The organism is Pantoea sp. S61, assembly GCF_016625145.1.
Lineage (GTDB): Bacteria > Pseudomonadota > Gammaproteobacteria > Enterobacterales > Enterobacteriaceae > Pantoea > Pantoea rwandensis_B.
The window spans coordinates 115,344-173,014 of sequence record NZ_JACVUO010000003.1 but is presented as its reverse complement, the minus strand read 5'-3'; the positions used below and the strand labels follow the sequence as shown (position 1 = coordinate 173,014).

General features: G+C 53.6%; 53 protein-coding genes (1 of these 53 only partly in view). 23 read left to right on the top strand and 30 right to left on the bottom strand.

Translation table 11 applies throughout. The annotated features are described in order from the left end of the window. The 4 genes from IAE30_RS08825 to IAE30_RS08810 all read left to right on the top strand — a co-directional run. A protein-coding gene (locus IAE30_RS08825) for a DeoR/GlpR family DNA-binding transcription regulator (protein ID WP_200679269.1) crosses the window boundary here: on the top strand, nt 1-276 show its 3' end. The gene continues 591 nt to the left of window position 1, outside the view; only the last 276 of its 867 coding nucleotides appear in the window; the start codon falls outside the window, past its left edge; the stop codon is at nt 274-276. A 227-nt stretch (nt 277-503) separates the two neighbouring features. Beyond that, nucleotides 504-1,547 carry a catalase family peroxidase gene (locus IAE30_RS08820; RefSeq protein WP_200679267.1) on the top strand — a complete coding sequence of 348 codons (1,044 nt, stop codon included), beginning with the start codon at nt 504-506 and terminating at the stop codon, nt 1,545-1,547. Continuing rightward, nucleotides 1,547-2,098, top strand: a complete 552-nt coding sequence (locus IAE30_RS08815; protein ID WP_045833400.1) for a cytochrome b — start codon at nt 1,547-1,549, stop codon at nt 2,096-2,098. The genes IAE30_RS08820 and IAE30_RS08815 overlap by 1 nt, the downstream gene beginning before the upstream one ends. Nucleotides 2,099-2,176: 78 nt before the next feature. Continuing rightward, the gene (locus IAE30_RS08810) at nt 2,177-2,767 is read left to right on the top strand and encodes a TetR/AcrR family transcriptional regulator (protein WP_200679265.1); all 591 of its coding nucleotides are present in this window, start codon (nt 2,177-2,179) and stop codon (nt 2,765-2,767) included. 15 nt (nt 2,768-2,782) lie between these two features. Here the strand turns inward: IAE30_RS08810 and IAE30_RS08805 are convergent, their stop codons facing one another. Beyond that, nucleotides 2,783-2,983, bottom strand: coding sequence for a hypothetical protein (locus tag IAE30_RS08805; protein WP_200679264.1), 201 nt, complete (start codon nt 2,981-2,983; stop codon nt 2,783-2,785). 114 nt (nt 2,984-3,097) lie between these two features. Then, nucleotides 3,098-3,373 (bottom strand): hypothetical protein, encoded by a 276-nt coding sequence (locus IAE30_RS08800; RefSeq protein WP_167540440.1) that lies wholly within the window; start codon nt 3,371-3,373, stop codon nt 3,098-3,100. On the opposite strand from IAE30_RS08800, the gene IAE30_RS08795 reads away from it, so the two are divergent. Continuing rightward, nucleotides 3,303-3,512, top strand: coding sequence for a glycine zipper 2TM domain-containing protein (locus tag IAE30_RS08795; protein WP_038646981.1), 210 nt, complete (start codon nt 3,303-3,305; stop codon nt 3,510-3,512). The genes IAE30_RS08800 and IAE30_RS08795 overlap by 71 nt on opposite strands. 80 nt (nt 3,513-3,592) lie before the next feature. On the opposite strand, the gene IAE30_RS08790 is transcribed toward IAE30_RS08795, so the two are convergent. The 4 genes from IAE30_RS08790 to IAE30_RS08775 form a co-directional block, all read right to left on the bottom strand. Further along, nucleotides 3,593-4,963: an amidohydrolase gene (locus IAE30_RS08790; protein ID WP_200538675.1), complete on the bottom strand. Its 1,371-nt coding sequence runs from the start codon at nt 4,961-4,963 to the stop codon at nt 3,593-3,595. A gap of 136 nt (nt 4,964-5,099) precedes the next feature. Further along, the gene (locus tag IAE30_RS08785) at nt 5,100-6,080 is read right to left on the bottom strand and encodes a VOC family protein (protein ID WP_200538676.1); all 981 of its coding nucleotides are present in this window, start codon (nt 6,078-6,080) and stop codon (nt 5,100-5,102) included. Nucleotides 6,081-6,090: 10 nt separating this feature from the next. Then, nucleotides 6,091-7,467, bottom strand: coding sequence for an aromatic acid/H+ symport family MFS transporter (locus IAE30_RS08780; protein ID WP_200538677.1), 1,377 nt, complete (start codon nt 7,465-7,467; stop codon nt 6,091-6,093). Nucleotides 7,468-7,704: 237 nt separating this feature from the next. Continuing rightward, nucleotides 7,705-8,934 (bottom strand): LysR substrate-binding domain-containing protein, encoded by a 1,230-nt coding sequence (locus tag IAE30_RS08775; RefSeq protein ID WP_045814267.1) that lies wholly within the window; start codon nt 8,932-8,934, stop codon nt 7,705-7,707. Between the two features lie 129 nt (nt 8,935-9,063). Here IAE30_RS08775 and IAE30_RS08770 point away from each other — a divergent pair, with 129 nt between their 5' ends. From IAE30_RS08770 to IAE30_RS08735, 8 genes are all read left to right on the top strand, one after another. Then, on the top strand, nt 9,064-9,801 hold the full coding sequence (locus IAE30_RS08770) for a PIG-L deacetylase family protein (RefSeq protein ID WP_200538678.1): 738 nt from the start codon (nt 9,064-9,066) through the stop codon (nt 9,799-9,801). Then, a complete protein-coding gene (locus IAE30_RS08765; RefSeq protein WP_038646992.1) occupies nt 9,798-10,520 on the top strand; it encodes a 4-carboxy-4-hydroxy-2-oxoadipate aldolase/oxaloacetate decarboxylase in 723 nt (240 codons plus the stop codon). The genes IAE30_RS08770 and IAE30_RS08765 overlap by 4 nt, the downstream gene beginning before the upstream one ends. Then, nucleotides 10,517-11,587 (top strand): 4-oxalomesaconate tautomerase, encoded by a 1,071-nt coding sequence (locus tag IAE30_RS08760; protein WP_200679262.1) that lies wholly within the window; start codon nt 10,517-10,519, stop codon nt 11,585-11,587. The genes IAE30_RS08765 and IAE30_RS08760 overlap by 4 nt, the downstream gene beginning before the upstream one ends. Before the next feature lie 971 nt (nt 11,588-12,558). Further along, the gene (locus IAE30_RS08755) at nt 12,559-14,001 is read left to right on the top strand and encodes a cytochrome ubiquinol oxidase subunit I (RefSeq protein ID WP_038646996.1); all 1,443 of its coding nucleotides are present in this window, start codon (nt 12,559-12,561) and stop codon (nt 13,999-14,001) included. A 15-nt stretch (nt 14,002-14,016) separates the two neighbouring features. Further along, nucleotides 14,017-15,066: a cytochrome d ubiquinol oxidase subunit II gene (locus tag IAE30_RS08750; RefSeq protein ID WP_034823522.1), complete on the top strand. Its 1,050-nt coding sequence runs from the start codon at nt 14,017-14,019 to the stop codon at nt 15,064-15,066. Between the two features lie 6 nt (nt 15,067-15,072). Continuing rightward, nucleotides 15,073-16,833, top strand: coding sequence for a thiol reductant ABC exporter subunit CydD (gene cydD, locus IAE30_RS08745; protein WP_234472708.1), 1,761 nt, complete (start codon nt 15,073-15,075; stop codon nt 16,831-16,833). Beyond that, nucleotides 16,830-18,476: a thiol reductant ABC exporter subunit CydC gene (gene cydC, locus IAE30_RS08740; RefSeq protein ID WP_200679260.1), complete on the top strand. Its 1,647-nt coding sequence runs from the start codon at nt 16,830-16,832 to the stop codon at nt 18,474-18,476. Before cydD ends, cydC begins: the two co-directional genes overlap by 4 nt. A gap of 110 nt (nt 18,477-18,586) precedes the next feature. Continuing rightward, entirely contained in the window at nt 18,587-18,757 is a 171-nt protein-coding gene (locus IAE30_RS08735) for a YlcI/YnfO family protein (protein WP_071845615.1), read from the top strand. Between the two features lie 430 nt (nt 18,758-19,187). On the opposite strand, the gene IAE30_RS08730 is transcribed toward IAE30_RS08735, so the two are convergent. Continuing rightward, a complete protein-coding gene (locus tag IAE30_RS08730) occupies nt 19,188-19,637 on the bottom strand; it encodes a nucleotidyl transferase AbiEii/AbiGii toxin family protein (protein WP_081946731.1) in 450 nt (149 codons plus the stop codon). 316 nt (nt 19,638-19,953) lie between these two features. On the opposite strand from IAE30_RS08730, the gene IAE30_RS08725 reads away from it, so the two are divergent. Continuing rightward, nucleotides 19,954-20,613: a DUF1345 domain-containing protein gene (locus tag IAE30_RS08725; RefSeq protein WP_200679251.1), complete on the top strand. Its 660-nt coding sequence runs from the start codon at nt 19,954-19,956 to the stop codon at nt 20,611-20,613. 3 nt (nt 20,614-20,616) lie between these two features. On the opposite strand, the gene IAE30_RS08720 is transcribed toward IAE30_RS08725, so the two are convergent. After that, complete coding sequence (locus IAE30_RS08720; RefSeq protein WP_038647003.1) at nt 20,617-20,925, bottom strand: hypothetical protein; 309 nt, start codon at nt 20,923-20,925, stop codon at nt 20,617-20,619. Nucleotides 20,926-21,034: 109 nt separating this feature from the next. On the opposite strand from IAE30_RS08720, the gene IAE30_RS08715 reads away from it, so the two are divergent. Both IAE30_RS08715 and IAE30_RS08710 read left to right on the top strand, forming a co-directional pair. After that, nucleotides 21,035-21,313, top strand: a complete 279-nt coding sequence (locus IAE30_RS08715; protein WP_038647005.1) for a VF530 family DNA-binding protein — start codon at nt 21,035-21,037, stop codon at nt 21,311-21,313. A gap of 204 nt (nt 21,314-21,517) precedes the next feature. After that, nucleotides 21,518-22,939: a cytosine permease gene (locus tag IAE30_RS08710; protein WP_200679250.1), complete on the top strand. Its 1,422-nt coding sequence runs from the start codon at nt 21,518-21,520 to the stop codon at nt 22,937-22,939. A 36-nt stretch (nt 22,940-22,975) separates the two neighbouring features. Here the strand turns inward: IAE30_RS08710 and IAE30_RS08705 are convergent, their stop codons facing one another. Then, nucleotides 22,976-23,527 carry a YbhB/YbcL family Raf kinase inhibitor-like protein gene (locus tag IAE30_RS08705; protein WP_200538524.1) on the bottom strand — a complete coding sequence of 184 codons (552 nt, stop codon included), beginning with the start codon at nt 23,525-23,527 and terminating at the stop codon, nt 22,976-22,978. Between the two features lie 112 nt (nt 23,528-23,639). Between IAE30_RS08705 and IAE30_RS08700 the strand changes: the two genes are divergently transcribed. Beyond that, a complete protein-coding gene (locus IAE30_RS08700; protein ID WP_200679248.1) occupies nt 23,640-28,229 on the top strand; it encodes an ATP-dependent helicase in 4,590 nt (1,529 codons plus the stop codon). Here the strand turns inward: IAE30_RS08700 and IAE30_RS08695 are convergent. The 4 genes from IAE30_RS08695 to IAE30_RS08680 form a co-directional block, all read right to left on the bottom strand. Further along, nucleotides 28,226-30,325 (bottom strand): FUSC family protein, encoded by a 2,100-nt coding sequence (locus IAE30_RS08695; RefSeq protein ID WP_200679246.1) that lies wholly within the window; start codon nt 30,323-30,325, stop codon nt 28,226-28,228. The two genes, IAE30_RS08700 and IAE30_RS08695, sit on opposite strands and share 4 nt — an antisense overlap. A gap of 349 nt (nt 30,326-30,674) precedes the next feature. After that, nucleotides 30,675-31,790, bottom strand: coding sequence for a beta-propeller fold lactonase family protein (locus tag IAE30_RS08690; protein WP_038647012.1), 1,116 nt, complete (start codon nt 31,788-31,790; stop codon nt 30,675-30,677). A 9-nt stretch (nt 31,791-31,799) separates the two neighbouring features. Next, nucleotides 31,800-33,143, bottom strand: a complete 1,344-nt coding sequence (locus tag IAE30_RS08685) for an enolase C-terminal domain-like protein (RefSeq protein ID WP_038647014.1) — start codon at nt 33,141-33,143, stop codon at nt 31,800-31,802. After that, nucleotides 33,121-34,476 (bottom strand): MFS transporter, encoded by a 1,356-nt coding sequence (locus IAE30_RS08680; protein WP_045833417.1) that lies wholly within the window; start codon nt 34,474-34,476, stop codon nt 33,121-33,123. The genes IAE30_RS08685 and IAE30_RS08680 overlap by 23 nt, the downstream gene beginning before the upstream one ends. A 224-nt stretch (nt 34,477-34,700) precedes the next feature. Here IAE30_RS08680 and IAE30_RS08675 point away from each other — a divergent pair, with 224 nt between their 5' ends. Beyond that, the gene (locus IAE30_RS08675) at nt 34,701-35,738 is read left to right on the top strand and encodes an NADP-dependent oxidoreductase (RefSeq protein ID WP_200538529.1); all 1,038 of its coding nucleotides are present in this window, start codon (nt 34,701-34,703) and stop codon (nt 35,736-35,738) included. A gap of 47 nt (nt 35,739-35,785) precedes the next feature. On the opposite strand, the gene IAE30_RS08670 is transcribed toward IAE30_RS08675, so the two are convergent. Together IAE30_RS08670 and rluF are read right to left on the bottom strand one after the other, a co-directional pair. Beyond that, nucleotides 35,786-35,935 carry a hypothetical protein gene (locus IAE30_RS08670; protein ID WP_156102798.1) on the bottom strand — a complete coding sequence of 50 codons (150 nt, stop codon included), beginning with the start codon at nt 35,933-35,935 and terminating at the stop codon, nt 35,786-35,788. Between the two features lie 108 nt (nt 35,936-36,043). Then, nucleotides 36,044-36,925 carry a 23S rRNA pseudouridine(2604) synthase RluF gene (rluF, locus tag IAE30_RS08665; protein ID WP_038647020.1) on the bottom strand — a complete coding sequence of 294 codons (882 nt, stop codon included), beginning with the start codon at nt 36,923-36,925 and terminating at the stop codon, nt 36,044-36,046. A gap of 190 nt (nt 36,926-37,115) precedes the next feature. Here rluF and IAE30_RS08660 point away from each other — a divergent pair, with 190 nt between their 5' ends. Continuing rightward, the gene (locus IAE30_RS08660) at nt 37,116-37,862 is read left to right on the top strand and encodes an HPP family protein (protein ID WP_200538532.1); all 747 of its coding nucleotides are present in this window, start codon (nt 37,116-37,118) and stop codon (nt 37,860-37,862) included. 35 nt (nt 37,863-37,897) lie between these two features. Here the strand turns inward: IAE30_RS08660 and IAE30_RS08655 are convergent, their stop codons facing one another. From IAE30_RS08655 to IAE30_RS08605, 11 genes are all read right to left on the bottom strand, one after another. Further along, nucleotides 37,898-38,809 carry a metallophosphoesterase gene (locus tag IAE30_RS08655; protein ID WP_200679244.1) on the bottom strand — a complete coding sequence of 304 codons (912 nt, stop codon included), beginning with the start codon at nt 38,807-38,809 and terminating at the stop codon, nt 37,898-37,900. Nucleotides 38,810-38,821: 12 nt separating this feature from the next. Beyond that, nucleotides 38,822-39,640, bottom strand: a complete 819-nt coding sequence (locus IAE30_RS08650; protein WP_200679242.1) for a carbohydrate ABC transporter permease — start codon at nt 39,638-39,640, stop codon at nt 38,822-38,824. Then, nucleotides 39,637-40,548, bottom strand: coding sequence for a carbohydrate ABC transporter permease (locus IAE30_RS08645; RefSeq protein ID WP_200679239.1), 912 nt, complete (start codon nt 40,546-40,548; stop codon nt 39,637-39,639). The genes IAE30_RS08650 and IAE30_RS08645 overlap by 4 nt, the downstream gene beginning before the upstream one ends. Nucleotides 40,549-40,558: 10 nt before the next feature. Next, on the bottom strand, nt 40,559-41,836 hold the full coding sequence (locus IAE30_RS08640) for an ABC transporter substrate-binding protein (protein WP_034823562.1): 1,278 nt from the start codon (nt 41,834-41,836) through the stop codon (nt 40,559-40,561). Between the two features lie 27 nt (nt 41,837-41,863). Then, nucleotides 41,864-42,967, bottom strand: coding sequence for an ABC transporter ATP-binding protein (locus tag IAE30_RS08635; protein WP_200679238.1), 1,104 nt, complete (start codon nt 42,965-42,967; stop codon nt 41,864-41,866). A gap of 214 nt (nt 42,968-43,181) precedes the next feature. Next, the gene (locus IAE30_RS08630) at nt 43,182-44,147 is read right to left on the bottom strand and encodes a sugar-binding transcriptional regulator (protein WP_200679236.1); all 966 of its coding nucleotides are present in this window, start codon (nt 44,145-44,147) and stop codon (nt 43,182-43,184) included. Between the two features lie 107 nt (nt 44,148-44,254). Next, nucleotides 44,255-45,112: a phosphogluconate dehydrogenase C-terminal domain-containing protein gene (locus IAE30_RS08625; protein WP_200538535.1), complete on the bottom strand. Its 858-nt coding sequence runs from the start codon at nt 45,110-45,112 to the stop codon at nt 44,255-44,257. Continuing rightward, nucleotides 45,109-45,927, bottom strand: a complete 819-nt coding sequence (locus IAE30_RS08620) for a sugar phosphate isomerase/epimerase (protein WP_200679234.1) — start codon at nt 45,925-45,927, stop codon at nt 45,109-45,111. The genes IAE30_RS08625 and IAE30_RS08620 overlap by 4 nt, the downstream gene beginning before the upstream one ends. Continuing rightward, the gene (locus IAE30_RS08615; RefSeq protein WP_200679476.1) at nt 45,927-46,700 is read right to left on the bottom strand and encodes a triose-phosphate isomerase family protein; all 774 of its coding nucleotides are present in this window, start codon (nt 46,698-46,700) and stop codon (nt 45,927-45,929) included. Before IAE30_RS08615 ends, IAE30_RS08620 begins: the two co-directional genes overlap by 1 nt. A gap of 2 nt (nt 46,701-46,702) precedes the next feature. Continuing rightward, nucleotides 46,703-48,448 carry a dihydroxyacetone kinase family protein gene (locus IAE30_RS08610; protein WP_200679233.1) on the bottom strand — a complete coding sequence of 582 codons (1,746 nt, stop codon included), beginning with the start codon at nt 48,446-48,448 and terminating at the stop codon, nt 46,703-46,705. A gap of 1 nt (nt 48,449) precedes the next feature. Then, nucleotides 48,450-49,784 carry an MFS transporter gene (locus tag IAE30_RS08605; RefSeq protein ID WP_038647041.1) on the bottom strand — a complete coding sequence of 445 codons (1,335 nt, stop codon included), beginning with the start codon at nt 49,782-49,784 and terminating at the stop codon, nt 48,450-48,452. 443 nt (nt 49,785-50,227) lie between these two features. On the opposite strand from IAE30_RS08605, the gene IAE30_RS08600 reads away from it, so the two are divergent. The 3 genes from IAE30_RS08600 (at nt 50,228) to IAE30_RS08590 (ending at nt 53,971) form a co-directional block, all read left to right on the top strand. Continuing rightward, nucleotides 50,228-50,686 carry an RpiB/LacA/LacB family sugar-phosphate isomerase gene (locus IAE30_RS08600; RefSeq protein ID WP_038647043.1) on the top strand — a complete coding sequence of 153 codons (459 nt, stop codon included), beginning with the start codon at nt 50,228-50,230 and terminating at the stop codon, nt 50,684-50,686. A gap of 29 nt (nt 50,687-50,715) precedes the next feature. After that, nucleotides 50,716-52,707, top strand: coding sequence for a transketolase (gene tkt, locus IAE30_RS08595; RefSeq protein WP_200679231.1), 1,992 nt, complete (start codon nt 50,716-50,718; stop codon nt 52,705-52,707). Nucleotides 52,708-52,954: 247 nt separating this feature from the next. Continuing rightward, on the top strand, nt 52,955-53,971 hold the full coding sequence (locus IAE30_RS08590) for a lipoate--protein ligase A (protein WP_200679229.1): 1,017 nt from the start codon (nt 52,955-52,957) through the stop codon (nt 53,969-53,971). Here IAE30_RS08590 and IAE30_RS08585 read toward each other — a convergent pair. The 3 genes from IAE30_RS08585 to IAE30_RS08575 all read right to left on the bottom strand — a co-directional run bounded on the left by IAE30_RS08585 (nt 53,964) and on the right by IAE30_RS08575 (nt 56,274). Continuing rightward, on the bottom strand, nt 53,964-54,542 hold the full coding sequence (locus tag IAE30_RS08585) for a TetR/AcrR family transcriptional regulator (RefSeq protein WP_038647046.1): 579 nt from the start codon (nt 54,540-54,542) through the stop codon (nt 53,964-53,966). The genes IAE30_RS08590 and IAE30_RS08585 overlap by 8 nt on opposite strands. Then, nucleotides 54,539-55,135 (bottom strand): NAD(P)H-dependent oxidoreductase, encoded by a 597-nt coding sequence (locus tag IAE30_RS08580; protein WP_200538541.1) that lies wholly within the window; start codon nt 55,133-55,135, stop codon nt 54,539-54,541. Before IAE30_RS08580 ends, IAE30_RS08585 begins: the two co-directional genes overlap by 4 nt. A gap of 458 nt (nt 55,136-55,593) precedes the next feature. Further along, nucleotides 55,594-56,274, bottom strand: coding sequence for a pirin family protein (locus IAE30_RS08575; RefSeq protein ID WP_200679227.1), 681 nt, complete (start codon nt 56,272-56,274; stop codon nt 55,594-55,596). Between the two features lie 222 nt (nt 56,275-56,496). Between IAE30_RS08575 and IAE30_RS08570 the strand changes: the two genes are divergently transcribed. Beyond that, entirely contained in the window at nt 56,497-57,060 is a 564-nt protein-coding gene (locus IAE30_RS08570; protein WP_200679225.1) for a TetR/AcrR family transcriptional regulator, read from the top strand. Nucleotides 57,061-57,062: 2 nt separating this feature from the next. Here IAE30_RS08570 and IAE30_RS08565 read toward each other — a convergent pair whose 3' ends face one another. Further along, entirely contained in the window at nt 57,063-57,644 is a 582-nt protein-coding gene (locus IAE30_RS08565) for a TetR/AcrR family transcriptional regulator (RefSeq protein WP_045814303.1), read from the bottom strand. Between the last annotated feature and the right edge of the window lie 27 nt (nt 57,645-57,671).

The following is a 57,671-nucleotide window of genomic DNA, read 5'->3' as shown; positions in this document are numbered from 1 at the left end:
TCTGCGATCATTGATGACACGGTCTTTCATCAGTCAGCTGAAACCGTCGAAACCAAACGAGCGATGTTTGATGCTGCACAGAAACGTATTTTGATGATGGATAACACCAAATTTGAACGCCGGGCGCTGCATCGTTTTGCCCATCTCAGCGAGTTCGATGTGGTGATTGTCAACCAGGGTACGCCGGTGCCCGTGCTGCGACGGATGCAGGATCTGGGCGTGAACGTCGTGGTTGCGCCCATGAAGATCCACACGACCCCACGCGAAGAAGTCTGATTACCCCTGCGAACTTATTCCCTCAGATAACCGGAGGTGCTCACTGTCGGCCGCGACAGTGGGGCTTCTGCCTGTGCAAATGCGTTTGACAATATAATCTACCTACTAGTAGATTGAATGCTCTGCACCTGCCACCGTCAACCAGGACGGCGCCGTTGATTACCACGCGCTATTGATTCGGCTCGGGTAAGTGCCTTGTCTTAATTTATGCAATGTTGAGCGAACCTATGAACAAGCCTTCTCTTTCGACCGGCCAGACACTCATCCGTCTGGCCGCTATTGCAGTGGTACCATTGATAGTCATCGCATTATTTCTCTGGGCTGGCGGCTGGTTAACACCGGATAAGTTGACCTCCGATAAGCTCATTACCGTGCTACAAAAATCAGGCGGGGAGCATTCCGGCTACCGACGCAATCATGCCAAAGGCGTCTGTATAAACGGCAGCTTTGCCGCTAACGGCAATGCCAGCGTGCTGTCGCGTGCCGGGCTGTTTGCACCGGGCGAAACTCCGGTGATCGGGCGCTTTGCTATTGCCGGTGGCAATCCAAACGCCCCGGATTATGCCGTGCCGGTGCGCAGCATGGCGTTAGCGTTTTACCAAAAAGATGGTCAGCAGTGGCGTACTGGAATGAATGCCATGCCGATGTTTCCGGTGAAGAGCGTGGAAGGTTTTTACGATCTGCAAATCGCCACGCTGCCCGATGCGAAAACAGGTAAGCCCGATCCCGCGAAAATTCAGGCCTTCGTTCAAAAACATCCCGAAATCAAACCATTCTTCGGCTGGGCGCAACAGTATGTGCCTTCGTCGAGTTGGGCGAGCGATCGCTTTAACAGCCTCAATGCCTTTAACTTTGTTGATTCGGCCGGTGAGAGCCACGTGGTTCGCTGGAGCATGGTACCGCACAGCGAGTATCAGCCAATCAATGCTGCGGATAAGAATGACAGCAACTTCCTGCAGAGCGATCTGCAACAACGTCTTGCTAAAGGGGCGCTGCAATGGGATCTGATTATCACCGTCGCTGATGCGCAGGATAGCAGTAGCGATGCTTCGATTGCCTGGCCAGCGGACCGGCAGACCATCAATGCGGGAACCCTGACCATCAACCAAACCACGCCACAGCAGCAGGGCGCCTGTAACGACATCAATTACGATCCGCTGATTCTGCCAGAGGGTATCACCGCTTCAGACGATCCGATCCTCAATGCACGTTCATCGGCTTATGCCAAATCCTACAACGCCCGTACCCGTGAACAGGCAGGAGCACACTGATGAAACACACAGAGACTTTCCATCCGGCGTTGCGCGCGATTCACTGGCTGATGGCTGCCGCTATTATGACCATGCTGTTTATCGGTGTGGCCATGGTCGCCACCGTATCGTCACTGCACAGCTTGCTCGTGGCGATCCACAAGCCGTTGGGCTTAATGATATTGCTGTTGGTGGTGGTGCGATTGTGGCTGCGTTTTACCACCGCTAAACCGGCCTTGCCGGAGACGTTATCAAACGGGCAAAAAGCGCTGGCACACCTTTCGCATTGGGCATTGTACGCAATGATGCTGGCGCAGCCTCTTATCGGCTGGGCGATGCTGTCGGCGGCAGGCTATCCGATCAGTCTGGGAGGCAGTCTGGTGCTGCCACCCATCACGCCGATCAGTAATGATCTCTATGCCTGGTTGCGTCCGCTGCATAGCTGGGTGGCCTTAGCCTTGTTCATAACGGTCATGCTGCATCTTGCTGCCGCGTTGTTCCATGCGCTGATTCTGCGTGATGGCGTATTCAGGAGTATGACCGGCCGCCGTAAGCGTTCTGAAGCGCCTTGACATCCCGGCTGCAGGTCAGTAGGTTCAGTGCCAATTTACTGATTTGCAGCCATTTCATCTTTGCTGCCGGAGCCCTGCATGACCGTTGAACGTTCGCCTAAAGCCACTGAAATCATTAACCACACCCGAGAGTTGCTCACTACGGGTGGTTATAAAAGTTTCAGCTATGCCGATTTGGCAGAACGCGTGCAAATCCGTAAAGCCAGTATTCATCATCATTTTCCTGGCAAAGCTGATCTGGTGCTGGCCGTGGTCAATGATTATCGTGAGGAGGCGCGAGCCGGAATGGCCGCGACCAGTGAGCATTTCAGTGATGATCCGCTGGCTGAGCTGAACGGTTATGTGAACTTTTGGGCTACCTGCATTAAGGAAAACAGCTCCCCGTTCTGTATTTGCGTGATGCTGGCAGTGGAACTGCCGACCTTACCGGAAGAAGTGGCGGCCGAAGTGACCGGACATTTCGCCGATCTGTCCGCGTGGCTGGCCGGTGTGTTGCAGAAGGGGGAAAAGCGCGGGGTGTTTATTCTGCGTGAAGGAGCGGAAATGGAAGCCAAATCGCTGATGGCCACGGTGCACGGTGCCATGATAGCCGCGCGCGCGTTTAATAACCCCGAACTGTTTTTACCCATGATTAAACCGGTGTTGAACAATCTGGTTATTAGCGCCTAATTGCCTCGCGGAGATTTAGCCTCGCGACTCTTTCATCAGCAACAAAATCACTTTATCCACCAGATAAGGCGCCTGTTTATTTAATTCATGGTCATCGCGTAACTGCGCGGCAATATTCAACGCAAAGTCGCGAAGGGTTTGTTTATCCGATTCCGTTGATTCAGCAGCCGAAGAACGGCAAACGGGATGTTGGTTGGGAAAATGAATCATACTCACGTTGCCCCCTGAAATATGTCGCTAAAGTCAGCTGAATAAACATTAATCTACTAGTTGGTAGGCTGGCAGTCAAGGGATAGATTCTCAGTAAAGCACCGCAGGTTTAAACGCCTCTCAATGCCCTGAAAGTGCTGCATCGGCTGGTTTCTCACCGCTTCGCCAGTACCGCCCGAAAATAGGAATTTTTACCTTTCGCCGTTTCACAAATCCTCTTAAATTAGCGCCGACGAGCAGTGCAAGTCGCCAACGATTTGGTGTCTTAACAACAATCAAATTAAAAACAATTGCATTCCATTTTTTAATGGTAATGGGGATTTCGATGCTTTTAAAACGCAGCTGCAGTTTTGCCATTGTCGCTTTAGTCTGTTTATCTGTTACCGCTTGTGGCATGTCGCATCGTGGTCGTAATACGGCGATTGGTGCGGGTGTCGGTGCAGTGGGTGGTGCGGTATTAACCGGCGGCAGTACCTTTGGTACGCTGGGTGGTGCGGCCATCGGTGGTTTGATTGGTCATGAAGTGAGCCGTTGATTCATTCTGCTGATCTATTTCGTCGCGCACTGAATGCGCGACGAAATAAAATCTTTTTTAACGTCGTCTTTATTCTTCCATTAGATTTTCTTTAACTGGCCAAACACCTGTTTGCCGTTATGGAATGTCGCCATCACCGGTGCAATATGCGCCACGGCTTCTGCAGAACAACTCGCCGCGACCAACATCATCGTTGCGCTGTCTTGTGCCTTCGGCCACTGCTGTTCTCCCTGGCTATTCAGCGGCAGCACCTCATTGGTGGCAATACCCAAAGCACGACTCAATGAGAATTCATCCGGGCCACGATACAACTGCGCATAGACATTGGCTTTTTCCAGCATGCTGCCGCTGCCAAAGGGTTGCCAGTGGTCGGCAATGGTATCCGTGCCGGACCATACCGGCACGCCCGCTGCACGCAGTTGCGGCAATGGCATGATCACGCGACCAATCGGCACGGTTGTCGCGATGCTAAACTGCTGCGCTTTGAGTTCCTCGATCATCGCATCCAGTTCACTGCCCGATAACGTGCCCAGCGCAAACGCATGGCTGAGGGTGACTTTTCCTTTTAACTGCGGATTCTCGCGCACCGTTTTCAGCATATAGCGTATCGCGGCTACGCCGTGCGGCTCGGTTTCATGCAGGTGGATATCCACCGGCGCAGCAAAATCCAGTGCGATGCTGAACATCGTATCCAGTGACTTCTCCATCGCACCATCGACATTGGTCGGATCCAGGCCACCGACAAAATTGGCCCCCATTTTCATCGCTTCACGCATCATGCCTTCAACGTTTGAACGCAACAGCCCATGCTGCGGGAAGGCGACAATCTTCGCGGTAAAGTCCTGAGGGTGCTTTTCAATCGCCTGTTGTAAGTGCGCCAACCCATCCAGCTTGCTGATCGGGTCGATATTACAATGGCTGCGCGCTTCGGTGCTGCCTTTGGACTGCAGTAAGCCAATTAGCTTTTCGGCACGCATTTCGGAGGTTGGCACAATCTCAGGAAGAATCTGCTCCTCCTGATGAATCATATCGATAACGCTTTTGCGCGGTAGCGGGGCGCGCCATCCATCGCCATAAAAGGTTTTATCGAGGTGAATATGCATATCGCGCGTTGCGGGCAGCAGGACGTGTCCCGCCGCATCCCAGGCGGGGAGGGTGCTGCTGAATCCCGCGGCGTGGATGCCCGTGATTTGCGCGCCGTTGATTTCGATATCGTACAAACCGGTGCGCGTGGCGGTGATGACGCCCTTATGGCGCACAAAGCCTTCTTCCAGGCGTACATTGCGCAACAGATAGTGGCTAACATCGATGTGCGTCAGGTTTTCAGGCGCACAGGCTGCCGCTACAGCTGTGCGGCCACTTAATCCGGCGCCGAGCAGCGTGCCTGCCGCCGTCAGTTTGATGCCAGCGGAAAGAAAGTCACGGCGGTTGCCGGAAGTCATGAGGCTCATACGTTATTTTCTCCTTGTAGGGGAGATTTACCCTAGAGGAGCGATAAGCGCTGTGCTGTGATTTTTTCCACTGATAACTATGGAGAAAAGTAATGACACATCGGACAGCATCGCTATCCGATGTTCTGTTGAAGGGTTAATGATTTTGCGGTTTGGGCATCGGCGGTGTGCCATGAGTATGGAAGGTCTCAATGGTTTTCAGGCCCCACGCCTGGCCTTTCTTACGCTCGCTCTCCGTCCAGACCACGGTCTGCCAGTCTGGGGCCAGAATCAGACGTGCGCCGGAATTGGCCAGCTCAACCCGATTTCCTGCCGGTTCCCAGACATAGAGGAAAAATGTGCCCTGAATGGCATGTTTGTGTGGGCCGGTTTCAATGTGCACGTCGTTTTCCAGGAAGATGTCGGCCGCGCGCAGAATGTCTTCCCGCGTGTCGGTGGCGTAGGTCACATGATGCAGTCGCCCGTTGCCGCCACCGTGCTCTTCGGTACAGGCCAAATCATAGGTTTTATTATTGATGGTGAACCAGCAGCCACCAATGCGGCCATTATCGAGCTGAATCATCTCTGTTACGCGGGAGCCTAAACAAATTTCCATAAAGCGTTTGAATTCACTGACATCGGCTGCCAACAGATTGAGGTGATCGAGACGGCGCGGACAGGCGCCACGTGCGTGGTAACGCTGGGACAGGTTTTTCAGCGACGGACGTTGATCGTCAGGTGCCTGATATCGGACCGTGTCGTAATAGATCTCAAAAATGTGGCCAAACGGATCGGTAAAGCGAAATGCCTGGCCGTGGCCCTGATCGTCGTTGACCCAACCGAGCACTTCATAGGGGCTCGCTTCAATCGCCGCAACACGCCGTTCCAGCGCAGCCTGCGAAGCGGCGCGATAAGCAATGTGCCCCACACCGGTAGTGTGATGACGCGTGAGTTTCAGGCTGTGAAACTCATAATCATCCCAGGCGCGCAGCCAGGCGTGATCGTCGTCCTGCGCGGTGATCGTTAAGCCATAGACATTCACAAAGAAGCTGAGGCTCTCTTCAAACTTGTCGGTGTAAAGCTCCACGTGAGCAAGATGCGCAATATCGAAGCAGGGTTCAGAAGGTTGAGATGTCATGATGCCATTCCTATTTATTGAGGGTTTGTGACAGCGCCGGAAGGTCATCCAGCGCTGCGCCCTTTATTTTCAGAGACAGAGAAACGTTACGATGAAGCACAATACTGATCGCGGCCAGTAAAGCGGGTAGAGCGAGAATATAGAAAATCGCCGACTGCGCCGGGAACGCGCCCATCAGCAATCCGCCAATCGAAGAGCTGAGGATGGCACCGGTGCGGCCAATGCCGTGCATCCAGCTCACGCCAGTGGCGCGTATTTCAGTAGGGTAATAAGCAGGAGAATAAACCTGCAGACCATTCTGTGCGCCATTAATACACATGCCGATAACGAAAATGAATACGCCCAGAGCCACCCCGGAAAACGCGAAAATGCCCTGTGCTAACAAGCAGAGACAACCCAGCAGATAGACCACGCCAATCACCACTCTGGCGTTGCACTTATCCATCAATGCACCGACCAGAATACCGCCAAGTGGACCGCCTAACTGGAACAATCCCGCCAGAATGGCCGCCTGTTCGAGTGAAATGCCGCCCGAGCGCATAATGGTCGGCAACCAGCCGTTGAGCAGATAAATCACAAACAACCCCATGAAGTACGTCACCCACAAAATGATCGTGCCGCGGGCAAAACCGTGGTGGAAGAGCTGTGAAATGGTGCTGTTACGATGGATCCGGGGAGAGTTGAGCACGAACGCCGCATCCTGCTGAAACTGGCCACCCATGCGATTAAGCAGCGCGGCAATCTTAGCGCGTGGCGCCCGGCGCACCACCAAATTCAACGCAGATTCAGGCAGCAGATAACTTAACAAGGGAAGCAGGAGCAGCGGCAGTGCACCGCCGAAAATGAGCACAGCATTCCAGTGATAGCGCGCCAGCAACGCGGCCGCAATAAAGCCACCCAGCCCGGAGCCGATATTAAAGCCGCTAAACATCAGGGTAATCATCAAGCCCTTACGGCGCTCAGGCATATATTCTGCCAGCAGCGTGACACAGTTGGGCATGACTGCGCCCAGCCCGAGCCCGGCAATGAATCGCATCATCGCCATTTGCAGCGGCGTGGTGGCGAAGGCGCAGATCAGACTGAAGGCGGAGAACATCAGTACCGCAAGCAGGATGATTTTTTTACGGCCAAAGCGATCGGACAAAGGACCGGCGATCAATGCGCCAATCGCCACGCCAAACATCGCTGCCCCCAGAATCGGCCCCATTGCGGCGCGTGAGATATGCCACTGCTCTATCAGCGCCGGCGCAATAAATCCCATCACGGCGGCATCGTAACCGTCGAACATAATGATGATCAGGCAGAGAAATAACACGCGCCATTGAAAGGCGGAAATGGGTCGTGAATCAATCCAGGCTTTGATGTCGACCAGCTTATTTGTATTCATACGTTCGCTCTCTCTACGGGCACGCAAAGTCTATTGAATGACGAGTCATGATTAACTCATCCAACTCAACGGTAAGCACCGTGCCGCAGACTGTCTGTCAAAAAAGGCTTTTAGCGGTATGAGTTACGTTTATATTGTGAGCGAGTTGTCATAATCCACGGTCTAAATTCGGGTTTGTGCTGACCGCTGGAAAGGGGGATATGAGTGAACGGCGTACCAACATTGTATGAATTTCGTTTAGGTCGCTGTTGTATGAGCTTCGGCGTTGATGCACTTAATTAGTGCCAGCGTGGCCGGGGAATGCAGCGCACCCGCGCGCAATGTAATACCAATATCACGACGCGTATCGGGCAGAGTAAAGGATAAAGGTTTGAGCGTGCCCGACTTCAATTCGTACTCCAGTTGGTGCCATGACACGGCTGCCACCATATCGGAGTCCATTAATAAACCGCGCACGATCGCCAGGTCACCGCTCTCCACCACCGGTTTGGGTGCCGGAATGTCCAATGTGGCAAAGGCGTGTTCTAACAGATGGCGGGCCGGGCTGTTTTCACGCGGCAAAATCCACTGTGTGTCGGCGAGATCGGCAGCGCTTAATGCTCGACCCACTAATGGATGTTGTGGCCTGGCGAGCAGCACCAGCTCTTCGCTAAACAGCCGGCGATTATCGATATCATTAACGTTGCTGTCATGACGTAAGGCACCGACAATCAGATCAACGTCACCTGCACGGAGTTCGGTAATCAGCGTGCTAAAGGCACTTTCATTGGTCACGACTTTGATTGCCGGATGTGCCGTCACTAAGCGGGTGATCGCGCGGGGCAATAACACACTGCGACATAATGGCAGGGCACCAATATGAACGGTGCCCTGCAAAACCCCTTGCTGAGCGGCAAGATCTTCCGGGATATGGCGAATTTCATTCAGGGCGCGGCTGATATGTGGCGCCATTTCACGTGCGGCGGACGTCGGCTGCATGCCTCGCGGGGATCGCTGGAACAGCACGATATTGGCCCCTTTCTCCAACACCTTTAACGCGGCACTGACGGCGGGCTGGCTGATAGCCAGCGAGCTGGCCACGCTTTGCGTGTGCTGCAGATGAAACAGCCGTAAAAATATCTGCAGGCGTCTGACGTTGAACAACCAAATCGGTTCGGCTTCATCACGCATAGATTCGCGCTGTTTAAATCGGGCGAGAAGTGCGGGTATCTGTTTGAGTTCCTGAAGGGCGCGCTGGGCGCGGGGTAGCACGCATTTTCCCTTCTCGGTGAGCAGCATCCCGCTGGCATGACGTTCAAACAAAGGCGTCGCCAGAGTGTGTTCCAGATCACGTATCGATCGCGTCACTGCCGATTGCGTGCGAAATAAATCTCCTGCAGCCTCCGAGACAGTTCCCCGTTCGGCAATCATACAAAGTGATCTTAGCTGCATGATTTTAATGTGGTTAGCGTCTTCACTTGCCAGCATGCCTTCTGCTCCTGAGCCTCTGATAATGATCACAACATAAATAAAAATCATAGCTCGCACAACGAAAGGCATTATTCGGTCTGGATGCTGCGTGTCAGGATGAAAAAAACGCAACAGAAAGGGAACACAATGGAAAACACAGTGAAAAAGAGTGCCCTGGTGGTCAGTGCCCATTCCGCTGACTTTGTCTGGCGCGCAGGCGGTGCTATCGCTTTGCACAGTGCGAGCGGCTATGACGTGCACGTTGTCTGCCTCTCTTACGGGGAGCGCGGTGAGTCGGCAAAACTGTGGCGCAAAGGCAATATGACCGAGCAGACCGTTAAGCAGCACCGGCAGGCCGAGGCCGAACGGGCCGCGGATGTGTTAGGAGCGAGCATTGAGTTCTTCGATCTTGGCGATTATCCCCTACGCGCAGATAAGGAAACGCTGTTCCGCCTGGCCGATGTGTTTCGCCGCGTGCAGCCACACTTTGTATTGACGCACTCGATTGCCGATCCTTATAACTACGATCATCCGCTGGCGGCGAATCTTACGCAGGAAGCACGCATCATTGCGCAGGCAGAAGGGTATCGTCCGGGAGAACCGATTATCGGCGCGCCGCCGGTTTACTGTTTTGAACCGCATCAACCTGAACAATGCCTGTGGAAACCGGATGTGCTGCTGGATATCACCTCAGTTTGGGAAAAGAAATACCAGGCGATTCAGTGCATGGCCGGGCAGGAACATTTGTGGGAATACTACACGCGCGTGGCGCTACAGCGGGGCGTGCAGGCCAAACGTAATACGGGGATTGCTTCGACGCGCGTCATCACTCACGGCGAAGGCTATCAGAGCCTGTTCCCACGGGTAACGGAGGATCTCTCATGATCGCGGTGAACCAGAAAGGCATTGTTGTTACGAAGATTGAGCGGGCCGATTCCGCTCTGATCGCGCAGTTCGCCCGTGCCGGAGTGGCAACCGTCCACGAAGCGCAACAGCGACAAGGTCTGCTTGATGTGCGGATACGACCGATCCAGCAGGGCGTATCGATAGCCGGCAGTGCGGTCACGGTGCTGGTTTCTCCCGGGGATAACTGGATGTTTCATGTTGCAGTCGAACAGTGTCAGCCTGGCGATGTACTGCTGGTGGCACCGACCTCGGATTGCCATGATGGCTTCTTTGGTGATCTGCTGGCCACTTCATTAAAGGCACGTGGCGTGGTGGCACTGGTGGGCGACATCGGTATCCGTGACAGCCAGACCCTGCGTGAGATGGGCTTTCCGGTTTGGTCGCGTGCGGTGTTTGCTCAGGGAACGGTTAAAGCCACGCTGGGTTCGGTAAATGTGCCGATTATCTGTGCCGGTCAGCTGGTTTATCCTGGCGATATGGTGGTCGCCGATGACGACGGCGTAGTGATTGTGCCGCGAGCGGATGCGAAAACTGTTGCCGGGACAACCCAACAGCGGGTCGCCAATGAGGAGAGTAAGCGAGTACGCCTGGCAGCCGGGGAACTCGGGCTAGATATTTATCAGATGCGTGGCACGTTAGCGGAGAAGGGATTGCGCTACGTGGAGTCTCTGGATGCTATGCAAAAGAGTTCACTATGAAACAGACGCTGATACCCTGTGTTTTAATGCGAGGCGGCACCTCCAAAGCCGCCTGTTTCCTTGCCAGCGATCTGCCAGAGGCAGGAACGGAGCGAGACCGCGTGTTGCTGGCCGTCATGGGTTCACCGGATCCACGTCAAATTGATGGCATCGGTGGGGCCGATCCGCTGACCAGTAAGGTGGCAATTATTTCTCCGTCCACGCGTCGTGATGCCGATGTCGATTACCTGTTTGCACAGGTTAACGTGGATCAAGCGGTGGTCGATTATGGACAGAACTGCGGCAACATCCTTGCCGCCGTGGCGCCGTTTGCCATCGAGAAAGGCCTGGTAAACGCGCAGGATGACATCACGCGCGTGCGCATCTTTATGGTTAACACCGGGCAAATCGCGGTGGCGCAACTTGCCACGCCCGATGGCACGGTGGAATATCAGGGCGATACGCAGATAGACGGCGTACCAGGTTTTGGTGCAGAGCAAATTCTGCAATTCGAGGATATTGCAGGGTCCAGCTGCGGATCGCTGTTACCGACCGGTGAGGCGCGTAATCGGTTTGACGGGATTGAGGTGACCTGCATTGATAACGGTATGCCGGTGGTGATCCTGCGTGCTGAGGATGTGGGATGCACTGGCCAGGAGACCCGCGAGCAGCTTGAAAGCAACGTTGAGTTAAAAGCCCGTCTGGAATCCATCCGCTTACAAGCGGGTCCGCTGATGAGCCTCGGAGACGTGACCAAACGAACTGTGCCGAAAATGACCCTTATTGCTCCGCCCGTTAATGGCGGTGCGCTATCGACACGGACATTTATTCCCCATCGCTGTCATGCTTCTATTGGTGTATTGGGTGCGGTGAGTGTGGCCACGGCCTGCCTGATCCCCGGTTCCGTGACGCAGGGAATCGCGCAGATTACCGATGACAGGCAGCAGCGTCTGGCGGTGGAACATCCAAGCGGCGAGTTTAGCGTGATGCTGACCTGTGATGAGACAGGGAAGGTGACGCAAAGCGGCTTGATACGTACGGCACGACTGTTATTTGACGGACGGGTCGCCATTCCAGCCTCACGCTAAAACACGAAATACCCTGCACGCTGACGTTCTCCTATGCTGACAACCTTATGGGTTGCCGGCATTTTCCATTCGCTCGCAAAACTCTTCGTTTCTACGCGTGACTTCATGCTTCCACTCACACTGCCTCGCCAGCCCTTTATTTGCCTTAAATAAATGTCGCTGATTCATTATTAATGTGACAAGTGTGCGCACGGTGTGTCTTTAATGTTACGATTCGGTATATTCAATAGAGAGGTTTTTAAAGATTTAATGGCGCAGGAATTAAGTATTCTGAACGTGACAATTGTTTTTGATTTGTTAAATTAAATCATTATGGCTGTTATTAAAATACAATATCTCAATGCTTGTTAAAATTCCGTATTATTGATGTTGACCGTATGTCTACGGTAATTGTAACCCTGCTAAATAATAAGATAATCGCATCATTACGGGATGAGCGCTGATGATTCCTCACTTGAATGCAACATAATTAACGCTCAAAACCACGCTAACACCCTGAATTAAGTTGATAAAAATCAAAGATTATTCATAAATTAACTGCCTGATTACATTTAATTCACATGAATATCATTCATTTATACAGCGAATTTTTTCTTTTTGTTACAAGTTACCCCTTTAATTAGGATGCCTTTGTGTAAACGAAAATATAGAATAATTTACAGAAAAATTCTTATTACGAGCGGTGTCGATACCTACGCCTGCAAGTGTTATCGACAGACATTTCGTTAACAATCATGATTTATTTTCCCCGTTCTTTCTCCGGAACGAACGCCGAAGTGAATAACCTATTTTCCAGTCGTCTCCTGTCTGGAAAATAAACTGTGGTTGTTGCTCGTGGTTAAGAGAAAGACGACAGTGCGGTACCGATTTCAACTTGTTATGCACGAGCTTGCTTCATCTCACTCCATAACATGTGAAACGGCGCTGGATTGCCGTTAACTAACTCGGTCACTCAAAAAAAGAAGATAGTCATGTTAAGTAACGATCTTACATCGCTGATCACGCGTATTGACTTCGCGCTAATTTCATCTATTCACATCATTTTTCCCCCGCTAACCATTGGACTGGCTGCACTGTTGTTCATCTCTGAACTGATGTGGGTCAGGAAGCAAGATGAGAAGTGGTATCGCCTGTGTCGCTTCTTTGAAAAGCTGTTTATCGTTAACTTCGGTGCTGGTGTGGCAACCGGCGTCACCATGGAAATGGCCTTTGGTATTCTTTATGGCCGCTTCTCGCAGGCTGCCGGCCCGTTCTTTGGTCAGGTGCTCGGCTATGAGACCATCACTGCCTTTATGTATGAAGCCGGCTTTATCGGACTGATGATCTTTGGCTGGGGCAAGATCAGTAAAGGGATGCATCTGTTTGCGACCTTTAACGTGGCGCTCTCTTCTACACTTTCTGCGATGTGGATCCTGGTGGCTAACTCCTGGATGCAGACACCGACTGGCGTTGAGTTGCATAACGGCATCTTTATTGTGACCGACTGGCTGGCCGCACTGTTTAACCCGAATGCGCGCAGTGCCTTCCCGCACATGCTGTTGGCAAGCTTCGAGCTCTCGCTCTGCTTCGTGGTGGCAACCTGTGCCTGGTATGTCCTGAAACAGCGTCATGTTGATCTGTTCCTGAAGCCGCTGAAATATTCGCTAATGGCTCTGGCCGTGGTCGCTGCCGTTCAGATCTATATGGGTGACGTGCTGGGTGAAGCCACGCTGGAACATAAACCGGCGGCGCTGGCGGCAATGGAAGGGCACTACGATACTTATGATTCAGCGGGTAACGTCAACAGTGCCTGGCATATTCTGGGTTGGCCAAACAAAGAAGGCACTGGCCTCGCATGGTCTATCGATATCCCGCACGGTTTAAGCCTGATTGAAACCAAAACCTGGAACGGTACGGTAACGGGCCTGAACAGCTTCCCGAAAGATCAGCAACCGCCTGTGGTGTTGCCGTTCTACGCTTTCCGCGCCATGTCAGGCGCTGCGGGTGCCATGTTGCTGGTGAGCCTCTGGGGCGTCTGGCTGATTGCACGTCGTCGCATGACCGCTGAGCTGGCTCCGCGCAATAAGCTGTTCCTGGCGCTGGCCGTTATTATGGTGGTCCTACCTTATATCGCAGTGATTGCGGGCTGGTGGACGCGCGAAATTGGCCGTCAGCCGTGGATCGTTTATGGCCTGATGCGCACCGAAGACGGCATGAGTCCAATGACTATGGGTCTGGCGATCTTCTGGCTGGTGGGCTTTGCCATCTTTGAAACTGCGGTGGTCGCGGGCACCATTTGGTTCCTGGCGAAAGTGGTGCGTATTGGTCCTGATTTGACCAGCAAAATACCGGGCGAGGGGCATGAGCATTTGGGTCACCTAGATATGCCTGCCAGTGGTCATGCTGACCATCCTGAATATATCCGTCCGGTTTGATGGGAGAATAAATCCATGGACATGCTTAATTCGACTCAGCACTTCCTGATCATCGCCTGGTGGTTAGCCTTTGGTATCAGTGTTCTTTTATATATCGCGCTGGATGGCGCCGACCTGGGGGCAGGGATCTTCTCGCTCTTCGTCCGCGACCATGATGAACGTGGCGCGATCATGTCGGCAATGGCCGGCACCTGGGATGCCAACGAAACCTGGCTGATCGTCGCCGGCGGGATTATGTTCGGCACCTTCCCGTTTGTGTACGGTTCGGCGTTTAGCTATCTGATGGTGCCGATGGCGCTGGTACTGTGGGGCATTATGTCTCGTGCGGTTGCCCTGGAATTCCGTCACCTGGCCTCGCCATTCTGGCAGAAGTTTTCTGACGGCATCTTCGGTGTCGCCAGCCTCGCGGTCACCTTCTTTGGTGGGATGAGCGTTGGCGCGTTGCTGCAAGGTTTCCAGATGGATTCACCAGCTCAGGGGGTTCCCACCTATGTGGGCGGTGCATTTAACTTTATTTCAGCGTTTTCCATCTGGACCGGTGTGGCTTCCTGCGTGGCAATGACGCTGGCAGGCGTACTGTTCGTGCGTGCTCGCTTCGAGAAAAATGAACCGATTCGTCAGGATGCAGCACGTTGGACCGCGGTGATCTTCTGGTTAGCGATTGCTGCCGTGGTGATTACCTGGGTGTGGAGTGCGGTGATCTTCGACTGGGCACGTGCGAAATGGTTTGGTCCGCATTTCTGGATCTGGGGCCTGTTTGGCTTAATCGCACTGGTCTGTATTGATCAGGTGCGTCGTGACACTCTGAAGGACAAAGATTTTGCAGCGGTGATGTGGTTCAATGGCGCGGCATTCATTCTGGGCTTCGGTATGCTGCTGACCATGTTCCCATGGATTGTACCAGGCACCTGGACCATCTGGGCGGGCGCCAGCCCACAGGTTTCGCTGATTACCTTCACCATGACCATGGGCGGTTTTGTGCCGGTGATGCTGATGTATAACTGGTATCAGATCTGGGTATTCCGCGGCCGTATCTCCAAGCTGGTTGGTCACGGGGGACACTAAGACATCATGTCTGCGAGTTCCCCTCCAAGTGGAATGGCAGCCCGCCTGGCGGAACGTTGGCTTTCGAGCCTGCGTCGTCAGGCGGGCGGTTTATTTTCACTGTCCATCAGTATGGCGGCGCTCAATGCCATACTGATGATTGCACAGTGCTGGCTGTTAGCCTGGCTGATCAGCAACGCTGTGCTCGGCGGTAAAAACTTTACTGCACTCCTGCCTTATCTCTTGTGGCTCCCGGTGGTGATGTTGTTGCGCGCAGGGATCGATATCCTGCGTCAGGGCTTTGCATTTGAAGCTTCTGCACGTATCCGCCAGGGACTGCGCGGCATGTTGTTAGATCGCATCGCTGCGTTGGGTCCAGCCTGGAGCCAGCATCAACGTACGGGCAGTATCGCCAGCTCTCTTGGCGAAGGCGTCGAAGCTATCGAAGCCTATTTTTCCGGTTTTCTTCCGCAAAAAATCATCATCGGCATTGTGCCGCTAGCCATTCTGGTGGCGCTTTTTCCTTTTGACTGGGTCTCCGGCTTGATCATGCTGATCACCGCGCCGCTGGTGCCGTTGTTCATGATCGTCGTAGGAAAGGGCGCAGAGAAAATGAGCCTGAAGCAGTGGCACAAACTCAGTCTGATGAGTGCCCACTTCTTTGATGTGATTGCTGGCCTGACAACGCTTCGTCAGACCAATGCGGCGCGTCGGCAAGCGAACATTATCGCCGCGATCTCAGACAGCTATCGTCAGACCACCATGAAGGTGTTGCGACTGGCATTCCTTTCATCATTAGTGCTGGAATTTTTTGCCACCATCAGCACCGCGATGGTGGCGGTGTATGTTGGATTCCGTCTGTTCTATGGCGAGATGGGCTTCCTGCCTGGGCTGTTTGCCTTGTTGCTGGCACCGGAATTTTTCCGTCCCCTGCGCGATTTGGGCACGCACTATCATGCCCGAATGGATGCCATTGGTGCGACGGAAGGTCTACTGGCGATCCTGAATGCTGAAGTGCCTGCATCGTCGCAAGGCCACGCCGAACTCCCGGCAAAACCGCGTGAAATCACCGTGGAAGGCGTGAGCTATCAGTATGACGGGGGCGGCGGAGTCGCGGATGTCTCGTTGACTTTGCGAAGCGGGGAAACACTGGCGATTGTCGGCACCAGCGGCGCCGGTAAAACGACGTTATCGCGCCTGTTATTGGGCTTTATTACCCCAAACTCTGGACGCATCGTCATTGATGGCAGCGATCTTTCATCATTAGATCTTCCCGCATGGCAGCAACAGATTGGCTGGCTCCCGCAGCGGCCGACCCTCTTTGCCGGTTCGATTGCTGAAAATATCCTGTTGTCGCGTTCGGGTATCAGCCAGTCGGCGATTGAAGCAGCAGCACAGCTGGCTCAGGCTGACACGTTTATCCAGTTACTGCCGGCGCAGTATGAATACCGGCTGGGCGACGGTGGGAAAGGGCTGTCCGGTGGGCAGATCCAGCGTATTGCCATGGCGCGCGCCGTATTGAGTGCGCCAGCGGTGGTGATCCTTGATGAACCCACGGTGGCGCTGGATCGTCAGACAGCACAGCAAATGATTGCCGCGTTGAGTGACACATTACCGGATAGCGCACGCTTGATCATCACCCACGATACGGAGATCGCTGCCACGGCTGACCGGGTTATCGTGCTGGCGAAAGGGCGTGTGGTCGAGTCGGGAACGCCGCAGGCACTGCGCGATCAGGCTGGCGTATTCGCTGAACTCGAGCGTCTGCAAACAGGAGACCTCGCATGAAGGATCTTTGCCATCTCTTGCGCCTGGCGCGCCCATGGCGTTTCCGCATGGCGGTGGGGATATTGCTCTCTGTGATTGTGATTCTCTCCAACGTTGCACTGCTTGCCTTGTCAGGCTGGTTTATCACCTCCATGGCGCTGGCTGGCGTAGGCTCTATGGCACTGGAGTTTTTCACTCCGGCTGCCGCTATACGTGGCCTCGCGGTATTGCGTACTTTCGCGCGTTATCTGGAAAGATTAGTGACGCACGATGCAACTTTGCGCTTGTTGTCGGTTTTACGTGTCTGGTTCTATCAACAATTAGCGCATCTTGCGCCTGCGCGACTGCAGGATTTTCGCGATGGGGATGTGCTGGCACGTTTTCGCGCTGATATTGATAGCCTCGACAATTTCTATCTGCGTATTCTGACGCCGGCGATTGCAGGGCTGATTTCGTCGCTCATCATTTTGGCAGGAATTTGCTGGTTCTCACCTTCAGTGGCATTGATTGATGCCGTGGTGCTGATGCTTGCGGGCGTGATCGTGCCCTGGATTGTGGCATCGCTGACGCAAGCCAGTGGCAACCAGATTACTACCGTGCGCTCATCCGTTCAGGCAGCATCCACCGATTTGGTACGAGGATTAGCAGAGTTACAGCTGGTTGGCGCTGTTAGCCATCAAACCGATCATCTGCGCCAGCTTTCTCAGCAACTGATTAGCGCACAGCGTCGGCAGGCCTGGATTAGCGCCAGCGGCGGGGCGCTCTGCGCCTTAATGGGGCAGCTCGGGTTATTTTTTGCCTTTATCCTGTTGTTTAACACTGGCCATGCAACCGGCATTTCTGCCAGTGAAATCGTGATGTTGCTGTTCACCATACTGGCGAGTACTGAAGCGGTGGCTGGGTTGCCCGCTGCCTTTGCCGCCCTTGGTACTACGCGCGCAGCGGCACGCCGATTGTTCTCGATGACCGAACTGACACCGGCGATCGTCTTGCCTGAAACCAGCTCAGCACCGGAAAGCAGTCAGCTGTCATTTAATTCAGTCACGATGCGTTATTCACCTGATGCTCCCAACATACTGGATAAACTGAGTTTTACCGTGCCCGTCGGCCATTGCCTGGCAATTTTGGGACCCAGCGGAGCGGGTAAAACCACCGTATTGAATCTGGTACAGGGATTCTGGGAAACGACAGCGGGAGATGTCACTATTGGCGGTTGTCCGGTCAGGACGCTTTCTGAAGATACACTGCGTCAGATGATCTCGGTGGTTGGCCAGAAAACCTATCTCTTCAACGCATCGATTCGAGACAACCTGCGCCTGGTTGCACCGGATGCGGATGACGAGGCTTTATGGGATGCACTGGCGCGCGCCGCTTTAGACGACGAAGTCCGCGCATTTCCGCTGGGGCTCGACACCCTGGTGGGAGAGATAGGAGGGCGTCTGTCTGGTGGTCAGGCCCGCAGGATTGGGATTGCCCGCGCGTATCTTTCCCATGCGCCGATCGTGTTGCTGGACGAGCCCACCGAAGGGCTAGACGCAGTAAATACCGAATTAGTGCTTAACTGCTTGAAAGAACTCATTAAGGGTAAAACCACGTTGCTGGTGACCCATCAAATCCAGCCACTTTCCCTCGCGGACAGTCGGTTAGTGCTCGATAAACAATAACAAGAGCAGGGATCTGTTTTTTGGTTTATTTACATCTGCTTAGGGCCAACCTGAGCAGATGCTTAATCAATACAAAAATAAACTTGTGAGACAACTGACCAGGGATCACCATGGATAAAATGACAAACTCCAAAACCCGAAGAAAACATATTCGTTTCCCACATCTGCTGATTGATCAAATCGAAGAGAGTATGAAGAGCGAAAACATTCAAAACTTCTCAGCCTGGGTTGTCGAAGCCTGTCGTCTGAAAGCGCGGGAAGCTGGCAACGCAAAGAAGTAATTCATCATTTCCCGTCGGTGGCATGTTGTCATCGCTGACGTGTAGCGGACGGGAAACCTCATCTGACTGACTCTTCACATTTTCATTTCACGTCTTTGTCCGATGCCAGAAACCGTCGCATCAGTGGAACACCATAGAGCATATTCAACTCAACAAAACACTCGCATTTCCCAGGGGGGCATCTTAACTTAGCCAGATAACCAAAGGGCGCATAATGTATATTATGTTAAATTACGTATCAGAATGCGCACCAGAAGCTGTACACCATGCTCACCCGCTCTCCACTGTCTTGTCCTGTCAGACTGTCTCGACTGCTAATCGACATCCTGCTGATCGTTTATGGCAATACAGGAAATGGTTATTTCCCCGCACTGACCTAACCGGCTTCAATTGCGTATAAGCCATCAAACCTCCCATGCTGTTCGATGGCTCACAGAGTAAATGACTCATCATGGGCTTTACCTCTCAACTCGTTTTGTAGAGACACGAGTAGCGACGATAACCGACCGCTGGCATAAGTGATGAATTCTGGGCGCCCCAATGTACGGTCAAAAACCTGCTGTGGCAGGAATCTTTTCATCTCATTGTAAAAGCGGCCATCACCTACAATTGCACCAATGCTTTGAATACGTTGTGCCAGCAATTCATCATAATGCGGGATTTTATAGTCATTGATTTTTTTCTTAACTAAATCAATTTCATAAACAGCATTCTGTTGCATTAGCCAGGGCAAATCCCACAGATCGCGGTAACGAATATACCTTGTGGTTGCGGCGAGAGAGATAAGTTTGTCACTCATAATTTCGTTGAGAGATTCACACATAACCAGCGTATCGCTGTAACCATCAGGCAAAACGCTGTAATTGCGTGTCAGTGACATGGGTTTTCTGGTGTGTAGCCTTCACGTAGACTTAGTTTTTTCTCGCTGATACTGTCCAGCCTAAGCGAGATATCAATCCGCCTTCAAAAATCGTATAAATCACCATCAGATTAAGGCGTCGCTACGCCAATCTTTAGCAATAATCCCTCACATGAAATCTCAGAATTCACGTAGCGACGTCTGAGAATGCAGCGTTCGGCCAGCGTCTTAAACCGACAATCATTCAAATCCCGATAGGATTCGTAACAGCTATCTCAGGCGTTTTTCCTGCCATCAACTACAGTTAACTGATTCAAACCCCAGCAAAAAAGACATCATGCCCTTTTCTCTCACCACACATCTGTTCGCGCGACTACGTCTGTTAATCTCGATTGTTGCCGGTGTTGTCTGCTATTTCTTACTGCCTGCAAAACTGGGCGAGTTGCAACGCGTGTTGATTGGATGGAATGGGCTGGCGTGGCTTTATCTGTGGTTTATCTGGTTTCGCATGCTGCGTACCGATGCTGGCGAGATCAAGCGTATCGCCCAGATGCAAGATCAGAGCGCCGCGTTGGTCTTGGGCATGGTCATTGTGGCCTGCATGATCAGCATCGTTGCGATCATGAGCGAACTCCCGGCACTAAAAACTCTCAATGGCACGCCGCGCGTATTACATCTGCTATTAACCGCGATGACGTTGATTGTCTCCTGGGCATTACTGCCAAGTTCATTTGCCATGCATTACGCACACCAACACTATTTGCGTCGCACTCAGGATGTCACCCCCATGATTTTCCCGGAAAAACCGGACGAACCGGCTTACTGGGATTTCCTCTATTTCTCATTCACCATCGCAGTTGCATCGCAGACAGCTGATGTGGCAACCGGTACCACCGAAATGCGCAAGCTGGCGCTGCTGCAATCGGTGATCTCGTTTATTTTCAATCTGGCCATTCTGGGATTGTCAGTGAATGTCGGCGCCGGATTGCTGAGTTAACCCTTAACGACGCCCTTTATTAATTGAGGCAGACCAGTTGAAGTCACTGACTTCGCTGGCAGATTGCGCTTCAGGTTTCTTGCGGCGCGTCGGTGTTTTTTTGGCTTTGTCCGCTTTGGCTTTTTCTTTGGCTAGCTTGATGGTCATCACTTGCTGACGCGCGTCTGCGGTATATTCTTTCTCTTTCTTCGCATCAGGCTCTTTACCGCTGCGCTGGCGATGTTTTTCCATTAACCCTTTGAAGATCTCATCCACTTCAATTCGTTCGGCTTCATTAAACTGATCGATTGAAATCATTTTCTTATCGCTCATCGCGTTATTTCCTCAGTAAATGGCTAAGCTCAAGTCTACACCATTGCTGCCGGCGCGGCTTTCTTGTAATCTTGCCCGCCAATCATCCGCCTGCCAATTAGGACGTAATATGACCGCTCACTCTTCTAAAGATCCCATGCACGGCGTGACGCTCGAGATGATTGTTAATGCGTTAGTGGCACATTATGGCTGGGTCGAACTCAGTAAACTCGTCAATATCAACTGCTTTAAAAACGATCCCAGCGTAAAATCCAGCCTCAAATTCCTGCGCCGCACACCCTGGGCGCGTGCTGAAGTGGAAGCGCTCTACCTCGATTCTCTTGAGGAACCCGCCAAACAAGATTCGGTGGAAAGTGGCTTTAATCCCTGGACCCAGGGCCACAAATAACCACAGCGACTGACGCTCTGCTCGCCCTTTCCTTTTGGACAACCTTGCCAGCGTCATCACATTTTCCAATGACAGGCTGCCTTGTAACTTCGTTTCTCGCGTGACAATATCGATACATGTATATACATGTATCGCCCATTGCAAACACACCTGATAAACAAAAATAACATAACGCACTGCGTTCATTGTTTCAGCGAGGAAACTATGTCAGCCGAATCACCTGCAGTCGATTATTCAGGCAGAGAAAACCAGCGCCTGTCTGAAACCCGCTCCATCGATTACATTCCGCTCCGCGAACGCCATGGCCACCCTTTTAGCCAGTTCACACTCTGGTTTGGTGGTAACCTGCAAATCACCGCCATTGTCACCGGAGCCCTCGCCGTGGTGCTGGGCGGCGATGTGGTCTGGTCGCTTGTGGGTCTGTTGGTGGGCCAGATTATTGGTGCCGCCATCATGTCGTTGCATGCTATTCAAGGCCCGCGCCTGGGCTTGCCACAGATGATCACCAGCCGCATGCAGTTTGGCGTGTATGGTGCGGTGATCCCGCTGGTACTGGTATGTATTATGTATGTCGGATTTTCGGCCAGCGGCACCGTGTTGGCCGGTCAGGCACTGGCAAAGTTGATTAATGTTAGCAACGCGACCGGGATGGTCCTGTTCAGCGCCATCATTGTCGTGATTGCGGTGCTTGGATATCGAGTGATTCACAAGCTGGGTAAAGTGGCGAGCGTCATCGGGGTGCTGGCTTTTGCTTACCTGTTTATCACCCTGCTTTCCACGCATGATTTGTCCGCCGTATGGCAAAATCAGCACTTCACGATTGCCAATTTCCTGCTGGCCGTTTCGCTATCTTCTTCCTGGCAGATAGCATTTTGCCCCTATGTCTCTGATTATTCACGCTACCTGCCGGCTAACGTATCGGCGAACAAGCTGTTCAGCTCGGTGTTTTTCGGCACCGTATTAGGCACACAGGCCTCAATGACGTTGGGCGTGATTGTGGCGGCTATTGCAGGAAAGGCGTTTTCCGGCAATGAAGTGGGATATATCGTTGGTCTTGGCAGTAGCGCGACTATGGCAATGGTGATCTACTTCGCTATCTGTTTTGGCAAGATTACCTTCACTACCCTGAATGCTTACGGCAGCTTTATGTCACTCACCACTCTTGTGTCAGGGTTCCGGCAGCAAACGTCTCTCAGTCGTGGCGGTCGTATTCTGTTTGTGGTGCTGATGGTCACCATAGCCTGCATCATCGCACTGATCAGCGAACCTGCCTTCCTCAAGTCGTTTACCCATTTCCTGCTGGCCTTCTTTGTTCCGTGGAGCGCAATCAGCCTTACCGATTTTTATCTGATCACCAAAGGACGCGTCGATATTCCGGCACTTTCACAACCTGATGGCCGTTACGGTCGCTGGAACTGGGTTGGGATTGTGGTGTATTGCCTGGGCGTATGGGTGCAGCTGCCGTTTATTGATAATCCGCTGCACCATGGCTCATTAACCTGGATATTTGCGGGTAATGATGTGTCGTGGATTATTGGTTGGTTTGTCACCGCATTGATGTGGTTAGCTGCACGTCGGTGGGATCGCCGTGGCACGCTGGAAAGATCGATCCACCCTGCGGAGTGACGTTGTCACGGCCGCCTCAACTGGCGGCCGTATCACTTACTTATCGTTAGTAAATCGCCCCACAATGGTGGCAGCCCCCAAGGTATGGCCTTTCAATTTGGCGATCAACTCATCATGTGTCAGTCCGCCAGGCAATTGATTTACCGGCAAATCTGTAGCCACCATCACGAAGTTATAATGATGTATGCCACTTCCCACCGGCGGGCAAGGACCGTAGTAACTTGTGGTGCCCGGTGTATTCTTACCTCCGGTGTAACCTTCGCCTTTACTCAACTCACCCTGCGCAAACTGCGTGCGATCCGCCGCGATGTTATAGGCCACCATATGTGTCACGCCTAACCCTTTTCCCCCTACGGGATCGGTCAGCATCAGTGCAAAACTGCGGGTGCCGGCGGGTGCATTCGACCAGCTCAAAGCCGGCGACACATTGTCGCCGGTGCATGACGGGTTACTTTTGTTGTTGCCTGCAAAGGTTTTATTCAGCATGGCACTGTCGTTAAAATCCGAAGATTGCAGCGTAAAGACCGGGGCAGCCAGCACGCTTCCCGGAAGCAGCGCCAACAATAGTGCGCGTTTGAACATCACCATTTCTCACTCCTGTTGATGAAAAAATCAGCCAAAACATCAAGTATATAACCTGATCACATTCATGCCGCAGGCTACACTGCTGAAAGTCCTCTTTGAAACCCAGGAGCATTGGATGCCAGCCTCTTCACTCGCGTTGTTTACCGCTGCCACGCAGCAATGGTTTCGCGACACCTTTCGAGCGGCGACGCCCGCACAACAGGAAGCCTGGCGAGCCATTTCGAGCGGTAAAAACTGTCTGGTGATTGCACCTACTGGTTCTGGTAAAACGCTGGCGGCATTTCTCTATGCGATTGATGCCCTGTTTCGTGAACGCAGCGCCGGAGATCTCCCCGAACGAAGCCACAGAACACGCATTCTTTACCTCTCTCCGGTGAAAGCGCTGGCGGCGGATGTTCAGCGCAATCTGCAACGGCCTTTAGCGGGGGTGGCTGAAGAGCGGCGCAAACGCGGTGAAGCCGAGATCACCCTGGAGGTGGGCATGCGATCTGGCGATACACTCAGCAGCGAGCGGACAAAATTACAGCGTCGCCCACCGGATATTTTGATCACCACGCCCGAATCTTTATTTCTGATGCTGACATCAAAAGCCCGCGACACGCTGCGTGGCATCTCTACGGTGATTGTTGATGAAGTACATGCCATCGCAGGCAGTAAACGTGGCGCACATCTGGCGCTCAGCCTTGAACGGCTGGATGCGCTGCTGAAGCACCCTGCGCAGCGTATCGGCCTCTCCGCCACGGTAAAACCACCTGAAGTTGTCGCACAGTTTCTTGGTGGAAGTCGCGAAACACTGATCGTTAATCCTCCCGCTCAGCGCCCATTAGCGTTAACCATTAGGGTGCCTGTTGAAGATATGACGGATATTCAGCAGCGCCCCGATAGCCGTTCAGTACAGGATGCCACACTGTCCGCGGGATCCATCTGGCCACATATTGAAGCCGGGATTCTGGATGAGGTGTTACGCCATCGCGCCACTTTGGTGTTTACCAATTCTCGCGGGTTGGCTGAAAAACTTACCGCGAGGCTGAATGAACTCTACACGCGTCGTCTCGGAGAAAAGCCCACTGCGCCAGAAGCATCCTTTGCCTACGGTTCCTTTACTGGCGGCACAGAGAAACGCTCCGTCAAACCGAATGACTTATTGGCTCGCTCCCACCACGGTTCTGTTTCTAAAGAACAACGGCTGGAAATTGAAAACGCGCTCAAAGCGGGAGAATTGCGCTGCGTAGTCGCCACATCAAGCCTGGAGCTGGGGATCGATATGGGCGATATCGATCTGGTGATTCAGGTGGGTGCGCCGCCTTCGGTTGCCAGTGCACTCCAGCGCGTGGGCCGCGCAGGTCATCAGGTTGGTGGCACACCCAAAGGTATCATCTGGCCGCGAACCCGACGTGATTTGGTGGATGCGGCCGTCATCGTCGACTCGATGATGGCGGGTGAACTTGATGCGATAACGCTGCCACACAATCCGCTGGATCTGCTGGCTCAGCATACGGTCGCCGCCGCCTCAATGGACACGCTGGAAATAGACAGCTGGTTTGAACTGGTGCGGCGCGCAGAACCATTCAAAACGTTACCGCGTAACGCATTTGACGCCGTATTGGATATGCTAGCCGGGCGTTATCCTTCCGATGATTTCGCCAACCTGCGCCCCCGCATCATTTGGGACCGACAGAACAATACCCTCACCGGGCGGCCTGGTGCGCAGCATCTGGCCGTCACCAGCGGTGGCACCATTCCGGATCGCGGCATGTTTAGCGTTATGCTGCCTGAAGGTGAAGAACAGACGGGGGCACGGCGCGTCGGGGAACTGGATGAAGAGATGGTTTATGAGTCGCGGATTAACGACATCATTACCCTGGGCGCGACATCATGGCGCATTCAGCAAATCACCCACGATCAGGTGGTGGTGGTGCCTGCACCGGGCCGTTCAGCACGTTTGCCCTTCTGGCATGGCGACAGCCTCGGCCGTTCAGCGACTCTGGGGGAAGCGATTGGCGGCTATTTACGACACGCCAGTCATGAGGTGTCACTGCCCGGCGACAGTCTTGATGCCAATGCCCGACACAATATTAAAAGCCTGATCGCAGAACAAATTCAGGCAACCGGCGAGTTGCCCACCGACCGCAGCTTGTTAATTGAGCGTTGCCGGGATGAAACCGGCGACTGGCGCGTGATCCTGCACTCTCCTTATGGGCAGCGCGTGCACGCTCCCTGGGCGCTGGCGGTGGCAGAACGCATTGGCCGCATCATGGGGATCGATCCGGCTGTGGTCGCCAGCGACGATGGTATCGTGGCAAGCTTCCCCGATAGCGACGGTCGGGTGCCGGGTGCCGAGCTCTTTTTATTCGAACCGGATGAACTGCAACGCATCGTCATGGCATCAGTCGGGCATTCGGCACTGTTCGCCGCTCGTTTTCGTGAATGTGCTGCCCGTGCCCTGCTACTGCCACGCCGCAATCCCGGCAAACGTTCTCCTCTCTGGCAACAACGTTTACGCGCGAGCCAGTTGCTGGAAGTGGCGCGTCAGTTTGAAGACTTCCCGATCCTGATTGAGACGGCACGCGAATGTTTGCAGGACGTATACGACCTGCCTGCGCTGCATCACCTGATGGCGCGATTACATCAGGGTGATGTGCGGTTGACAGAAGTCACCACCGAAACGCCCTCGCCGTTTGCCGCACCGCTGCTGTTTGGCTATGTCGCCGAGTTCATGTATGCCAGTGATGCACCGCAGGCAGAACGACGCGCTTCAATGCTGGCGCTCGACAGCAATCTGCTGAGTGATCTCCTGGGTCAGGCGGAGATGCGTGAGTTGCTGGAACCCGCCGTGATTGCACGTGTTGAACAGGAGTTACAGCGTTGCGTGGCGGAGTATCAGGCGCGCAGTATTGAGGCTCTGGTGGATATGCTGCGCGAACTGGGTCCGTTATCAACCGAAGAACTTGTTGCACGCTTCAATGGCGATGAGCCCCTTGAGCCCGGCTTACACGCGCTGCAACAGGCACAGCGGATTGTCAGTGTGACAATTGCTGGTATCGCACGCTGGGCAGTGGCTGAAGATGCGGTGCGTCTGCACGATGCGCTGGGTTGCGTGTTACCTGCAGGCCTCCCGGCTGCACTGCTCGAACCGGTCGTCCGTCCATTGCAGGATCTATTGGGGCGCTACGCCCGCACCCACGCCGTATTTTCCAGTTTGCAGGTGGCTCAACGTTTTGGCCTCGGCCGCGCCGTTGTGGATGAAGCTTTGGATCAGCTTCGCCAGCAAAATAAGTTACTTAAAGGTGATTTTCTCGCCTCTGGATCTGATGAGTCCGCGCAGTGGGCAGCAGAAAGCGTGTTTCGCCGCTTGCGTGTGCGATCGTTACAGTCCGCACGCGACGCCACTCAACCCGTTGCACCGGCTGCATACGTGGCGTTTCTGCTTGAGCGCCAGGGGCTGTTGAGTGATGCGAGCGCGCGTCAGACACAAGGCGCTTTCTCCGGTCTGAATGGCGTAATGAGCGTCGTTGAACAACTGGCAGGCGTGGTGCTGCCGGTATCACTGTGGGAATCGCAAATCTTCCCTGCACGCGTTCGGGATTATAAGCCAGCCATGCTGGATGAATTGCTCTCATCGGGAGAGGTTATTTGGGTCGGTCATCCCTCATCAAACCTACAGGACGGCTTGGTTTCCCTGCATTTAAGTGAATTCGCCAGCGAAACCTTACCTGCCCTGGATGATTCGGTGACGTTGTCACCTATTGAAGGTAGATTAGTGGCGCTGATGCAGGACGGCGCGGGTTGGTTCGTCAAACAACTGATGCCTCGCATCACTGAAACCATGGATAGCATTGAACTGATTGAGCCGACAGACGTGTATCAGGCTCTTTGGCAACTTATCTGGCGCGGAGTCCTGACCATCGATACCTGGTCGGCACTGCGTAATCTCAGCCAGATTGCCAGCACGCCCAAACCGCGCCCTGTTCGTGCTCGTCACGGACGGCACAGTCGATCCAGTTTTGGCGCCAGCCGCCCGGTCGAATCACGACTCTCACTTCACGCTATGGCCGGTCGCTGGTCGTTGATTCCTCGCCAGCCGATTGCCGACACCGAACGCGCGCTGTCAATGGCAGAAAATATGCTCGACCGATTTGGTGTCATCACCCGAGGTGCCGCAATCGCCGAACAGATTCCCGGTGGTTTTCCGGCGCTACAACCGGTGCTGCGCGCTATGGAAGATGCGGGCCGACTGTTGCGCGGGCGTTTTATTGCAGGCATGGGCGCCGCGCAGTTTGCTGATAACTCTGCTATCGATCGACTGCGTCAACTCGATGCCGACAAGTCAGCGCGGCATGCCCCCGTTGTGCTATCAGCCATTGACCCTGTCAATCCCTTCGGGTTAACACTGCCATGGCCGATCAGTATCACGGGAACCAAACCCACGCGCCGCGCGGGTGCTTTCGCGGTGATCGTCATGGGTCGCGTCATGCTTTACCTGCCACCCGGTGGCAAAGAGTTGATGACTTTTCATGCGCAGGACAGCGACGAAGATCTTCATGCCGCACTGGTTGCGCTGGGCCAGGCGTTAAGCCGCGAAAAACATCTTAATTTCACGCTGGAACGGATTAACGATCGACCCGTCGGACAATCCAACCTGCTCGCAGCGTTAAAAGAGGCGGGTTTTTCCCGTGTCCCCAAAGGTTACAGTTGGTACGGTTAATAAGCGCGCTGACGATAATCCTGCAGTTGCATTCTTTCCAGCTGGCGCGGCGTGGCAACGGGCCACGCTTGCTGCGGAAACAGGTAAAGACGAATGCTAAACAGATGAAACAGCGGTGTGAGCAACCCATCATCCTGCTTTGCCAGCCGTTCCAGCAGCAGCAACAGCCAGTCGAGTTCATCCAGCAAATCCTGGTGTGGTCGGGTTTGCAACGATTTCAGACGCCGTTTCAGGAACAAGGCGAGCTCGTGAAACATCTGTCCACTGTCCAGCTGATGTTTTGCCAGCAGATCTTTGTGTCGGGCGTAGTAGTCAAAGCTGTTCACGCCCAGCCACACCTCCGTTAATAACATCCCGGCGGTCGACATATCGGGCTGTGGATCGAGCCGTAAACGGGGTAACACCACGTTGACCTTATCCAGCATCAAACTGATAAAACGTTGTCTGCCAAGCAGTGACGACCCCGTACGTTCAAGCTCTTTAATAAAACGCAACAGCTCACGTAAGCCCTGACGAACCGCGCGCCGCGCCGTCCATGAAGGACGTTTGTTACGCATCAGCACGGTGGCTATCACGGCAAAAAGTACGCCCGTCAGTGATGCAATGGCGTTGTTAATGAGCAGGACCAAATCGGGTTTCAGATGATGGCCCAAACCGATAAAGCCAGGAATCTGGATAGCCACGCTGATGCCAATCATATTGGTTGAGGGACGTGCAATCATCAGGCCGAGTATCAGCAAGCCCGGCACCAGACAAATAATCAACGCTTCAAATGAGGTCGCCTGCGGCAACAGCAACGCCACATAAATCACGCTGATAACAATGGCGACAATCACACCACGCACGAACAATTTCATTGAAGTCAGAGGCGTATCCATACTGGCAAAAAGCGAACTCAGGATGGCAGCCATCACCGGTGCTGAGGCCCCATCGTGCCACCCCGTGCCCATCCACAGCAAACAGGAGCCAAAAATCGCGCAAAAGGCGGTTAAAGCAGAAAGCCTGATCAGCCCTTTGTCATAGAAACGATGAGTGCGTTTACCGCGTGCGGGTGTGGTGTCGCCCGAGAGATCGCTGACCAGCCCGCCGACACTTTGATACGCGCCTGCAATGCGTACAAAGTCCGCCATGCGCTCCAGCAAACCGGTAAACAGCAGGCAATGTTCAATCGGCAACTCCCCGCCACGCCAGGCCTGGTAGATATCATTCTGACAACGGCTTAATTCCAGCTGGATACCGCTGGTTTCGCCAACGGCTTCACCATCGTTAAGCCAGTGCAAAAACAGACGAAACGCCACCGCGACGTTGTCCGGGAACGTAATCTGCAATGCCGATAAACGCTGCAGACGCAACTCAATGGCGGTGAGCGTAGGGATTAAATAAGAGAGATGTTGATACTGCACGCTGACCAGACGAATCAAACGGCGCGCGGCATCACCCTCGTAAACACAGTGCGTAATCAGAATTTCCACTTGCTGCGGATTGGTCGCCATACGTGTCAGAATGTCATCGCGCTCGGGAGACTTATCGCCCGGAATACCTGACAGCAAATCGTGGCACAGCTTGCGCGCATTCAAATACCACTGGCTGACACTCTGTTCCAGCAAACTACGCATCGAGACTGGAAACAATAACGCATGCACCAGGCTGCTACATACTGTGCCTACCGCGATCTCTTCAATACGGGATAACACGGTATTGGTGATCGACAGCGGCGTCATCACCTCAGGAAATCCCATGATGGCAGCGCTATAACCCGCCAGCATGAACACATAGCTTTTCGGCGTGCGATCGTGCAGGGAGAGATACAGGCACACACTGACCCACAGCGAGATAACAAAGCTAAAAAGTAAGGGGTGTTCAACAGTGACGGGAAAAACAAAGAAGATAAACACGCCGCCTAACAAGGTGCCGAGCATACGAAATAGTGATTTCGAAATGGTGGACGCAGAGTAAAGCTGAGAGGCAATGAAAACCGTGGTAATGGCCCAGGCGGGTTTATCCAGGTTGAGTTCCAGTGAGAAGTACAATGCCAAAAAGGCAGCCAGACAGGTTTTTACAGCAAAAAAAACGGCGTTTTTTGAAAACCACTGCATGACAGTATTGAGACCAGACGGCACTAAGTGCGGCGTATCCTGCCAGAATATTCAATCTACTCACGGCGATAAATATGTCAGGTTGTTACAGCATCAAAATTGGTGATATTGGCAGGTAATCAATAACAGGGTAATTATTAAGGGTTACTAATGGACTAAGTGCGAATTCAGCCCTTTTTTACAGAATCTCTCTGATTTATAAGCCTATTGCTTCACAGCCTGTCATCAGTCAGATAAATGTGTTCTGGATCACACTTTTCTAAATAACCTCAATGATTACAACGGCTCCATAAAAACATTTCGCGCAATCTGGCGCACAGTGTTGCGCCAGATCATCGCAGGGTGAAACTCAGTTACTCACCACTGTTACCCAGTTCGCATCTTTGCCGGCAGGCGCTTCACTAACACGTTTCAGCGACCCACTTTTGGCATCAATGGCATAGCTTCCTGTCACCGCGCTTTTTTCACCGCTGGCAATCAACCATTTTCCGTCTGCCGTAATAGCAATACTGCGAGGCTGCTTCTCAACCGGCCAGCTGCCAATCAGCGTCAGTTTGCCACTGTGTGGATCAACGCGGTAGCCACTCACCGTACTGCTGGTCCGTTCGGTCACATACAGGAAGTGACCGTTTGGCGTCAGATGAATATCGGCTGACCAGATCCGTGGCGTGGTATCGCTATAGCCCGCTGGACGCTCACGCCCATGTTGCAATTTATATTCCTCGGCTACTGCATTGGCTGTTTCACTGACTTTGACCAGTTCGCCGCTCGGTTCACGGCGGAACTGAGTGATGATGCCGCCCATCTCGCCGACGTTATACAGATAGCGCTGATCCGGCGATAAGACCGAATGACGCGGGCCGTTTTCATCGGCGGTTTTCACATAACCGTTACCCAGCGCGCTGAGTTCCCCCTCCTCATTCAATTTCAGCTGTAACACGCGGTCAGTGCCGAGATTACCGACGTAGGCGGTTTTACCGGCATCATCAACAATGACCGAATGTGCCGCATGACCCGTCTTGTAACTGCCAACCGGCGGCGCTATCACCTTGCCATCTTTGGCTAGCCGATAGACATGCACCACATCGCCATCGTAGGAGGCGCCCAACAGGAATCGCCCTTGCTTGTCGGTGCTGATGTACGGATAACTGGCGGTAGCAGGGACTTCAGCTCTCTGATGAAGATCGCCGGTGGCGCGATCGATCTGCCAGCTCACCAGTTGCAGTGGCTTGCTGCGAATGGCCGCATATAAATGCTGGTGGTCGGCACTCAGCGCCAGTGGCATCACTTTGCCGCCGGCCTGGGTACGACCTAGCAGTTGCAATGCACCGGATTGTTCATCCAGTACGTAGCGCGCGATGGTGCCGTCATCGGCTTCTGAGACGTAAACAAAGGTTTTTGCCAGCAATGGTGCGCTGAGCGCCATCGCCGTGAGTAATGTGGCTATCTGAAAGGTTTTCTTCATTTAATTTCCTCAGCGAACCAGAGCCGGACGTTTTGCGTCAAAACGCCAGTTATCAATCAAAAACTGCATGCCAAGTGCATCGTTGCGGTTCTTATCAGGCAGTGCGTTGTAGAGTGCATGCGCCTGTTCGACGCGCGCCATATTCAGTTCGATGCCCAATCCTGGGCCTGGCGGCAGCTCCAGGTAGCCATCACGGATTTGCGGTGGCTGGTGGCTGAGTTGCTGGCCATCTTGCCATATCCAGTGTGTATCGAAGGCGGTCTGACGATCGCCAGGCGCTGCGGCACCAAGATGGGCCACCATCGCCAGGGAAACATCAAAGTGATTATTGGAATGGCAACCGGTAGTGAGGCCCCATTCGTTACACAGTTGCGCGACGACGTTAGCGTTGCGCATCGTCCAGAAATGGGGATCGGCAAGCGGGATGTCGATGGCGTTGAGCTGCAGAGCATGCTGCAACTGCCGCCAGTCATTGGCGATCATGTTGGTCGCCACCGGCACGCCAGTGGCGCGACGGAACTCGGCCAGCGTTTCACGCCCGGAATACCCCTGCTCTGCGCCACAAGGATCTTCCAGATACGGCACTTTGCCTGCCAACTGCTTACCAAAGCGAATCGCTTCATCCAGCGACCAACTGGCATTTGGGTCCACGGTGACGCGAGATTGTGGATACCGCGCCAGCAAGGCCTCCACGGTTTCGACTTCCTGCTCGCCATGCAGGACGCCGCCTTTTAGCTTGAAGTCACGAAAGCCGTATTGTTCTACTGCGGCCTCTGCGAGCCGCACCACTGCGGCACTGTCCATTGCCGCTTGATGACGTAACCGGAACCAGCCATCTGCTTCGTCATCACCCGAACGGTAGTGCATATTCGTGCGTTGACGATCGGCGATGTAAAACAGATAGCCCAACACCGGAATACGCTCTCGCTGTTTACCGCTGGCGAGCAGTTCTGCCACGGGCAGGTCGAGGAATTTACCCTGCAGATCGAGCAACGCTGCCTCAATGGCCGCTGCCGCGTTGTAAAACTTCTCTGGGTTCATCTGCGGAATATGAATGTCGTTGGTGTGCGAAGTCTGCTGCTGCCGCGTGTCGCTGGCAAAGAGTTGACTGAGCGTGGCGTTAGCGCGCATCAGCGAGCTGCCAATGATCAGAGGGCGAAACTGTTCCAGCAGTTGCAACGTTGAAGCGTGGCACGGTGTTTCCCCCACGCCGCTGTTGCCCGCTGAATCAGTCAATAGCACCAGAATACGGGTGAAGTAGCAGTTATGCGCCCCGCCGATGTTCAGCAGCATGCTGTCGTATCCGGCAACCGGAACGATGCGCATTGATTTAATGACTGGTGTGTCGGACATGGTTTCTCTCCGTGTGACCGAATGCAGGGGGAACAGGTTTGCGACGCAGCAGCAGCCAGACACCGGTGATAACCGACACGCTGGTCAGCGCATACAGCCCACCGGTGGTGCTGCCGGTATGAAGTTCAAGATAGCCAAACACGGTGGGTGCAAAGAAGCCCCCGAGGTTGCCGATGGAGTTGATCAGGGCAATGCCGGGCGCGGCGATCGAAGCAGGCAATTCGCTTTGCGGCATCGGCCAGAAAAAGGCCGCGCTGACTTTCGAGCCAATACAGGCGACGATCATCGCGACAAACCCAAACCAGGGTGTGCCGGTGGTCGCCATAAAGGTGCCGCACGCGGCAATCAGCATGGCAATGCCCAGCCCTTTGTCCAGCTTATCGCGATAGCGATCGGTGGTTTTACCCAGCAGGAACAAGGCCACAATGGCACATAACCAGGGAACGGCGGTCAGCAAACCAATCTCAAAACTGTTGTAACCCTGAATGCGCTGGATAATTTGCGGTAGCCAGAACACCAGGGTGTAACCGGTCATGGTCATGGTGAAAAAAATCAGGCAATAGAACAGCAAGCTGCGATCGCGCAATAAACCCCAGCGGCCATACTCTTTAGCATGTACGTCACGTGCTGCGTCTTCTAACGCTAACTGTGCTTGCAGCGCACGTTGCTCTGCTGGGTTAAGCCATTTGGCATCCTGAGGTTTTGAGACCAGTACCAGCGCGGCCAGCAAACCAATCACAATGGATCCCCCTCCTTCCAGGAACATCACCCATTTCCAACCAGCAAGCCCATTCACTTCATGCAGCAGCAGAATCGCGCCGGTTAGCGGACCGGAAAACAAGAAGGCGCTGGCGGTGGCACTCAACACCATCGCGGTGGCACGACCTCGCCATGCGTTAGGCACCCACTGGCGGAAATAGAACAGCACGCCAGGAAAGAACCCGGCTTCTGCCACGCCTAATAAAAATCGCAGTACGTAGAAGTGTAGCGGTGTGCTCACAAAACCGGTTAACACCACCACAATGCCCCAGGTGATCATGATGCGCGTCAGCCACACGCGTGCCCCGAGCTTTTTTAACATCATATTGCTGGGGACCTCGAACAGCGCGTAGCCAATAAAGAACAGGCCGGCACCCAGACCAAATGCAGCAGCACTGATACCCGCATCAGTTTGTAATTCAGCTTTGACGAATCCGATGTTGGCTCGGTCGATCTGGTTAACAATCAGCATCAGCGCCAGCATTGGAATGATACGGCGGAAAAACTTAGCGATTGCGGAAGCGATATGCGCGTCGTGATCTGCTGCTAAATCATAAGATTGTTGAACCGTCATGCGTCACCTATTGGGTTAATAGCATCGCTATAGGTATACGCAGTCGATTAAAGAGCGGTTATGTGAGAATGCCCGAGACCGTTTGTGCAAATGTTGAAGGGGGTTTTATGTTCAATGCGTTAGCGGTTTTCCCAGCGTAAAGTTTTGTCTGGGTTTGTGCGCTGGCTCACTGGGGAGAGGGTTTCAACTACACTTGCCTGATTCAATTGAGTAAAGAGGTTTACATGACGCAATCACCTGACAGCAATCAAGCGTGGCTACTGGCATCGCGCCCGGATGGCGAACCGGTTAAAGAGAATTTTCAGCTTGTCGAACAACCTATTCCCTCCATTAAAACGGGTGAAATGCTGCTGCGCACGGTTTACCTCTCACTGGATCCTTATATGCGAGGACGCATGGATGACAGTAAATCCTATGCGCCTCCGGCACAACTTAATCAGCCGATGGTCGGTGGTACCGTCTCCCAGGTGGTTGAATCACAGCATCCCGATTTTAAAACCGGTGATTGGGTGCTGGCAGGCAGTGGCTGGCAACGTTATGCCGTCTCGGATGGCAGCGGCGTGGCGAAAATCGGCGATCTGCCCCACCCATCCTGGGCGCTGGGTATTCTGGGAATGCCCGGCTTCACCGCTTACATGGGCCTGATGGACATTGGGCAGCCAAAAGCGGGAGAAACCCTGGTGGTCGCCGCCGCGACGGGCCCGGTGGGTGCCACGGTCGGACAACTGGGTAAGCTAAGAGGCTGTCATGTGGTTGGCGTTGCCGGTGGTGAAGAGAAATGCCGCTACGCGATTGAAAAACTCGGGTTCTCTGCCTGTCTCGATCACCATCGCGAGGATTTTGCTGAACAGTTAGCGAATGCCTGCCCGGACGGGATTGACATCTATTTCGAGAACGTTGGCGGCAAAGTGTTTGATGCCGTATTCCCGCTGTTGAACACCGCCGCACGCGTACCGATTTGTGGGCTGGTCTCAACCTATAACAGTGGCAAAACCCTTCCCGCTGGCCCTGACCGTACGCCACAAATCCTGAGTGGGATATTGAAGCGCAGAATCCGTATGCAGGGATTTATTATCTTCCAGGATTACGGTGATCGATATCCGGAATTCCTGCAGGCGATGACGCCGTTGGTCGAACAGCAGAAAATACATTATCGCGAGCACATGATTGATGGATTGGAAAACGCACCGCAGGCGTTCTTCGATATGCTGAAGGGCAAAAACTTTGGTAAGACCGTGGTCAAAGTGGCTGAAGAAGAGTGATGGGGGCCGGTTATTCTGAACATTCAATAACCGGCTTAATAGCGGCGCTATCGCTGTTTAACCTGCGGCAGCAAGAGTTCCGTCAAAATTTTATGACGCTGCGTTTTGGTCAGCCAAAACATGCGTGGAACCCATGCCGGACGCGGCTGAGCTACATAGAGATGCTGCATTTCATATAACCAGTTTGCGTTGTTCATTGTTCCCTCCTTTGTTAAGAAAAGTATGGAGGGATAAACACGGAACAAATAGTGAGAAGATTATAAAATTTGTTCCGGGTTTAATCAGTGATGGCGAAGCAATGGCGATTAGCGCCCTTTCTTCTTCCTGCCAGGCTGTGTGAAACGCTGACGACCTGCGGGTTTAGCTGCGGATTTATCTGGAATCTTTGCACCGTTCGATGCGACTTTTTTCGCCGCTGTTGCCGGTTTCTTTTTCGCCTGGCTTTGCTGCGTTTTTTGGTCTTCGGATGAAGAATCCTCGATCAAGTTAAACAACTCAATCAATTCGTCATCGGTTAAATCACGCCATTCGCCCAGCGGGATGCCTTTCAGGCTGACATTCATGATGCGGGTACGTTCAAGCTTTGTGACTTCGAAGCCAAAATGCTTGGTCATTCGGCGAATCTGGCGGTTTAGCCCCTGAACCAGGATGATACGAAACACAAAGGTCGACTCTTTCTTCACTTTGCATTTTTTGGTCACGGTACCCAGCATCGGCACACCCGCCGCCATTCCGGCGATAAACTCGTCGGTGATCGGCTTATCCACGGTCACCACATACTCTTTCTCGTGGTTGTTACCGGCGCGCAGGATCTTATTGACCAGGTCACCGTGGTTGGTGAGGAAAATCAGACCTTGTGAGTCTTTATCCAGACGGCCGATCGGGAACACGCGTTTACTGTGGTTAACAAAATCACCGATGTTATCGCGCTCACCCTCTTCCATCGTGGTAATAATGCCCACGGGCTTGTTGAGCGCAATCAGCACTAAATCTTCTTCGTTACGCGGCTCGATCAACTGCCCATTCACTTTCACTTCATCCCCGGCAAAGACCTGTGCGCCAACAGTCGCGCGCTTGCCGTTAATAAAAACGTTGCCTTGTTCGATGTAACGATCGGCATCACGTCGTGAGCAGATTCCGCTCTCGCTAATGTATTTGTTCAGGCGCGTGGATGAGTTGGGCAGCATGGTTCCTCCGAAAAAAAACGGACTATACAACAACCTTAGACGTTGTGTAAGACACGGTTAAACATCATTGTTCCAGCTTGCAACCTCATCACCGTTTGGTAACAGCACACTAACATTGTGGTTGTTCCTCAGGAATCGATCAGCGACAATCGCCATCCATCGCGTTTTCTTATGACTGAGTATGACCTTCATGACACACCTGCGTCGCGCCAGCTGGATAACATCGCTGCGGACTTTCCTCGCCCGTCTTTGGCCACATCCGTTGCCAGTCGCCAAAAAGCAGAGAGTGATGGCCAGCATCGGTGCGGGCCTCGGCCTGATGATCACCAGCCTGACCAGCCATTGGCTGCTGGGTGAGGTCAACTTATGGTTTGTGGCACCGATGGGGGCATCTGCAGTGCTGCTTTTCGGCTTACCCAATAGCCCGTTGGCGCAGCCCTGGTCAATTGTTGGCGGGAATCTGGTCGCAGGCGTGATAGGCGTGACAACCGCGATGTATGTGCCCTATCCCGCCGTCGCTTGCGGCATTGCGGCTTGTCTGGCGATTGCCGTGATGTTTCAGCTGCGCTGCTTGCATCCTCCAAGCGGTGCGGTGGCGCTGACAGCGATTCTGGGTGGCGGTGGCGTTCAGCAACTGGGATATCAGTTTATTCTCTCCCCCGTGCTGCTGAATTCCGTGTGTCTTGCTGTGCTGGCAATCATTTTTAATAATCTTGCAGGTCGCCGCTACCCGCACCCGCTGGCTGCAAACGAACCTAAAACGAATACAGTGGCGCTTGAAGTGCCAATCACGCGCGATGATCTGCATCAGGCACTGGAGAACGGTCAGCTTCTCGACATTGACGAGGATGATTTGCAGCAGTTGTTACAGCGCGCTGAAGAGATTGCACGTCGTCGGCAACAGTTATCGCCACAGCCCCTGAAGCGCGCCAGTTAGAAAGCAGGCGATATGAGCCTCGCCTGCTGACCGCATTAACACAGACCTCGGCTTATCTCCCCGCCGAAGCCGTGAATCCTTACACCATTATCATCCACTTCGACCACCGCAAAGGGCACTTCGCTTGGACCATCGAGCATGCCCTTCATGGTATAAAACCCTGTCTGACCAATGTATGCAGCGTTGCCGCGGTGGTCATGTCCTGAAAAGCAAAATTGTATGTTGTAACTATATAGAAGGTCCACCAGCACACTGGCGTTCATCAGTATATGCGAGGTGTGAGGCGCCAGCGGGTAATGACCAAACACCCCCACTTTCTCACCCCGTTGCTGAGCTTCAATCAATTGCTGTTCAATCCAGTTCAGCTGCTGCTGCCCTACGGCACCGTTCCATGGCTGAGCCTGCGGCTGTCGCTGCGCCTTTAATTCCGCCAGCAGGTTCTCCGCCTGGTAGTAGTCGTCACCATTCTGCGCATTGCAGTACAAACTGACATCGTTACCGTCATAAACGATGAACCGCCACCCCGCTAAACGAAACGCGTAATAACTTTTGGGGAGTGCCGCACGATTATTCAGATGCTGAGCGAGGGTTTGCGCATCATGGTTCCCCAACACCACCGCATGCGGATGCACCAACTGGTCATACAGTGGCAGAATGGCGGCATAGCTGGCCCAATTGCGGTCAACCAAATCCCCCAGCGTGACAACAAAATCCAGCGACTGCTGATTCAGGGCTTCAATTGCCTGCGGTAACTTATCAAGAGCATGACGGTAGTAGAGGTTATTTGCGATATCAGCTTCGACATCGGCATACTGCGGGTCAGCAATCACACCAAAACGCAGCACGTTATCTCTCATCGCAGGACGTAAATCAGGCAAAGCATAAAGCTCGGCCACATCGCCGAGGAGTTCTCGCTGCAAGGATGTTAATGGATGCGGATGAGTCACGGAAAACACTCCTTAGCGAATACCAGCACGCATGAACGACTGAATAAACTGGCGCTGGAAAATCAGGAACAGCACCAGTAACGGCAAGGTGGTCATCAAGGTAGCGGCACCAATGAGCGCCCACTGTACGCCCTGCTCTGGCGCCGAGAACAATTGCAATCCGACGGTGAGCGGTCTCACGTTGACGGAATCGGTAATCACCAGCGGCCACAGGAAATCATTCCAGTGGAAGCTAATCGACACCAGGGCAAACGCGATGTAGATCGGCCGGGCTAGCGGGATGTATATCTTACGTAAGATATAAAAACGGCTGGCGCCCTCGACAATAGCGGCCTCTTCCAGCACCAGCGGGATGCTTTTAAACGTCTGACGCAGCAGAAAAATGGCAAAAGCAGAGGCGAAATACGGCAATGCTATCCCCGTTAAGGTATCGCGCAGCCCAAACGCACCGATGGTTTTGTAATTGTTCAAAATCAAAACATCCGGGCTAATCATCAATTGCAGCAGGATCAGCGCGAAGATAAACCCTGAGAATTTCATTTTGAAACGCACCAGCGCATAGGCCGCCATGGTCGCTAAAATCAACTGCACCACCACAATCATCAGCACCAGCAACGTGGTATTGAGGAAGTAGCGGGCAAAAGGCGCGGCATGCCAGGCCTTGATAAAATTATCGAAGGTCAGCGGCGAGAAAAGCGAAAAACTGGCCTGATCGGATGCGGGATGGATCGCCACCCAAAGCGCCACAAGAATCGGCAGCAGCCACAGCAGCGCCGCCAGCCAGATGATGAGATTGAGGCACCAGCCACCCAACGAGTTCGTCTTATTCATTGATAATGGGCTCGCTTGTCCAGCAACGTAAATTTGATCAGCGCAATCGCCGCGAGGATCACCAACAACACCACGGTCATGGCCGCAGCAGCAGGCATATCCCAGAAACTGAATGCGGTGCGATAGATATAGAACAACAGCAGACTACTACTGTTGTTGGGGCCTCCGTTGGTCATGGCAATCACCTGATCGACAATGCGGAAGGCGTTCATCGAAGCATTGATCAACACAAATAGCGTCGTTGGCATCAACAGTGGCCATTGCACGCGACGGAAAAAGTAGCCGCGTGAAGCCCCTTCAATCGCTGCCGCTTCATTGAGGCGGGGATCGATCTGCTGCAAGGCCGCCAGATAGAAGATCATAAAGAAGCCCGCTTCACGCCAGACAGAAACCGCCATCAGGCAATAGAGGGATGTGCCCGGCTCACCGAGCCAGTTCACAGCAGGCAGCGAGAACAGCGCCAGCAACTTATTCAACAGCCCCAGTTGCGGAGTGTAGAAAAACAGCCACAAATTGGCGATGGCAATCATGGGGAGCAATGATGGGATAAAAAACGCCGCGCGGACCAGCGAATTCGCTGCCAATCGTCGGTTCACGGCCAGCGCCATCATCAAAGCCAGCGTGACGGCCAGTGGAATGGTGATCAGTGCATACAACACGTTGTTCCAGAGCGATTGGATGAAAATATCGTCATCCAACAACGCCATGTAATTATCCAGCCCAACAAAATGGGCCGGATGATTATTACGGGAAGCGCTGAACAGACTCTCCCAGATCGTCGCCACCGCGGGATAATGCGTAAACAGCAGTAAAAAACTGAGTGCTGGCAAAATCAGCAGGTAACCATAAAGCTGCGTCGACCAGAATGCGGGACGACGCCGCGGCGTACTGGCAATTATCGTGCTCATCGCGCTTCCGTTACTGGTAGGACTTTAACAGGCGATCCGCTTGCTTCTGCGCACCCTCAAGCGCTTCTGCCGGGGTTTTTGCCTGGGTCACCGCCGCTTCGACAGCATGGTTCAACGCATCCTGAATCTGTACGCTGTTGTAGGTCGAGAGTTCTGGCTGGGCATACTTCAACTGCTCACGGGCGACCAGCGCCTGAGGGACCTCTTTCACGTAGTCTTTCATCACCGTGGTATCCCATGCCGCTGGAGACGTAGCCACATAGCCGGTCGCGATACTCCAGCGCGCGGCCTGCTCCGGTGACGTCACCCAACGGATAAATTCCATCGCGGCTTTTTGCTGCTCCGGTGAAGCATTTTTGAAGACATAGAGGTTACCGCCGCCCGTTGGGCTGCCACGCTGAGTCTTCTCTGGCAGCATTGCCACACCAAACGGGAATTTGGCGTTATCGCGCACGTTGGTCAGGTTACCGGTGGTGGTCACCATCATGGCGGTTTTACCGCTGATAAAGTCCTGTGGTGTGGTACCCCATGCGATAGCGCCTTTCGGTGACACTTCTTCTTTCTGTCCAAGGTCGGTCAGCCATTGCAGTGTCTCAACGTTACCTGGCGTGTTGAAATGCACGGCCGTGCCTTTACCGTTATCCAGACGGCCGCCATTGGTGGCAGACAATCCCTGGAAGTTCCAGTAGCCGTTAGGCGTTGACGGAATCTCAATCCCCCACTGGCTGACACCATTGGCATCTTTGATGGTCAGTTTTTTACTGAACTCGACCACTTGCTGCCAGTTAGCCGGCGGCGTGTCGCCATTCAGCCCCGCTTTTTCGAATGCTTGTTTATTCCAGTACATCACCACCGTAGAACGCTGAAACGGTACGCCCCACACTTTGCCGTCAATATGACGCAGGAAGGCAGGATAAAAACCGTCGATCCATTTTTTGCCTTCATCACCTGTTGCCAAATCGCTGGCGGCGACAATCGCGCCCGCATCAATCAGGGAATAAGCCTCAATGTCACCAATGACCGCCAACTGCGGTGCATTGCCACCACGGAACGCCGTCAGTGCTTTGGTGACCGTTGTCGCATAATCACCGGTGTACACAGGCTGAATGCTCACTTCCGGATGCACTTTTTCGAAATCAGCCACCAGCGCGTCAACGGTGTGGCTGACTTTGCCACCGACCGCGATCGGATAGTACATCTGCAATTTAACCGGATCGGCGGCAAAAGCGGAAACCGTAGTACAGAGCAGTAAAGCAGAGGCCAGGCGTGAGTAACGAATCGCAGACATGATTATCCCTTGGGCGAAAAACAACGGTTAAACAGCGTATTTTTTCTGTGAAACAAACATCTGTTGCTCGGCAGCCAAACAGCGCTTGCCGGTCGTGGTGGAGAACAGATATTGACGGGTTGCGGACCACTGCAAGCCGACCTGGCTGTCCTCGACAAAATGCTGCATGCCGGGCACTTTCACGGTGATGGCATCGGCCAGGCCCGCGAGTTGGCACACCAGCAAGGTATCAGCACCCATGTATTCGTAGCTGATCGCCCGGGCTTTAAGCGCCGCGTGTTCAGGTGAAATCAGCTGAATATCTTCCGCTCGTAAACCGAGACTCAATGCCACCTCATCGCAATGCTCAACCACCGGCGCCTGTAAGTGGCTCAGGTAATGACAGTTCTCTTTGTTGTGCAACGGCAGGATATTCATGGGTGGCGCGCCGATAAACTGCGCGGCAAAAACCGTGGCGGGGTTGTTATAGAGATCGTTCGGTGTGCCTTGCTGCTCGATATGCCCATCATTCAGCAGAATAATACTGTCCGCCATGCTCATCGCTTCGGTCTGATCGTGCGTGACATACAGCATGGTATGCCCCAGTTTCTTCTGTAAGGCACGAATCTCACGGCGCATGCTTTGGCGCAGTTTGGCATCAAGGTTGGACAGCGGTTCATCCATCAAACACAGGTTATTATTCGCGATAACCGCCCTTCCCAACGCCACACGTTGCTGTTGGCCCCCCGAGAGCTGAGATGGCAGGCGATCAAGCAACTTATCCAGTTCCATCAGCTTGCTGACGTCATCCAGTCGGCTCGCAAATGTTTGCTTGTCTTCCCCACGCGCTTTTAAGCCAAACAGCAGATTCTCTCGGACATTCAGATGTGGAAAAAGCGCATAGGATTGAAAAACCATCGAGAGTTTGCGCTGCGAGGGTGGCAAATGGGTGATATCGGCGTGTTTGAAGTGGATCTCGCCGCGATCGGCGGTTTCCAGCCCGGCAATGGTGCGCAGTAGTGTGGATTTTCCACAGCCCGATGGCCCAAGCAGCGCAACAAAGCTCCCTTCTGCGGCATCAAAGGTAATGTCATTGAGGGCAATTTTTTCCCCCCAGGCTTTAGTGATGTGATGTAGCGAAAGGTGGCTCATGCATCCGCAGTCCTGAAAACAGAATGGCGGTAAGCTAGCTCAGGGAAATGAAGGATTTATGTTGCTGGGGTGACGGTTGGGTGACTGAAATAAATCTCAGATAACATGACAGTAAAGGAGTGCTAGCTGAGAATGGGCGTAATAGTATGCGCAGTAAGAAAATTGGAGGGTGATAAAAGAGCGACACCGCGTGGTGCCGCCATAGAATAATACCCTACTGCGACATACTCAAAATCGTCCGAATATTTTGGGCTGTCGTGGCCACAATATCGATGGCCCCCGTGCGCAATGCACCGAGAATGGCCATGGCTTTGGTATTTTCTGAAGCAATAGCGATCACGCATGGGATCTTACGTAACTCATCGATGCTGAGGCCAATCACGCGGTCATTCATCACCGTATCCACGTGTTGCCCCTGGGCATTGAAGAAGTCGTAACCCGCAACATCCCCGGTGACGCCCTGATTCACGTGCGCATCAATGATCTCATGCGGCGTAAACCAGCCGAGTTTCACCATATAGCTGTTTTCATTCATATCACCGATGCCCACTATCGCCACATCGGCCTTACGCGCCCGGTCCAGCGTCTCTTTGATGGTGCCGTTTTGCATAAAGGCGTCACGGAGTGCGCGGTTCTCAACATAGGCCGGGGCATACAGGGTTTCGCTGATACCGCCAAACTTCTTAGCCAGACGACGGCTGATATGATCGGCGTTAATCGCATCACCGGGACGATGTGTCCCACCGATACCACTGATAAACAGACAATTACGCGTCGGCACCTGACCGGGATAATCGGCAACAGCGGCGACGTTGCGCCCTTGACCCACAGCGACAATCGCATTGTCTTTTAATGATTGCGCAAGATGGGCTGAAACTAACGCCGCCACCTGACGACGCTGCTCTTCATCGTCCGGCGAATCCAGGGCAATGAGCGCACGTTGTAGTTGGGGGAAACGGCTTTGCAGTTGTTGTTCAAGGCGCGTACTGAACACCGGATGGTAGCGCACATTAATTTCGACGATGCCCTCTTCACGCGCACGTTTGAGCAGTCGGCCAACTTTAATGCGGGATATCCCAAACTTACGCGCAATCTCCTCCTGGGTGATTTCGTCCTGATAATAGGCCACCGCAATTTCTGTCAGCAGCTCGGAGTCCTGAGAAAGCGTGTTTTTTTCCATCCGTTACCTGTCTTGTATCGTGACACCTGATTTAAGGAAGGAGTTATATCATTGATACGACTCGCTTCGCCAGACAGCAGCAAGGCGAGTCGCAGGTTGCATCACGCTTAACGCTTAATGGCGTCGATTTTCAGCATGCGGGCAATAACGATATCCAGCTCTTTCTGATCGAAGATCTGCTTCCAGTCTGGCTTAACAATCTTCTCGCGACCGTATTCCATGGCGATCATGCAGGCATCAGAGAACGGGTTGGTGGCGCGGAAGGCCACGGCCAGTGCGATCTGAATATGTCCATACAGCATCGCTTTGGCGGCTTCTTCCGGCACGCCGCTGTGCTTGACGGTCTCATCCAGCGCTTCTTTCATAAAAGCACCCACCATGCAGGCTACGGTTTCCACCAGCGTTGGCTCCAGATAGGCCAGCTGCGTCACCGTGACCCAATGCACTTCCTCTACCGGACCGTACATCACGCTGATGACTTTGCTCAGTTCGGCTTTCTGCGCATCGGAGCCGCTTTCATACGAAGCCGCGACGTGCTGTACAGCCGCGATGCCACCGAAGGCATCCGCGTGCTCTTCTTTGGTGTAGCGCTCCAGGAACACTGACGGATGGCAAGGGTGCGCCACCGCATATTCGATGCCGTCACGATGCGCGATCAGGTTTGCGTAAGCCGCAGCCGGGTCCAGCGTCAGCAGGATCGCACCGGCCTTCATCTGCGGCACCACGCCCTCAGACACTTTGCCCAGAACGATATCCGGTACGGCCAGAATCACCACGTCACTGACCGGCACAACGGAAGCGGCATCAGACAACTCACGGCCTTGCGCCGTCACTTGTTCCTGCGCCTTCGGTGAGTTCTCAACGTAAAACACCTGGTAATCGCTTTTCTGGAAGTTGGCAGAAATGCGCATACCCATTTTGCCGCCTGCGCCAATTACGGTGATGGTTTTCAATGCATTGCTCATTTGTATAACTCCTGATCTTGTTTACTACGTAAGAATTCAACGGTGCGGCGCGTCCATTCGGCTTCGCGCTCGCAGGTCAGCAAGGCATCGTCCTGCCACGGCAACCAGTGTTCAACGATTTGATTAATCTCTTTTTCTGCCGGGCGCACACTGGCGATCATCCGGTCATAGTCCAGCAGGCCCTCGCCCATCAGGCAGCCGGCAAAGGTAAAGCCGACCCAGCCATCACGACGCGTAAAGGCAAAATCTTTGATGTGCAGGTTACCGACGCGCGCCGCCGTATTGGCGATCACCTGTTCAGGCAATTCCAGCCCTGCTACGCAGTTAGCGGGATCGAGACACACACATAACCACGGCGAGAGGAACTTATTGATCACCGACATCATCGCGCCGCTGTTGACCTGCTCATACGTCTCCAGACACAGACGTACCTGCTGGCGAGCGAAATCAGGCAGCACCGCAGCAATCAATTCTGCGGCTTCATCCAGGGAAGGACGGTGATCGGCGGTGTAGAACATTGAACGCACGACATGGGCATCGAGAATATTCGCCATATGCAGATAGCGGCGCAGGTGCGCAGTGCCTAAGCCACGTGTGCCTAGCTCCAGCGTAATTCCCAGCTTGTCGGCCAGTTGGCGAAGGTCCTGCAACTGCTCATCTGACCAACTTTCAATCGCCGGGTAATCACAAATCTGGAACACCGAGATATCCAGTTCGGCGGTCTGCTGCAGCATCTGCTCCAGCGACAGCGGGTTGGGCACTTTGCTGGACATACGCCAGAAAAAGGCATAAGTACTGAGTCCGATACGGCTCATTAACGGATCTCCTTCGCCAGCACGCTGGCCTCTTCAATGATTTGCGCCAGTGCATTCGGGTCGTGGGCAAAACGGCCCAGGAACAGACCATGAACGTCACTCCCCAGACGCTGAATCAGCCCCGGCCCGGCGCTGCCACCATAAATAATTTTCAAGGTGATACCCTCCGGCGTTTTCAGCTGTTGCAGGCCTGAACAGACCGCGCGGATATAGCTATCCGGTGCAGGTTGTGGCGCACCAATCGCCCACTGCGGCTCATAGGCAAAAAACACCTCGCCTTTTAGACCTTGTTGCACTGCATCAGCCAATGCTTCCGCCAGTTGCTGTTCGCACAGTGCGATAGCCTGATCCGGCCTGGCCTGCTGCTCTTCGCCGATACACAGCACCGGTGTTAATCCGTGTCGCAGCGACATCGCCACTTTGGCGGCAATCTGCGCTTTGTCTTCATGGAAGTGGCGACGACGCTCAGCGTGACCGATTTCCGCCAGTGAGCAACCGAGTTCCTGCAACATGCTGGCGCTGACCTCACCGGTCCAGGCGCCGTTCTCAGCCTGACACACATCCTGGCCGCCAAAGCGCACCGGTGTTTTTGCGAAAATGTCAGCCACTGCGGGAATAGCCGGATAAGCGGGCAGTACAAACAACCCGACATCATCGTTTTTCACCGCCGGCAACTGTGCCAATCCGGCGACTTTGCGGCACCAGTCCAGTGTCTGCTGGTAACCGAAATACATTTTCAGGCTGACGCCGAGCCAGATTTTGGGCTGAGACATCATTACGCTCCTTGCTGAGAGGCTTTGTGTTCTTTTAGCAGATCGCCAACGGTATTGACGATCATCGCCAGTGAAATCGCACCCGCATCTGGCGTACCGACACTTTTCTCGGCTAGCGGACGCGCACGACCCATTTTCGGCACCAGCTGAGCGGTGTCTTGTGCGGCCTTATCGGCCACCTGCGCCGCCGCCAACCAGGCATCGGTCAGTGAAGCACCCTCTGCGACTGCAGCGTTAAGGCTGTCGCTAAACGGCACCAACACATCGACCATGGTTTTGTCGCCTACCTTCGCTTTGCCAAAGTGCATAATGCCCTCTTTGGCTTCACGTACACCGGTTGCGACGCGTTGCGCATTCGGTGACTGCTGATCGCCAATGGCCGTCCCCAGCGCCGTGAGTGCGACGCCCCACAGTGCACCCGATGTGCCCCCGGCTTTATCTGCCCAGGCATCCGCAGCACGGCACAACAGGCTGCCTGCACCTGCGCCGCGCGTCGCCACTTCACGCGCTTTCTCTACCGCGCCCAGCACGCCACGCTCCATACCGATACCATGATCACCGTCACCGGCCACGGCATCGATATCACCTAGTTTTTCCGCGTTACGCTGTAACAAATTGGCCACTGATTCCAGGATATGTAACACGCGCTGTGCGCTCTGCTGTGACTCTGCAGAAGCCTGCGGCAGTGCTTCTTCCGTGCTCTCTTCACGCTCTTCGGCACTCAACGGTTCCGCGATCAACACGCTACCTTTGCGATAGGCGGGTGCGTTTGCTGGGGCACACCACAGCGTCTCCAGCTCATCATCCAACCACATCAGCGTCAGCGATGCGCCCGCCATATTAAAGCTGGTGACAAATTCGCCGACATCCGGCTGAACCACCTGCAATCCTGCGGCGGCCAGCAGTTGTGCCACGCGGCGATACACCACAAACAACTCTTCATACTTTACGGAACCCAAACCATTGAGGATCACCGCAACGCGCTGCCCCTCAATCTGCCTGACGTCGGCAGGCACTTCGCTCAGCAGACGTTCAACAAACAGCTCGGCCAGTTCGTCGGCACTGGGCACATCGGTTTCACTGATGCCCGGCTCACCGTGGATGCCGAGTCCCAGGGCCATGCGCCCTTTTTCAACTTCAAACAGTGGATGGGTGGCCCCCGGCAAGGTACATCCGCCAAATGCCACACCGAAAGTTCGCGTACGATCGTTAGCATGCTGTGACTTCTTAAGCACGGTGGCTAAATCATCGCCCGCTTCCGCCGCTGCACACGCCGCTTTAAACACACATAAATCACCCGCCACACCACGGCGCTTTGCCCGTTCGTCTTTACTGGCGCTGGAGATATCATCCGTCACCGCCAGAATTTCACAGGCAATGCCCTCGGCGCGCAGGCGTTCGCAAGCCTGGCCAAAGTGCAGTACATCGCCCGCATAGTTTCCGAACATCAGCAACACGCCCGCGCCGTTATGCGCCGCTCTGGCCACGTTGTAGATCTGCTGAGCAGACGGCGAAGCAAACAGGTTCCCCATAGCTGCGCCGTGTGCCAGACCTTGTCCAACCAACCCGGCGAAGGCCGGATAATGACCGGAACCGCCGCCCACAATCACCGCAACCGTATTAGGCTGGCTGCGCGTGCTGCGCACCACACCACCGGTGACCTGACGAACTTTATCGGCGTTGGCGGCGACAAAGCCTTCAATGAGTTCAGCAGCAAAGGCTGAAGGTTGGTTAAACAGGTACGTCATTTTAGTGCTCCTGTGCGATAGAGGTCGGCTGAGACTGCGGGCGCTGGCGATTCAATAACAGCATAAGGACGGCTGACAGCAGCATGAAGCCACCGACCACGAACATCGGTAACACATAGCTGTTGGTGGCGTCATGCAGTGCGCCAGTAATGTAGCCCGCGGAGAAGCCCGCCACGTTTCCTAAGGTGTTGATAAGTGCGATAGCCGCTGCGGCTGACGCGCCGGTCAGGAACTGCGTTGGCAGCGTCCAGAAGTTAGGCAAGGCAGCAAAGATGGAGCTGGCCGTAATCGCGATCACCATGATGGTGGTGAACGGTGAATCCATATACAGCGCCAGTGGCACGCTGATACCACCGGCCAGCGCTGGAATCGCGATGTGCCAGGTTTTGCAACCACGACGGGTGGCATCTTTTGACCAGAAGTACATCACCACGGCAGCAATCAGGTATGGCACGCCGGTAATCAAGCCCTTCTGCATCACGTTAAAGGTGGTTCCGAACTGCTGCTGGAAGCCGCCGATAATGGTTGGCAGGAAGAAGGCCAGCGCATACAAACCATAGATAAAGCCGAAGTAGATCAGGCACAGCGTCCACACACGACCGTTGCCCATCACTGAACGCAGGCTGTGTTTCTTATGGCCCTGCTTCTGCTGATGCTCCGCTTCCAGCTCGTTGGTCAGCCAGGTCTTCTCATCTGCGGTTAACCACTTCGCCTGACGCGGTGAATCCACCAGCCAGAACAGCGCCACGATACCGATCAGAATCGCCGGGATGGAAACACCCAGGAACATCACGCGCCAGCCATCCAGACCAAACAGACCGTGTTGCTCAATCAAGCCTGCCGCCAGGGGCGCACCGAATACCACGGTCAGCGGCTGTGCCAGATAGAACAAGGACAGGATTTTGCTGCGATGACGTCCCGGTACCCACATGCTCAGATAAAGAATCGCGCCCGGGAAGAAGCCCGCTTCAGCAATACCCAGCAGCAGGCGCAGCGTATACAGGCCTTCGACACTGCTCACCCAGGTGAACAGCAGCGAGACAATACCCCAGCTGATCATGATGCGTGCCAGCCAGCGACGTGCGCCGAACTTATGCAACGCCAGGTTGCTCGGCACTTCCAGCAGGATATAACCGATAAAGAAGATGCCGGATGCCAGACCAAACTGCACACCTGTCAGACCGAGGTCCTGAGTCATGCCATTGGGGCCAGCAAAAGAAATTGCGGTGCGGTCAAGGAAGTTAATAAAGAACATCAGTGCTACGAAAGGCACCAGACGCCAGGAGATTTTGCTGATAGCGGATTTCTCAATCGCCGTCATGTTTTGCTGACTCATAACGCACCTCCGTGACGTGCGTGGTTAAAACGGTTGTTTGGTGTTGACCAGACGCCAAAAGAGCGCTGGCTGCAGGTGTACTGAGAGGTACGGTGTAAATGACACATGTTCGAGTCCTCAAGGGGTCTTCTTGTACATTGGTATCGTTATGCGAACAAATGAACACTACACGTATAAATGCTCATCTCTCAACTGCAATGATTGAAAATGTGAGCCTGCTCATGAGATTTGATTTTGGCCCTGAATCGGAAAAATACGCAGAAATGCGGCGCAATACGCGTGGCATCAGCCCCTGCTACGGGGTTCATCACCCAAACAGCACGCAAAACATATGAACAACCATTGAACATATGATTGTATTTGTGGCAGGCTGTCAGTGAACATCTTCTCGCCTGCATAACAAACGTTCAGGCGTCAGAACAAAACCCTGCTGGAGAATGACGATGAAAACAATCGCAATCGGCGCCGATGATGCGGCTATCGAATTGAAAAACATCATTAAAAAACTGCTTGAAGAGAAAGATTATCAGGTGACGGATTACACCAATGACGCGCAAAACGACCGTCCAATGTATCCGGATGTGGCTTTTGCACTGGCGACGGCTATCCAGAAGAATGAATTTGAACGCGGAATTCTGCTATGCGGTACCGGTATCGGCGTAGCCATCGTGGCAAATAAAGTGGAAGGCGTACGTGCGGCACAGTGTCATGACACTTTCTCCGCTGAACGCGCGCGTAAAAGCAACAATGCCCAGATTATGACCATGGGTGCACGCGTTATCGGACCTGAACTGGCGAAAAATATCGTCAATGCATGGCTGGCCTCCGAGTTTGAAGGTGGCGGCTCCACCGCCAAAGTCGAGAAGATCGGTTACTACGAACAAGTTTCACATACTAAATAATCACCGACTTCTTACCTCTGGAGAACCTTATGTCAACACGCCGGGAAAGAGCCAACGCCATCCGTGCTTTAAGCATGGATGGCGTACAACAAGCCAAGTCAGGTCATCCGGGTGCCCCGATGGGCATGGCGGACATCGCCGAAGTTTTGTGGCTCGATTTTTTACAGCACAATCCAAACAATCCTAAGTGGGCTAACCGTGACCGCTTCGTCCTGTCGAATGGCCACGGCTCGATGCTGATCTACAGCCTGCTGCATTTGAGCGGCTACGACCTGCCACTCAGCGAACTGAAGAATTTCCGCCAGCTGCATTCAAAAACCCCGGGTCATCCGGAATACGGTTATACGCCGGGCGTGGAAACCACCACCGGGCCGCTGGGTCAGGGGATTGCAAATGCGGTGGGCTTCGCGATTGCCGAGCGCACGCTGGCCGCGCAGTTTAACCGACCTGGTCACGACATCGTCGATCACCACACCTATGTGTTTATGGGCGACGGCTGCATGATGGAAGGGATCTCGCATGAAGTCTGCTCGATCGCCGGGACTCTGAAGCTGGGGAAACTGGTGGCCTTCTATGACGACAACGGCATTTCCATCGATGGGCATGTGGATGGCTGGTTCACGGATGATACCGCAGCACGCTTCGAAGCCTACGGCTGGCATGTGGTGCGCGGCGTAGATGGTCATGACGGCGAAGCCATCAAGAAAGCGGTTGAAGAAGCCAAAGCGGTTACAGACAAACCTTCCCTGCTGATGTGCAAAACCGTGATTGGTTTTGGCTCACCGAATAAAGCCGGTACCCATGATGTCCATGGCGCACCATTAGGCGATGACGAAATTGCCCAGACCCGCCAACATCTGGGCTGGCACCACGCGCCGTTCGAAGTCCCTACAGAAATCTATGCCCAGTGGGATGCGAAAGAAGCCGGTCAGGCGAAAGAGTCGGCGTGGGAGGCTAAAGTCGCGGCCTATGCCGAGGCTCACCCGGAGCTGGCGGCGGAATTTAACCGTCGTATCAATGATGCATTACCCGATAACTGGGAAGCCGAGTCGCAACAATTTATCCAGCATCTACAGGCTAATCCAGCGAAAATCGCCAGCCGTAAAGCGTCTCAGAATGCGATTGAAACCTTCGGCAAGATCCTGCCGGAGTACCTGGGGGGATCGGCGGATCTCGCGCCCAGTAACCTGACCATGTGGTCGGGTTCTAAACCCATCAATGAAGATCCTGCCGGTAACTACATTCATTACGGCGTACGCGAATTCGGTATGACCGCCATCGCCAACGGCATCGCGCTGCACGGTGGTTTCCTGCCCTACACCGCAACTTTCCTGATGTTCGTGGAGTATGCACGTAACGCGGCACGCATGGCGGCGTTGATGAAAGTGCGTCAGATTATGGTCTACACCCATGACTCAATCGGCCTGGGCGAAGATGGACCCACGCACCAGCCAGTAGAACAGATGGCCAGCCTGCGCGTGACGCCCAATATGAGTCTGTGGCGTCCGTGTGATCAGGTTGAGTCTGCCGTGGCCTGGAAATACGCTATCGAGCGAGTCAACGGCCCTACCGCGCTGATCTTCTCGCGTCAGAATCTGGCACAGCAGGATCGCTGCGCGGAGCAACTGGCCAACGTAGTGCGCGGTGGTTATGTACTGAAAGACAGTGAAGGTACGCCAGAGCTGATCCTGATCGCCACCGGTTCAGAAGTGGAACTGGCCGTTGCCGCCTACGAACAGCTGACCCAGGAAGGCCGCAAAGTACGTGTGGTGTCGATGCCCTCTACCGATGCTTTCGACAAGCAGGATGCAGCCTACCGTGAATCGGTATTGCCAAAAGCAGTGGCAGCGCGTGTGGCCATCGAAGCGGGTATCGCAGATTACTGGTTCAAATACACTGGCCTGAATGGCGCTATCGTGGGCATGACCACCTTCGGTGAATCTGCTCCAGCAGAGCTACTGTTTAAAGAGTTTGGTTTCACTGTTGAGAACGTGGTTAAAACGGCAAAATCGATTCTGTAACCCGTAGTGTAGTCGCCAACCCTGGCGTTATGTTGGGTTGAATGTACCTCCAGGCGGCAGCAATGCCGCCTTAACATTGAGATACCAGCACAGCATCAATAACTGACCGGCGTAACGCGATATATTGCGTCCCAACACGAACAGGATGCGCAGCTGACACTCTACGACACGCCCCCCGCTTATCATTGCATCCGATTACGCGTATTCTGTCCTCCGCTTGCCCCTTTCTCAAGGAACTGGAGGAAACATGTCCACCCTACGTTTGCTGATCTCTGACTCACACGATCCCTGGTTTAATCTCGCGGTGGAAGAGTGCATCTTCCGCCAGATGCCCACGACCCAGCGCGTGTTGTTTTTATGGCAAAACGCCGAAACGGTGGTCATTGGCCGCGCACAAAATCCGTGGAAAGAGTGCAATACGCGCAGGATGGCAGAAGATGGCATCAAACTGGCGCGACGTAGCAGCGGCGGCGGTGCGGTGTTCCATGATCTGGGCAACGCTTGTTTCACCTTTATGGCCGGTAAACCTGAATACGATAAAACCGTCTCGACGGCGATTATTTTGCAGGCGCTGGCACAACTCGGCATGCACGCGGAAGCTTCTGGGCGCAATGATATCGTGGTCAATGTGAATGGCGAAATGCGCAAAATTTCTGGTTCCGCCTATCGTGAAACCCCCGATCGTGGTTTTCATCACGGCACTTTCCTGATGAGCGCCGATCTTTCACGTCTTGCTGATTACCTTAACCCGGACATCAAAAAGCTTCAGGCTAAAGGGATCTCGTCGGTGCGTTCACGCGTCGCTAATATGGCGGATTTTATCCCGGAGATCAGTTTTGCTGACATCCGTCGTGAAGTGATTGCCGCCTACTTCGCGCATTACCACGAAACCTGCGAGCCCGAGTATATTTCACCTGAAGCCCTGCCAGACCTTCCCGGCTTTAAGGAGCAGTTTGCCCGACAGAGCAGCTGGGAGTGGAATTTTGGTCAGGCACCGGATTTCTCGCATCTGCTGCAGGAACGCTTTGTCTGGGGTGGCGTTGAGATTCACTTTGATGTTGAGCGCGGCACGATTAGCCGCAGCCAGATTTTCACCGATAGCCTTAATCCCGCACCGTTAGAAGCGCTGGCGATGAGGCTACAAGGTGTGGCGTATCGCCCGGAATCCCTTCAGGCTGCCATGCAAGAACTGATTGCGGCGTTTCCGGAGCAACAGAAGGAACTCAACGAGTTGGCCAGTTGGCTGGTGAACAGCATCAGATAAGATGGCGTTGCACCAGCGCCTCAATCAGTCCCTGCAGTTCCTTTACGCCATCCAGTTGCCGAATATCGCTACACACCACGGCATTAGAGATGGCGTCTGCCGCGCCCAGTAAGCCCCACAAGCTGGACTGCGGCAGCTTCGCCTCAGCAAACCACAGACGAAACTTCGCCATGAAATCGAGTTGGTATTTGCGCTTCACTTCGGCCAATTCGGGCGTGCTGTTGAGCGCTGACAGCACATCGGGGATCTCTCTCCCCTGCGTGAGTACACAGTTCACGTAGCAAGCCGCCACCGTGCTGGCACGCTCCGTCAGTTCGCTCCCCGCCTTTGCCATCGCCGCATCAATCACAGCGTTTTGCCGCACATCAAAGTCCTCATACAGCGCAGCGAGCAAACCGTGTCGGGTACCAAAATGCTCATACACCACGGGCTTACTGACACCCGCTTCGACCGCCACCCGTCCCAGGGTCAGCGCATCACTGCCGTGCGAGCGCACCAGGTTCCACGCCGTGCTGATGAGCTGCTCGCGGCGTTCGTCAAAGGTCATACGCTGGCGCGTTGGTGAGTTCATGCAGGTTCCTTCAAAGTGAAAAGTCGCTGTCCCAACTGCCGGGCGAGCGCGTAATGCGCATCAGGATAACCCTCATCGGACGGCAACAACAGTTCGCTGGTGATCACCGGCGCGCCGCAATAGCCGAAGATCCCCTCATCGATCTGATTGCGCATACTGCTGAAATAACCGCGTCGCAAATACGTACGCGTATTCGCCGCCCCCAGCGCCAGCAGATGCACCTGAAGATGCCCCAACTTCTTTATCACCTTTTCACCGGTATCGTCATACGCCCAGCCCTGAGTAAATACGCGGTCAATCCATCCTTTCAATTGTGCCGGGAACGACCACCAGTAAATCGGATACACCATTACCAGCGCATCTGCACGGTTCAGACGTTGCTGTTCGGCCAACACATCCGCAGGTGAAACAGTGCCTGATTTGAACTGATCGAAATCCGCCTGGTTGAAGCGCGGGTCGAATTGCTCAGCGGCTAAATCGGCGATTTCAACACTGTGCAAACCACTCGCCGTGATGCCTGCTGCAAGTTGTGTGACCACAGCGTGCGTATGTGAATGGCTGTCAGGATGGGCCGTAACGATAAGCGTATGCATGGGAATAATCTCCGACATTGATTGACCTACCATTGGTAACTTACCAAAAGTAGGTTGTCAATGGCTTATTTGTCATGCGACTTGAAGGTGCAATGCCCAATGGTTGAGCCAAGGGGTGATGACAAAGTTTGGGGTTGGCTGGAAGACCTGGTTGCGCAGGAGATGATGATTCCTGGGTGGGTTTGGCGATGTGGCTGATTTGGGGAGTTTGGTGAGTTTGGCGAGTTTGGAAGGCACCGCGTCAGCGGCGCGAGGACTGCCCGGCAGCAGCAGCGGTGCTACGGCCCGCACCCCCGCGCACAAAAAAGGCTGCCATTGATCAATAAATGGCAGCCCTTACACCAGGTAAAAATTTTAAGATGCGCCTTAACAGACCCTGTGCTACGACAAACCCTACCAAAGAGCCCTCATGGCCCTCGCCATAGCACGCTTTCTCATGAACCCTTTTCCAGCCAGGCTCACCCAAACGTGACACCGTCACTCACCAGAAAAGCGATCACTATCGCGTCACGCTCGCCACGCACATCAGGCAAAGCGCCCTGCTCACTGATCGAATCCCCTGGCATCAACCGCTCATCGCCAACACGCACAATGCCATCCAGTAATGTCAGCCAGGTTGAGTAACCGGCAAGATGTGGCACCTCAACCTGTGCGCCCCGCTCCACTTTGAGATCATAAATAAAAACGTCCTGACCCAACGGCAACGGTGCATCGCTACTTTTTGGTCCCGCCAACAATGTCCAGGCGTTTAGCGGCAACCCATCCGCGCGAGTGAAATCCACGGTGCGTGGCGCACCGCCGCTTTTAGCCGGACGGATATAGGCCTGCAGCATCTCGGTTTCAATAAAAGGTGCAGACTCTTCATAACGCACTCCACTCCCCGCACTCACCACCATGGCGCGTTTGGCGTTCAGCGCAATTTTGTCGCCATTTTCAGCAAGGTGTTGTGCGGAACCACGCCAGACGTAGCTAAAAATCTCTTCATCTTGCCGTGTATGCATCGGAATACGCGCATCCATTTTCAACGACATCAGATCAATAATCGCCAACGCGCCAAAAGCCTCACCGGGTCTTTGCCGGCGGATTGTAAAGGGACCATATTCAAATAACTGGTCGCGCTGGGCTCGCATCACGTTCATGGTTTGCTCCTCAAAATGTGGCTATGCACATCATGATAGCGGCAAGAAAATCCCAGAACAGGTGTTCGATTTGCTCGCTTATGTCAAAATTTTTGAATATTAATAACCCGTAGCAATAATAAGAGGCAGCAACAACACTCAGACCGCCAACTTTCAGCATTCAGGGTTAGTCAGCCTGCACATTTTTGCGTAAAATACACTTTTCCGTGATGAGTAAATAACATGAATCGCAGCGAACAGATTCTTGATGCAGCCGAACAGTGTATGCGCCTAAAAGGTTTTCATCAAACCTCCATTCAGAATATTGCCAGCCAGGCAGACGTTAGCATTGGTTTAATCTACAAATATTACAAAAATAAAGAAGCCATTATTGAAGCGTTGGTGACGAATGTGGTTCAACGCATGATTGCATTATTAAATGCTGATTTTGAGCGAATTGCCCATGCAGGAGGCGTGACGCATTCGGTGCAGGATATTGTGCCGCCTGAAGTCGAGCATAGTATTGTCTTGCTAATGGAAGTCTCATCTGAAGCTACACGTAATGAGCGTATTCGTCAGATTATGAATGATGCGTGGCAGGTATTGAAAAATAATTTTATTACTCAGGAACAGACGCTTAATCCGTCACTGGATGCCAGCGTTATCAATACCCGATTGCACATCATTTCACTGGTGATTGATGGCATGATCATCCGCCGTTGCATGAAACAGCGTGAGGTACCTATCGGGTTTATGCCTTTCTTCGATGCCATCACACGTGACATCAATCAACATGATAAGGTTTGATATCAGCCAAACAGATGATGCGAAAGAATGCCATTGATCCTGCCTTTTTCCCGATGATCGAGGGTATTATCGCCAAAGGCGCGACAGGCAACGCCATCCACCAGCATCAATAAGAATTGAATACGATCATTGCACTGCTGATCACTCACGCCAGGGCTCTGTTGGCATAATGATGTCTCCAACTCCGCAATTAATAATTGTTCTTCCTGCGCCAGAACTGCGCGCACAGCTTGATTACGCGATGCTTCCGAATACATCTCCAGCAATAAACAGCGATCCTGATAAGGCCAATCCTGCCAAAAGCCGGATTCCGTATTGATAATATCAGCGGTACTACTTTGACGCGGAAGATTATTTTGCAGAAACAGACGCCAGTTCACAGCAATACTCTTAATGGTTTCACTAACGATTAATTCTTTGCTCTCAAAATAACGATATATCTGCCCTGCTCCCAACCCGGATTCACGGCTAATATCCGCCATACTGGCACCATGAAAACCCGACTGACTAAAGCAGACTTTAGCCGCTGAAATAATCAGCTGCTGTCGTTGCTGAAAGAATTCTTCATTCTCTGATTTGCTCAATCATGACTCCTAAAATGTCCACAGCGT

Bases quoted from the DNA above. Each gene is read 5' to 3' on its own strand.
- IAE30_RS08765 (WP_038646992.1), top strand. From the start codon at position 9,798: ATGATCGCGGTGAACCAGAAAGGCATTGTTGTTACGAAGATTGAGCGG.
- IAE30_RS08775 (WP_045814267.1), bottom strand. From the start codon at position 8,934: ATGCTGGCAAGTGAAGACGCTAACCACATTAAAATCATGCAGCTAAGA.
- IAE30_RS08650 (WP_200679242.1), bottom strand. From the start codon at position 39,640: ATGAATAAGACGAACTCGTTGGGTGGCTGGTGCCTCAATCTCATCATC.
- IAE30_RS08625 (WP_200538535.1), bottom strand. From the start codon at position 45,112: ATGAGCAATGCATTGAAAACCATCACCGTAATTGGCGCAGGCGGCAAA.
- IAE30_RS08735 (WP_071845615.1), top strand. From the start codon at position 18,587: ATGGATAAAATGACAAACTCCAAAACCCGAAGAAAACATATTCGTTTC.
- IAE30_RS08755 (WP_038646996.1), top strand. From the start codon at position 12,559: ATGTTAAGTAACGATCTTACATCGCTGATCACGCGTATTGACTTCGCG.
- IAE30_RS08610 (WP_200679233.1), bottom strand. From the start codon at position 48,448: ATGACGTACCTGTTTAACCAACCTTCAGCCTTTGCTGCTGAACTCATT.
- IAE30_RS08630 (WP_200679236.1), bottom strand. From the start codon at position 44,147: ATGGAAAAAAACACGCTTTCTCAGGACTCCGAGCTGCTGACAGAAATT.
- IAE30_RS08615 (WP_200679476.1), bottom strand. From the start codon at position 46,700: ATGTCTCAGCCCAAAATCTGGCTCGGCGTCAGCCTGAAAATGTATTTC.
- IAE30_RS08620 (WP_200679234.1), bottom strand. From the start codon at position 45,927: ATGAGCCGTATCGGACTCAGTACTTATGCCTTTTTCTGGCGTATGTCC.
- IAE30_RS08605 (WP_038647041.1), bottom strand. From the start codon at position 49,784: ATGAGTCAGCAAAACATGACGGCGATTGAGAAATCCGCTATCAGCAAA.
- IAE30_RS08580 (WP_200538541.1), bottom strand. From the start codon at position 55,135: ATGCATACGCTTATCGTTACGGCCCATCCTGACAGCCATTCACATACG.
- IAE30_RS08785 (WP_200538676.1), bottom strand. From the start codon at position 6,080: ATGACATCTCAACCTTCTGAACCCTGCTTCGATATTGCGCATCTTGCT.
- IAE30_RS08685 (WP_038647014.1), bottom strand. From the start codon at position 33,143: ATGTCCGACACACCAGTCATTAAATCAATGCGCATCGTTCCGGTTGCC.
- IAE30_RS08710 (WP_200679250.1), top strand. From the start codon at position 21,518: ATGTCAGCCGAATCACCTGCAGTCGATTATTCAGGCAGAGAAAACCAG.
- rluF (WP_038647020.1), bottom strand. From the start codon at position 36,925: ATGCTGCCCAACTCATCCACGCGCCTGAACAAATACATTAGCGAGAGC.
- IAE30_RS08640 (WP_034823562.1), bottom strand. From the start codon at position 41,836: ATGTCTGCGATTCGTTACTCACGCCTGGCCTCTGCTTTACTGCTCTGT.
- IAE30_RS08695 (WP_200679246.1), bottom strand. From the start codon at position 30,325: ATGCAGTGGTTTTCAAAAAACGCCGTTTTTTTTGCTGTAAAAACCTGT.
- IAE30_RS08700 (WP_200679248.1), top strand. From the start codon at position 23,640: ATGCCAGCCTCTTCACTCGCGTTGTTTACCGCTGCCACGCAGCAATGG.
- IAE30_RS08660 (WP_200538532.1), top strand. From the start codon at position 37,116: ATGACACACCTGCGTCGCGCCAGCTGGATAACATCGCTGCGGACTTTC.
- IAE30_RS08585 (WP_038647046.1), bottom strand. From the start codon at position 54,542: ATGAACTCACCAACGCGCCAGCGTATGACCTTTGACGAACGCCGCGAG.
- cydC (WP_200679260.1), top strand. From the start codon at position 16,830: ATGAAGGATCTTTGCCATCTCTTGCGCCTGGCGCGCCCATGGCGTTTC.
- IAE30_RS08635 (WP_200679238.1), bottom strand. From the start codon at position 42,967: ATGAGCCACCTTTCGCTACATCACATCACTAAAGCCTGGGGGGAAAAA.
- IAE30_RS08705 (WP_200538524.1), bottom strand. From the start codon at position 23,527: ATGGTGATGTTCAAACGCGCACTATTGTTGGCGCTGCTTCCGGGAAGC.
- IAE30_RS08680 (WP_045833417.1), bottom strand. From the start codon at position 34,476: ATGACGGTTCAACAATCTTATGATTTAGCAGCAGATCACGACGCGCAT.
- IAE30_RS08750 (WP_034823522.1), top strand. From the start codon at position 14,017: ATGGACATGCTTAATTCGACTCAGCACTTCCTGATCATCGCCTGGTGG.
- IAE30_RS08720 (WP_038647003.1), bottom strand. From the start codon at position 20,925: ATGAGCGATAAGAAAATGATTTCAATCGATCAGTTTAATGAAGCCGAA.
- IAE30_RS08675 (WP_200538529.1), top strand. From the start codon at position 34,701: ATGACGCAATCACCTGACAGCAATCAAGCGTGGCTACTGGCATCGCGC.
- IAE30_RS08725 (WP_200679251.1), top strand. From the start codon at position 19,954: ATGCCCTTTTCTCTCACCACACATCTGTTCGCGCGACTACGTCTGTTA.
- IAE30_RS08600 (WP_038647043.1), top strand. From the start codon at position 50,228: ATGAAAACAATCGCAATCGGCGCCGATGATGCGGCTATCGAATTGAAA.
- IAE30_RS08795 (WP_038646981.1), top strand. From the start codon at position 3,303: ATGCTTTTAAAACGCAGCTGCAGTTTTGCCATTGTCGCTTTAGTCTGT.
- cydD (WP_234472708.1), top strand. From the start codon at position 15,073: ATGTCTGCGAGTTCCCCTCCAAGTGGAATGGCAGCCCGCCTGGCGGAA.
- IAE30_RS08815 (WP_045833400.1), top strand. From the start codon at position 1,547: ATGAAACACACAGAGACTTTCCATCCGGCGTTGCGCGCGATTCACTGG.
- IAE30_RS08570 (WP_200679225.1), top strand. From the start codon at position 56,497: ATGAATCGCAGCGAACAGATTCTTGATGCAGCCGAACAGTGTATGCGC.
- IAE30_RS08575 (WP_200679227.1), bottom strand. From the start codon at position 56,274: ATGAACGTGATGCGAGCCCAGCGCGACCAGTTATTTGAATATGGTCCC.
- IAE30_RS08670 (WP_156102798.1), bottom strand. From the start codon at position 35,935: ATGAACAACGCAAACTGGTTATATGAAATGCAGCATCTCTATGTAGCT.
- IAE30_RS08820 (WP_200679267.1), top strand. From the start codon at position 504: ATGAACAAGCCTTCTCTTTCGACCGGCCAGACACTCATCCGTCTGGCC.
- tkt (WP_200679231.1), top strand. From the start codon at position 50,716: ATGTCAACACGCCGGGAAAGAGCCAACGCCATCCGTGCTTTAAGCATG.
- IAE30_RS08645 (WP_200679239.1), bottom strand. From the start codon at position 40,548: ATGAGCACGATAATTGCCAGTACGCCGCGGCGTCGTCCCGCATTCTGG.
- IAE30_RS08800 (WP_167540440.1), bottom strand. From the start codon at position 3,373: ATGCCACAAGCGGTAACAGATAAACAGACTAAAGCGACAATGGCAAAA.
- IAE30_RS08790 (WP_200538675.1), bottom strand. From the start codon at position 4,963: ATGAGCCTCATGACTTCCGGCAACCGCCGTGACTTTCTTTCCGCTGGC.
- IAE30_RS08810 (WP_200679265.1), top strand. From the start codon at position 2,177: ATGACCGTTGAACGTTCGCCTAAAGCCACTGAAATCATTAACCACACC.
- IAE30_RS08770 (WP_200538678.1), top strand. From the start codon at position 9,064: ATGGAAAACACAGTGAAAAAGAGTGCCCTGGTGGTCAGTGCCCATTCC.
- IAE30_RS08780 (WP_200538677.1), bottom strand. From the start codon at position 7,467: ATGAATACAAATAAGCTGGTCGACATCAAAGCCTGGATTGATTCACGA.
- IAE30_RS08730 (WP_081946731.1), bottom strand. From the start codon at position 19,637: ATGTCACTGACACGCAATTACAGCGTTTTGCCTGATGGTTACAGCGAT.
- IAE30_RS08690 (WP_038647012.1), bottom strand. From the start codon at position 31,790: ATGAAGAAAACCTTTCAGATAGCCACATTACTCACGGCGATGGCGCTC.
- IAE30_RS08590 (WP_200679229.1), top strand. From the start codon at position 52,955: ATGTCCACCCTACGTTTGCTGATCTCTGACTCACACGATCCCTGGTTT.
- IAE30_RS08715 (WP_038647005.1), top strand. From the start codon at position 21,035: ATGACCGCTCACTCTTCTAAAGATCCCATGCACGGCGTGACGCTCGAG.
- IAE30_RS08760 (WP_200679262.1), top strand. From the start codon at position 10,517: ATGAAACAGACGCTGATACCCTGTGTTTTAATGCGAGGCGGCACCTCC.